We start from the raw sequence: 57671 nt of genomic DNA on the forward strand, positions 1-57671 counted from the left end.
TGATGTCCTTGTCGCCCACCCAGACGGTGCCGGCGTCGGCGGTCTCAAACCCGGCGAGGACCCGCAGGGCGGTGGTCTTGCCGCAGCCGGACGGGCCGAGCAGGGCGATGAACTCGCCGGGCTCGATGATGAGGTCGAGCCCGGCGAGCGCGTGGACCGCCCCGAAGCTGCGCCGCATGCCGAGCATGCGCACACCGACCGCGCTCATGCCGGCACCTCGCCGGCGCTCGGCGTCGGCATGAGGCACGAGGCGCGCCGCAACATGATTCGCTCGCTCCGCTCGCTCATGAGTCACTCCGTGAGGTTGGGCGCCGGTCCGCGAGGGACACGACGAGGAGCAGGATCCAGGTGAACAGCAGGCTGGCGGTGCTGACCGAGACGGACAGCTGGCCGTTCTCGCCGGAGATCTTCACCAGCCAGGTGGGCAGCGTGTCGAAGAGCAGGATGCTGGCGATGGTGTACTCGCCGAGGACCAGCCCGAGGGTGAGGAACGCCGCGCCGAGGACCGCGCCGCGCAGGTTGGGCAGCAGCACCCGCCACACCACGTCGAACCAGGACGAGCCCAGGCCGCGGGCCGCGTCGACCAGGGTCCGGGCGTCGATGGCGCGGATGCCCGCGTCCAGGGAACGGTAGGCGAACGGGGTGGCCAGCACGATGTACACGACGATGAGGATGATCGGCAGTTCGGGGTCCTGCGAGGAGACCAGCGCGTCGCCAAACGGCGTGCCGGACAGCTGGTTGGGGCCGAGGGCGAGCATGTCGCGGACCCCGGCGACCAGCGCGATCGGCGGGATGACCAGCGGCAGCAGCGACAGGCCCTCGACGAGCGGGCGCAGCCTCGGCAGGCGCAGGGTCACCGCCAGCATGGCCGGCACGGTGACCAGCAGCACGCCGAGCACGGTGAGCACGGCCAGGCTCAGCGAGCGGCGCAGCGCGCCGGCGAAGCCCTCGGCCTGGGGAATGCTGGTGTAATACTCGCCGGTGACGCCGCCGTGGACCTTGTCCTGGATGGTGAACCAGACGGCCGCGGCGAGCGGGACGAGGAAGTAGATGCCGGCGAGGGTGAGGACCACACCCCGCCCGACGTCGAATTTCCGTTTCCGCCGGGGTACCGCCGGTGCCTCGGCCGGTCGCGTAAGGACCGCGGTCATCGCAACCACCTCGCCGTGCGTCGCTCGATGGTCCAGTACACCGCCATGACGACGGAGACCAGGATGATCATCTCGATGGCCAGGGCCGCGCCGACGCCGGCGTTGTCGGCCGAGACGTTGCCCGACAAGGCGTTGGCGATCTGCAGCGTGACCAGGGGGACCGTGCCGCCGACCATGGCCTGGGCGGTGGCGAACGCGGACAGGGAGCCGCAGAACAGCAGCAGCGCGCCGGCCATGACGGGCGGCGCGAGCAGCGGGCCGCCGACGTGGCGCCAGTACTGCAGCCGGGTCGCGCCGAGGTTCGCCGCGGCCTCGGACCACTCGGCGCGCACGCCGTCCAGCGCCGGTGCGATGACGATGACCATCAGCGGTACCAGGAAATAGAGGTAGACGACGGCGAGGCCGCCGAACTGGTAGAGGCTGAACGGGGAGTTGCCGAGGTCGAAGCCGGTCCAGTCGTGCAGCAGGCCGGTGACGATGCCGGCGTTGCCGATGGTGGCGATGAACATGAAAGCCAGGGGTACGCCGCCGAAGTTGGCCAGCACGCCGGAGGCGGTGAGCACCAGCCGGCGCAGGACCGTGCCGCCGGCCAGCACCGCCCGGGCGACGAGCAGGCCGACGGCGGCGCCGAGGACGGCGCAGACGACGGAGAGCTTGACCGAGCCCCAGAACGCCGCGCGGTAGCCGCTGTTGAACGAGCTCTTGATCGAGTCGCCCTCGAACGCGCCCGCCGCGAGGGCGATCACCGGCAGTACCAGTCCGACGACCATGACGATCAGGAACGGTGCGACCGCCAGCCAGGGGCCGCACCGCCGGACACGGTCCGCGAGGGACCGTGTCCGGACGGCGGGAGCGGCGGGGGAGCTCACCCGGTCAGCGCCTTGGTCCAGCCGTCGGTGAGGACCTTCTTGGCCGCGTCGACCTGGTCCGGGGAGGGCAGCTGCGCCTTGGACGCGTCGACCTTGGGCAGGGCGGCGACGAGGGTGGCGTCGGCGGTGCCGGCGGTGGTCATCTTGGGCAGCCGGACGGGCCGGGCGAAGCCCTTCAGCCACAGGTTCTGGCCCTGGTCGGAGAAGAGGAACTCCTCCCACAGCCGGGCGGCGGCCGGGTGCGGGGCGGTCTTGTTGATCGCCTGGCAGTAGAAGTTGCCGTAGACGCCGTCGCTGGGGACCGCGACCTTCCAGTCGATGCCCTTGGCGGACAGCTCCTTGGTGTAGCCGGCGTTGAGGTAGTCCCAGTCGATCGAGATCGGGGTCTCGCCCTTCTCGATGGTGGCCGGGGTCGACTCGACCGGGATGTAGTTGCCGGACTTCTTCAGGTCGGCGAAGTAGTCGATGCCGGGCTGGATGTTCGTGAAGCTGCCGCCGTTCGCGAGGGCGGCGGCGAACACGCCGGCGAACGCGGAGCCGGACTTGGTCGGGTCGCCGTTGAGCGCGACCTTGCCCTTGTACTCGGGCTTCTTGAGGTCGGCGAACGTCTGCGGGCAGACCGGGATCTTCTTGGCGTCGCAGCCGATGGAGATGTAGCCGCCGTAGTCGTTGTACCAGGCGCCGTTGCTGTCCTTCTGGTTGTCCGGGATGTCGGCCCAGGTCTGCACCTTGTACGGCGCGAACAGGTCCTCCTTGGCGCCGGACTGGGCGAACGCGCCGCCGAGGTCGAGCACGTCGGGCGCGCGGTCCTGGCCCTTGAGCGACTTCACGGCGTTGATCTCGTCCTGGCTGGAGCCGTCCGGGTTGTCGCTGTTGACCTTGATGCCGTACTTCTGGCTGAAGGTGTCGATGAGCTCGCCGTAGTTCGCCCAGTCGCGCGGCAGCGTGATGACGTTGAGCTGGCCCTCGGCCTTGGCCGCGGTCACCAGCGCGTCGAGCCCGCCGAGGTCCTGCGCCGAGGTGGCGGAGGCGGCGCCGGTCGTGTTGTTCTGCGCGTCCGCGGCCTTCTGCGACGAGCCGCAGGCGGCGATGGCGGCGACCACGGCCACCGATAAGAGAGCAGCGACGGTTCCGCGTCGCACGATGTTTCGCGTCATGCGCGACAGCGTCGGGTCGGCCGGTTGCCTGTTGCTGAACGTTGGATGTCAAGCGCGTCGATAGGTACCCAATACCCTTGACACGGTGACCATGATCACCACTCGTTCGGGGTTGACTCGTGGTGGCTTGTACCGTTCGGCGTAGCGTTCCTCGGCGTCCCTGACGGCTTCCGGATCCGTTTCGATGGTCGCGTGCCCCTCGATCGTGCTCCACCGCCGGCCGTCGATCTGGCAGATCGCGACGGCGGTGTTGTACCGGATGTTCCGCACCTTTTGCGACGTTCCGGACGTGATGACGCTCGCGGTGTTCGTCGCCGGGTCGTAGGTAGCGCCGACCGGGACGGTGTGCGGGGTGCCGTCGCGGCGGATGGTGGTCAGCGTGCACAGGTGCCGCTCGGCCCAGAACTCGGCGAGGCTCATGCCTGCCTCACCCGGCCGCCGTCGACGTGCACGTGCCGGGTGGTGCGCACCGCCGCGAGCATCCGCCGGTCGTGCGTGACCAGCAGCAGCGTGCCCGGGTAGGTGTCCAGCGCCGCCTCGAGCTGCTCGATCGCCGGCAGGTCGAGGTGGTTGGTCGGCTCGTCGAGGACCAGCAGGTTGACCCCCTTGCCCTGCAGCAGGGCCAGGGCGGCCCGGGTGCGCTCGCCGGGGGAGAGGCTGCCCGCCGGGCGCAGCACGTGCCCGGCCCTGAGCCCGAACTTCGCCAGGAGGGTGCGCACGTCGGCGGGGCTCTGCTCGGGTACCGCCGCCTGGAACGCATCCAGCAGGGACTGGCCGCCCTCGAACCGGGCACGGGCCTGGTCGACCTCCCCGACGACGACGCCCGGCCCCAGGTAGGCCCGGCCCTCGGCCACGGGGATGCGGCCCAGCAGCGCGCCGAGCAGCGTCGTCTTGCCCGACCCGTTGGCACCCGTGATCGCCACCCGGTCCGCCCAGTCGACCTGCAGGTCGACCGGGCCGAGCGTGAACGTGCCGCGGCGCACGACCGCCCCGTGCAGGCTCGCCACCACCGCGCCGGCCCGCGGCGCGGCGGCGATCTCCATCCGCAGCTGCCACTCCTTGCGCGGCTCCTCGACGACCTCGAGGCGCTCGATCAGCCGGTCGGTCTGGCGGGCCTTCGACGCCTGCTTCTCGGTCGACTCGATCTTCTTCGACTTGCCGATCTTGTCGTTGTCGGACTGCTTGCGGCGGGCGTTCTTGACGCCCTTCTCCATCCACGCGCGCTGCATGCGGGCGCGCGCCTCGAGGTCGGCTTTCGTGTCGGAGTACTCCTCGTAGCGCTCCCGGGCGTGCCGGCGGGCCGTCTCGCGCTCCTGCAGGTAGGCGTCGTAGCCGCCGCCGTAGAAGCGGACCTGCTGCTGGTGCAGGTCGAGCTCGAGGATGGCGGTGGCGGTGCGGCTGAGGAACTCCCGGTCGTGGCTGACGATGATCGCGGCGGTGCGGATCTGCGCGACGAATTTCTCCAGTTTGTCCAGGCCGTCCAGGTCCAGGTCGTTGGTCGGCTCGTCGAGCAGCACCACGTCGTAGCGGGACAGCAGCAGGCTGGCCAGGCCGGCCCGGGCGGCCTGGCCGCCGGACAGCGCGGTCATCTCCAGGTCGAGGTCGACGGCCAGGCCCAGGTCGGCGGCGACCTCGCCGGCCCGCTCGTCCAGGTCGGCGCCGCCGAGGGCGAGCCAGCGCTCCAGGGCGGCGCTGTACTCGTCGGCGCCCGCGTCGCCCTCGCCGAGCGCCTCGGCCGCCGCGTCGAGGCGGGCCTGGGCCTCGGTGACGCCGGTGCGCCGGCCGAGGAACGCCCGCAGGGTCTCGCCGGGGCGGCGGTCGGGCTCCTGCGGCAGGTACCCGATCGTGGCGTTGGGCGGGCTGAGCTGGACGACGCCCTGCTCCAGCGGGATCAGCCCGGCCAGGGTGCGCAGCAGCGTCGACTTGCCGGCCCCGTTGACGCCGACCAGGCCGACCGCGTCGCCCGGCGCCACCACCAGGTCGAGGCCGGCGAACAGGGCCTTGTCCCCGTGTCCCGCGGCGAGATCCTTGACCACCAGCGTCGCTGCCACCCGTTGCGCCTCCGATTTCTGTCGTACCCAGCGACTAGTCTCGCCGATCGAGGAGTAGCGTGAATTCTGAAACGCGATCGGATCGAAAACCGCCTTGGTCTCACCAGGAGAAACGCCTTGAGCTCATCACCAGTCGCCCCTCCGGCCCCGGCCGGGGAGGCCGCGCTGACGCACCGGCAGATCCTCACCATTCTGGCCGGTCTCATGATGGCGATGTTCCTCGCCGCGCTCGACCAGACGATCGTGTCGACCGCGATGCGGACGATCGCCGACGATCTCGGCGGCTTCTCCCTGCAGGCGTGGGCGACCACCGCGTTCCTGATCACCTCGACGATCTCCACGCCGCTGTATGGCAAGCTCTCGGACATCTACGGGCGCAAGCCGTTCATCCTGTTCTCGATCGGCATCTTCATCGTCGGTTCGGTGCTGTGCGGCGTGTCGGGGTCGATCTACGAGCTGGCCGTGTTCCGCGCGGTGCAGGGCATCGGCGCCGGCGGCCTGTTCTCCCTGGCCTTCGCCATCATCGGTGACGTGGTGCCGCCCCGGGAGCGGGCGAAGTACCAAGGGTACTTCCTGGCGGTCTTCGGCACCTCGAGCGTCCTGGGCCCGGTCCTCGGCGGGTTCTTCGCCGGCTCCAGCGACATCCTGGGCGTGACCGGCTGGCGCTGGATCTTCTACATCAACGTGCCGATCGCGCTGGCCGCGTTCCTCGTCGTGATGCGGGTGCTGCACATCCCGCACCGCCGCCAGGACCACCGCATCGACTGGCCCGGCGCGGTGGCGCTGATCGTGGGCCTGGTGCCGCTGCTGACCGTCGCCGAGCAGGGCCGCGAGTGGGGTTGGGGCTCGGGCCGGTCGCTGCTGTGCTACGGCATCGGCGCGGTGGGACTGGTGCTGTTCATCGTCGCGGAGGCCGCCTACAAGGAGGAGGCGCTGCTGCCGCTGCGGCTGTTCCGGGGCCGCACGTTCTCGGTCGCCTCGATCAGCAGCTTCATCCTGGGCATGGCGATGTTCGGCGGCCTGCTGACCCTGCCGCTCTACCTGCAGATCGTCAAGGGCGCGACCCCGACGAAGGCGGGCCTGATGCTGCTGCCGCTGGTGCTGGGCATCATGACCGGCTCGATCGTGTCCGGCCAGACGATCGCCCGCACCGGCCGCTACCGGATCTTCCCGGTCGTGGGCTCGATCCTGATGCTCGCCGCGCTGGTGCTGTTCTCGCAGATCGGCGCCGACACGCCGCTGTGGCGCACCATGCTGGTGATGGCCCTGATGGGTCTCGGCCTGGGCGGCAACATGCAGCCGGTGATCACGGCCGTGCAGAATGCCGCCAACCCGCGCGAGATCGGCGTCGCCACGTCGACGGTCACGTTCTTCCGGTCGATGGGCGGCACCCTGGGCGCCGCCGTCTTCCTGTCGATCCTCTTCTCCATCCTGCCCGACAAGATCAAGTCGGCCTTCACCGCCGCCCAGTCCACCCCGGCCTTCCAGGCGGCGGCCCGCGCCCACCCGGACCAGCTGCAGGGCATCCAGTCGACGGCCACGGCGGGCAGCTCGAGCTCCCTGAACGACACCTCGTTCCTGGAGAAGCTCGACGCCGCCCTGTCCCACCCGTTCAAGGTCGGCTTCTCCGACGCGATGGGCGTGGTGTTCCTGGCCGCCGCGTGCATCATGGTGGTCGGTTTCCTGGTCATCCTGTTCCTGCCGGAGATCCCGCTCCGCTCGATGTCCGCCGCCCAGGCCCGCGCCGCGGAGGACGCCGCCGCGGCGGCCCCCGCCCCGGCCCCGGCCTCCCCCTCCTCGTCCCCCGACGGCCACGGCCCCACCCCCGACGGCGCCGGCGCCCCCGCCACCACCGCGGTGAGCGTGGTCACCGCCCCATTCCCGAACGGCGGCTCCTCCCCATCGGCGGGCTCCTCCCCGGCCGGCGGCCTCTCTCCGGCATCGCCCGGCGCCCACGAGGCCGCCGGCGTGGCCGAGCTGAGCGGCAACGGCCACGCTCCGGCCCACGCGGTGGACTCCGGCGCCCACGAGGCGGACGGCGAGGCCCCGGCCTCCGAAGCCCCGCCCCGCCACTCCCGCTGACACGTCCCGGCTGACGCATCCGCGGTCGTGCCTGCCCGGTCTCGCGCGAAGCGCGGCGGAGGGCCGGCGGTGCGCGCTGACGCATCCGCGCTTGCTCCTCCCGCGGCCCGGCGCACTTCCCGCGCCGGGCCGCGGCCGTTTCCCGCCGCCTTGAGCCCGCGTGCGGCCGCCGGCGGCACACCTGGCGCGTTCGTCCCCGCCGCCGCGGCTGCCGGCCGCGGCCGTTTCTCCCGGCCCAAGCCTCCGCCGCCCCGCCCCGCCACTTCCGCTGACCTCTCCCGCTTGCTCCTCGCGCGGCCCGGCGCACTTCCCGCGTCGGGCCGCGGCCGCTTTCCGCCGCCTTAAGCCCGTGTGCCGCTGCCGGTTGCGCGCCGGGCGCGGCGTCCCGTCCGCCGGGTGCTTCCCCGCGGCCAGGCCCCTCGGGCGGGCCACGGCTCGCGGGTGGTCGCTTCCGGGCGGTTCTCGCCCGGCGCGGCGTCCGCGCGGGCTGGGCTCCGCATCGCGCGGCGCGGTTCCCCGGCCGGGCGCTGACCCCTCGGTCGTCGCGGCCGCGCGGCCGTGCGGATGTCGCACCCATCGGGCGCAATATCCGATCTGCGGTGGCCGGGGCGGACGTATGTCTCCGTGATCATGATGCTCGCGGTGACCGCACACCGGGTTTGCCATGATCCCGGAGACTTTCGGTACACGGGGGTACATCAGCGCTCCACGATCATGAAAAACCCTTGGTGTCGCGCCGGGTTGTGCATGATCGCGGAGACTTCCGGTCGCTGCGGCGTGCACCGCCCGACGTGCGGGACACAATCGCCGATCATGACCGCAACCAGCGCGATCAATCGCTGGCCATCTCATACGCTAGTCCGTCAGGGGCCAGGGCCAGGGGCCCAGTTCTCCAAGCGCCCGCGTCGGGCCGTTGGCGGTCGGCGAGTGTAGTCCATAGCCTAGTTTCCTAGGAAGTGGCAGGCGCGCTCTTGGCGGCGCGGCGTGCGCGACGATCCGGTCGCGCCGCCAAGAGGCTTAGCCTAGTTTCCTAGGATGGCTTACGGGATGTGGGCCGGGCCCGTTAAGCCGTTAGTTCGGCAGTGGTGAGGTCAGCAGGTTTTCGGAGAGTTGCCAGAGTCGGTCGGCCTTCTCGGGGTCCAGGGCGTAGGGGGCGACGCCGCGGCGGATGCCTGGAGTGCAGGGCTGGGCCTCCTGGCAGTCTTCGAAGTATTTGCCGGTGACGCCTTCGACGAGGGGGGATGCGGCGAGCAGGGTGGAGGTCGCGGCGCCCTGGGGGATGTCCTTGATGGAGACGCCGGTGTTGCCCGCCGGGTCGAAGGACTGGGGGAGGATGGCGGCCGGGTCGACGTGGCGGATGAGGCCGGTGCTGGCGATTCGGCCCGGATTGAGGGCGTTGGCGGTGATGCCGTCGGCGGCCCAGCGGCGGGCGATGGCGACGGCGAAGAGCACGTTGGCGGTCTTGGACTGGCTGTAGGCGGCCCACGGGTGGTACGGGGTGTGCTCGAAGTTGGGGTCGTCGAAGAGGACTTCGCCGTTGATGTGGCCGACGGAGCTGACGTTGACGACCCGGGCGTGGCCGGCGGCGAGGGCGTGGTGCAGGCCGGTGGTGAGGGCGAAGTGGCCGAGGTGGTTGGTGGCGAACTGGAGCTCCCAGCCTTCGGCGGTGCGCCGTTCGGGGGTGGCCATGACGCCGGCGTTGTTGACGAGGATGTGCAGCGGGCCGGTCCAGGCGGTGACGAAGGCGCGGACCGAGCGGCGGTCGGCGAGGTCGAGCGCGGCGGCGTGGACGTTCGGGTTGCCGGTGGCGGCGGTGATGTCGTCGGCGGCGTGCTGGCCGGCGTCGGGGTCGCGGACGGCGAGGGTGACGTCGGCGCCGGCGGTGGCCAGGGCGCGGGCGGTTTCCCGGCCGATGCCGGAGGCGGCGCCGGTGACGATCGCGTGTTGGCCGGTGAGGTCGACGCCGGCGATGACCTGGTCGGCGGTGGTGGTCGCGCCGAACGGTGTGGTGATGGGCATGGCGTGTCCTTTCGGTGCTAGCTTATTCGGAGCCGGCTCCGAATAGAGCCTATCCGGAGCCGGCTCCGCTTACAAGGGGAGGCCGGGTGCGTGCCGACGCGCGGGAGAACTACGACCGTCTGGTGTCGGTGGCGGCCGGGGCGTTCGCGCGTGACGGCGGGGACGCGACGCTGAAGGCGATCGCGCGGGAGGCGGGGGTCGGCATCGGCACGCTGTACCGGCATTTCCCGACCCGCGAGTCGCTCGTCGACGCGGTGTACCGGGCCGAGACCCAGCGGCTGTGCGACGCGGCGACCGACCTGCTGGGGGAGCGGGCGCCGCTGGACGCCCTGCGGGAGTGGGCGCTGCGCTTCCTGGACTACATGGCCACGAAGGAGGGGATGGCCGAGGTGCTGCACACGGTACTGTCCGGGGATGAGGGCCTGCGGCTGGAGACCCGGGCCCGGATCACCGAGGCGCTGCGGCTGCTCATCGCGGCGGGCCAGGGGGCCGGGCGGCTGCGCGCCGGGCTCGATGCGGGCGACGTGTCGCTGGCGCTGGGCGGGTTCGCGCTGATCCTGCGGGGCCGTCCCGACGCGCGGGAGGCCGGGGGTCGGCTGTTCGACCTGCTCGCCAGGGGTCTGGCGGCGGGCTAGGCCGGCGGCGCGGTCTGGGAGGGCGCCGCCGGCGTGTCGGGCACCGTCAGTTCGCGGCGCGCCAGTTCTGGCGGGTGATGAGGACCCGGGCCTCGTCGGCGTACTCGGCCTCGACCGTGACCGCGTACTCGCCGGCCTGCAGCGAGCTGCGGGAGGTGAAGTCGCGGCGGCCGCCGGTGAGGGCGTGGGCGATGGCGCCGAAGACGCCGCCCCACAGGGCGCCGACCAGGATCGTGGTGATCAGGATGCCGAGCCAACTGGAATTGCTGAAGAGCGTGAACAGGATGCCGACGAACAGGCCGAACCAGGCGCCGGAGGCGACGCCGGCGAGGGCGGCGCGGCCGACGGTGAGCCGGCCCAGGACGTTCTCGACGAGGCGCAGGTCGGTGCCGATGATGGCGGTCCGTTCGACGGGGAAGCCGTTGTCGGACAGGTAGTCGACGGCCTGCTGGGCGCCGGCGTAGTCGGCGAAGCGGGCGACGGTCACGGTGGAGCGCTCGAGCTCGACGAGCTCGCCGACGGCCGGGCCGGGCTCGGGGGAGGGGGACGGGGCTGGGGGTTCGTCAACCGGAGGCGTGGTCATGCGCGACAGGGTAGAGATGCCGGTGGCGTTTCGCCCGCTTCGGCGCGGGGTTTCGGCAATGTTCGTCTGCTTGTCCGGTACTCCTGGCAAGCGGTGCCTTCGCGGTCGCGGTGCGTGAGGTCGGGGTGGCGGATCAGGGATCGTTCAGGGCGTCACCCGAGGTCGCCGGGGCGGGGCTGGGTGCACCGTTGCTGGTATGAGCGATATCAAGCGTCTTCGCCGGTCGCGGACGGATCGGACGGTCGCCGGGGTGCTGGGCGGGCTCGCCGAGTACCTGGGCGTGGACCCGACGATGGTCCGGGCCGTGTTCCTGCTGGCGATCCTGCTGACCGGGGGTGTGGCGGTGCTGGCGTACCCGGTGTTGTGGCTGGTGATGCCGGAGGCCCCGCCGGCCCCGGTGAGCCCGGCCCCGAACGATCACCTGCCCTTCGGCGCCTGACCCGCACCCGCGCCGGGCCCGTGTCGTGCCGGTGCCCGGGCAGCTCAGCACCGCGCCGGCCCACACCGCGCTGGTGCTCCGGCGCCTGCGTTGGCCCGCGAGCGCGTCTCGCGAGGCCGCGCACGGGCGGGCCGCGCACGGGCGGAGTCTGCCCGGGCTGCGCTCGGCCGCCGGGTCGGGCGGGAGTCGTGGCCGGGCCGCGCGGGTGCGGGCGGGTCAGCGGGGCCAGTGGCGCAGGCGGTGGCGGAGGGCGGCGACGGCGTCGGGGTCGAGGCCGTAGTAGGTGAAGCGGCCGTCGTCGAGGCGGTCGAGGTAGTGGCCGGCGGCGACGATGTCGTCGTTCTCCAGGGCCGGGTCCTGGCGGCGGGCGAGGTCGAGGAGGCGTTCGACGGAGTAGCGGTCGAGGGCGGCGGCCACGTCGATGTAGTCGCGGACCTCGCGGCGGTTGACGAGGGCGGCGACCTTGGTGGCGATGAGGTCGTCGAGGTGCATGACGGGGCCGACGTCCATCATGACGGGGCTTTCGCGGCGGTCGAGGCGGGAGAGGGTGAGCCGGACGGTGCGGGTGCCGTCGCCGACGGTGAACTCGCGCTGGTCGAAGCCGGCGAAGAGCTCGAGGAGGTCGTCGGCCTGTTCCTCGTGGACCGTGTAGCCGGCGTCGCGGAGGGCGGTGCAGACGGCGTCGGCGGCGGCTCCGGCGGCGCCGTCGGTGTCGGTGAACAGGTCGACGTCTTCGGTGGGGCGTTCGACGAGGCCGTTGATGAGCCAGGCGAAGCCGCCGCCGAGGACGAAGCCGTGCCGCTCGGCGACGGTGAGGGCGACGCGGGCGACGTCGGTGTAGAAGGGGATCACCGGTTGCGCAGGGTGGCGAACCGGGCTTCCCAGGCGCGGCGGACGCCGTGCGGCAGGTTGAGCTCGGGCCAGACCTGGACGAGGAGGCGCTTGTTGAGGAAGCGGCGCAGTTCGTCGTGGCGGATGGCCTCGCGGAGCACGTTTTCGTACATCCACAGCAGGAGGTCGTGGTTGTCGAGGTCGAAGCGGCGTTGCGGGTTCCACATGAGCCGCTGGGGGAGCTCGACGATGCCGTGGACGGGGCCGCGCAGCTCGTTGAGGGTGCGGGCGACGAGCGCGGGCCGGTGTGGCCGGGCCAGGTAGGCGACGGTTCCGCGGGCCGGCTGGTCCTGCATGTGGCGAAGTGTACCCGGGCTGGGCGCGGCGTGGTCACGCCACGTCGTCGTGTGGTCTCGCGGTGCGCCCGGGTCGTGCCGAGGCGAGCGCTATGTCTCCGTGATCATGTTGTGCCGGCCGGGTGTACCGGTGGTTTTTCGTGATCGCGGAGCGTTACTGTACGCCTGGGTACCGTATGTCTCCGTGATCATGAAGAACCGGGGTGCCGGTGTGGTCGCGTGCATGATCGCGGAGACATAGCGCTCACCGGATCGGACATATGCCCCGTCAGGCGAAAAATCCGATAAGTCGTGGCGCGGAGCGCCCGACTTATCGGTTGCCCTTGGCGCCGCGGACGTGGCAGGGCCAGGGCCAGGGCCAGCGGATGCTGGGCCCCGGCCCGGTGTCTGGCGGGAGCGACGGTCTGCAGGTGACGCGGCCCGAGTCATCGAAAGTTAACGGTTGTCCTGGCGGGGGATGACCACCTCGCGGACGAGCAGCTGCACGGCGGCGACCACGGGGATGGCGACCAGGGCGCCGACCACGCCGAGGAGGGCGACGCCGATGAGGACGGACAGGATCGCGGCCAGGTCGGAGACCTTCACGGCGCGGCGCATCACGTTGGGGTAGATGGCGTAGTTCTCCACCTGCTGGTAGATGACGAAGAACACGACGCAGGCGATGCCGGCCTGCAGTGACGTGGCGAAGCCGACGATGCTCACCACGACCGCGCCGAGGGTGGCGCCGATCTGCGGGATGAGGTCGGTGATGGCGACCAGGACGGCGAGGGCGTAGGGGTAGGCGACGCCGACGATGAGCAGGAACACGAACGACGACAGGCCGGCGACGACGGCGATGGCGAGGGCGCCGCCGAGGTAGGCGCCGACCTTGGTGAGGATCTCGTCGCCGAGGAGCCGGACGCGTTCGCGGCGGGAGGCGGGCACGAGCCGGTAGCCGCCCTCCTTGAGCCGGTCGAAGGCGGCCATGAAGTACAGCGTCAGGATGATGACGGTGAGCAGGTTGAACAGGGCGCTGAAGGCGACCTGCACGCCGCCCCAGACGCCGCCGAGGGCCTTGGTGACGTTGCCGGGGGTGGCGACGTTCTTGAGCTGGTCGAGCAGCTGGTACTGCTCGTTGAGGTGGTTGAGCTGGTTGTTGCGGCGCAGGTTGTCGATGTAGGTGGGCAGGTTGTCGACGAGGGCGTTGCTCTGCTGGACCAGGGGCGGGATGAGGGCGACGATGCCGCCGCACAGCACGAGCATGGCGCCGAGGCCGACTGCGGCGACCGCGAGGCCGTGGGGCAGGCCCCACTTGCGGAGCCGGACGACGGCCGGGTTGAGGCCGATGGCGAGGAACATGGCGATGAAGATGAGGATGAGGATCGACTTGACGTTCTGCACGGCGAGGTAGGCGCTGTAGGCGAGCAGCAGGCCGAGGCCGGCGGTGAAGCCGATGATGAGCGGTGAGCGGCGCATCGGCGGGCCGGGGCGGCCGAAGCGGGGCTCCTCGACGATGACGACGTCGACCTCCACCTCCGGCGCCGGTGCCGGTGCGGCCGGCGGCGGCGGGGTCTGGACCTCATCCTCCACTGTGAACTCCCTGGGAAGTCGAACGTTCTTGGGGCAGGGTACCGGTTGCTGCCCGGGAGGGGCGGCTAGCGTTAGGACCCATGGCAGACCTCGTGTACCCACCGGTGATCGCGTTCGCGCGGACCATGATGCTGGCCCTGGGAATGCGGATCACGATCGAGGGCGAGCAGCACGTGCCGGTTGACGGGGGCGCGGTGATCGCCTGCAACCACGTGTCGTACCTCGATTTCATCTTCTGCGGCCTCGGCGCGCGCCGTTCCCGGCGGCTGGTGCGGTTCATGGCGAAGGAGTCGATCTTCCGGCATCGCATCGGCGGGCCGCTGATGCGTGGCATGCACCACATCCCGGTCGACCGTGACGCCGGCATGGCCTCCTACAAGGCGGCGCTGGAGGCGTTGAAGGCGGGGGAGGTGGTCGGGGTGTTCCCGGAGGCGACGATCAGCCCGTCGTTCACGATCGCGGAGTTCAAGAGCGGCGCCGGGCGGCTGGCCGCGGCCACCGGCGTGCCGCTGATCCCGATGGTGGTGTGGGGCACGCAGCGGTTCTGGACCAAGGGCCGGCCCCGGGATCTCACCCAGCGGGGGGTGGCGGTGACGATCTCCATCGGGGAGCCGATGCGGCCGCAGCGCCGCGACGGCCAGGACGCGGTCAACGCCGAGCTGCGCGGCCGGATGACCAGCCTGCTCGACCGGGCCCAGCGGGAGTATCCGCAGGCGCCGGCGGGCCCCGACGACGCCTGGTGGCTGCCGGCCCACCTGGGCGGTACCGCACCCGAGCCGGCCGTCCCCGTAACGGAGGTCCAGTGACCAAGGCCGAACCCACCGATCTGCTCGTCCTGCTGCGCGAGCTCGAGCCGGTCGTCGAGGCGAACCTCAACCGGCATCTGGCCGCGGCGAAGGAGTGGTTCCCGCACGAGTATGTGCCGTGGAGCGAGGCCAGCGACTTCGACGGGCCCCTGGGCGGGCAGCCGTGGGAGCCGGGCCAGTCGCGGCTGTCCGAGGTGGCCCGGGTGTCGCTGGTGGTGAACCTGCTGACCGAGGACAACCTGCCCAGCTACCACCATGAGATCGCCAGCGTGTTCGGCCGGGACGGGGCGTGGGGGACGTGGGTGCACCGGTGGACGGCCGAGGAGGGCCGGCACGGCATCGCGATCCGCGACTATCTGCTGGCGTCGCGGGCGGTCGATCCGGTGGCGCTGGAGCGGGCGCGGATGGCGCACATGGAGGGCGGGTTCCGTAACGCCTACGAGGGGCTCATCGAGTCGGTGGCGTATGTGGCGTTCCAGGAGCTGGCGACGCGGGTGTCGCACCGCAACACCGGGACGGCGTCCGGTGACCCGGTGTGTGAGCAGCTGCTGGCCCGGGTCGCCGCGGACGAGAACCTGCACATGATCTTCTACCGGGATCTGCTGGGGGCGGCGTTCGACCTCGTGCCGAACACGGCGATGCGGGCGGTGACCCGGGTCGCGTCGACGTTCCAGATGCCCGGGCACACGATCGAGAATTTCGGCCGCAAGTCGGTGCAGATCGCCAAGGCCGGCATCTACGACCTGCGGCTGCACCACGACGACGTGCTCGTGCCGGTGCTGCGGCAGGTGCGGGCGTTCGACCGGCCGCTGTCCGGGGACGGGGACGCGGCCCGGGAGGAGCTGGCCGCGTTCATGGCCGACCTTGATGCGCAGGCGTCACGGTTCGTGGAGCGGCGGTCCGCGCAGCGTGAACGGGTGGCGTCGGGTCGCTCGTAGCCTTCCGTGAGCGTTGCAGTAGGCTGCGACGACCGTTCCGTGCCCGTCACTGCCCGTCTGACCGTTTTCGACGTGTCCGTCGGGGGCTGCTGGGCTGCGGAATTTCACTCCCCGTATCGGAAGGCAGCATCGCCATGGCCAGACGCGTGATACATGAGCTGATCGACGACCTCGACGGCGGCCTCGCCGACGAGAGCCTCAGCTTCGGCCTCGACGGCGTGCAGTACACCATCGACCTGTCCGTGAAGAACGCCGCCGAGCTGCGTGAGGCTCTCGCGCCGTTCGTCGCGGCCGCCACGAAGCTCGGGCGGACGCCGGCGCAGGCGCCGCCCGGCCGCGGCGGCCGGGTCCGTCCGGTCCTGTCCGCCCGCGCCGAGCGGGAACAGAACCGGGCGATCCGTGAGTGGGCGCAGAGCAAGGGGCTCGAGGTCTCCGACCGCGGCCGGATCCGGGCCGACATCGTCGAACGGTTCCACGCCGAAGCGGGAAGCTGAAACGGGGGCGCCCTGCTGCGGGCGCCCCCGCACGTTCCGCCGCCGTGCAGGTCGGGTGCGGAACCGTTGCCTGGCTCAGCTCACCTGCGCCGCACCCGATCAGGGCGGCACGCGACGCGTGAACTGATCGGGAGGTCCTATGGCGAGCTGGCCTGGCTGGCTGCGGACCGCCGCGCCGACGCGCGGCTACGCGGCGCTGTGCGGCGCCGCCGGCCTCGTCGTCGCCGCCCTGTTCGCGGAGTTCGCCACCGGCGCGGGCGGGCCGACCGTGTCGCAGAACATCTCCAACGTGGCCCTGTGCGCCGCCGCCGCGGCGGCCGCCTGGGCGTGCCTGGCCAAAGCGCTGCGGGAACGCGGCCGGCGGGAGCGGTGGGCGTGGGTGCTCACCGGCGCCGGCGCCCTGTCCTGGGCGGTCGGGCAGGGATTCTGCATCTGGTACGAGACCGTCCTCGGCCAGGAGGTGCCGTTCCCGTCCCTCGCCGACGCCGGCTACTTCTGGATGATGCCGTTCACCGCCGCCGGGCTGCTGCTGCTCCCCGGCACCCGGCAGAGCATCGCCCACCAGGCCCGCAGCATCCTCGACGGGCTCATGATCGCCGTGTCGCTGCTGCTGATCACCTGGGTGCTCATCCTCGGGCCGCTGGTGCGGCAGGGCTCCGACAGCGCCCTCGGCCTGCTGGTCAACCTGTGGTACCCGGCCGGCGACGTCGTCGTGCTCACCATCGTGCTGTTCATGCTCGCCCGGCTGCGCCGCGGCGGCCGCCGCCCCATGTCGCTGCCGCTCGTCGGTGCCGGCCTGGCCGCGTTCACCGTCTCCGACTCCGGCTACGCCTACCTCACCCTGATCGACGGCTACGGCTCCGGCAACGTCCTGGACCTCGGCTGGTTCGCCGGGTTCGCGCTGATCCTGCTCGCCGCCCGCCGCCCCGAGCCGCCCCAGGCCGGGCACGACGAGCATGCCCTCACCCAGCCCCTCGGCGTCATGCTGCCGTACCTCGCCGTCCTCGGCGCCCTCGCCACCAGCACCTTCCAGGTCATCAGCCACGGCCCCCGCGACCCCGTCATCTCCTGGATGCGCTCCGCGATCATCCTGCTCATCGTCGGCCGGCAGCTGCTCACCCTGCTGGAGAACCGGTCCCTCACCCGCGACCTCGAGGCCCGGGTCGAGGCCCGCACCGCCGAACTGCGGGCCAGCGAGCAACGCTTCCAGGCCCTCGTGCAGCACAGCTCCGACGTCGTCACCGTCATCTCCGCCGACGGCGACGTCACCTACCAGAGCGAGTCGATCCAGCGGGTCTTCGGCTTCGACCCGGCCCGGATCATGGGCGCCCGGCTCACCCGCGTCCTGCCCGCCGACGCCGCCCAGGTGCTGCGCGCCGCGATCGCCGCGATCGCCGCCACCGCCTACGCCACCCGCGTCGTCGAGGTCGCCATGCCCCACGCCGACGGCCACGTCCGGCTCACCGAGGTCACCCTCACCAACCTCCTCGGCGACGCCAACGTCGAAGGGATCGTCCTCAACTCCCGCGACATCAGCGAACGCAAGGAACTCGAGGACCAGCTCGTCCACGAGGCGTTCCACGACGGGCTCACCAAGCTCGCCAACCGCGCCCTGTTCAAGGACCGCCTCGAGGTCGCCCTGCGCCGCCGCGCCGGCGTCGCCATCCTGTTCCTCGACCTCGACGGGTTCAAGGAGGTCAACGACAGCCTCGGCCACGCCGCCGGCGACCACCTGCTCATGCAGGTCGCCGCGCGCCTCCGCGCCGCCGCCGGGGACGGCGACACGGTCGCCCGCTTCGGCGGCGACGAGTTCGCCGTCCTCCTCGACGCCGTCGCCGCCGCGGCCGACGCCGACGACCTCGCCCGGCGCATCATCGCCGCCCTCGACGAACCCTTCGACGTGGAGAACCAGGAGATCCACGTCCAGGGCAGCATCGGCATCGCCCTCACCGGCCCCGACGCCCGCGACGCCGACCAGCTCATGCGCAACGCCGACCTCGCCATGTACCGGGCGAAGTCCGCCGGGTCCGGGCAGTTCGCCCGCTACGACCCGCAGATGCACACCGGCCTCGTCGAACGCCTCCAGCTCGCCGCCGACCTCCGCCGCGCCCTGGACACCCAGGACGGCCTGGAGATGCACTACCAGCCGACCATCGAACTGCGCACCGGCAACCTGGTCGGGTTCGAGGCCCTCGTCCGCTGGCGCCACCCCGTCCGCGGCATGATCGGCCCCGCCGACTTCATCCCCCTCGCCGAATCCACCGGCCTCGTCCGCCCCCTCGGCGAATGGGTCCTCGCCGAAGCCTGCCGGCAGGCCGTCGCCTGGGGCATGGACGACCCCGACCAGGCCATGACCATGGCCGTCAACGTCTCCGGCCGCCAGTTCGACCAGACCGACCTGCCCGCCATCGTCGCCGCCGTCCTGGCCGAGACCGGCCTGCCCGCCGACCGGCTCTGCCTGGAGATGACCGAGAGCGTCCTGATGACCGACACCGAGGAGAACCTCGCCGTCCTGCTCAGCCTCAAGGACATCGGCGTCAAGCTCGCCATCGACGACTTCGGCACCGGCTACTCGTCCCTGGCCTACCTGCGCCGATTCCCCGTCGACACCCTCAAGATCGACCGGTCGTTCGTCGAACGGCTCAGCGGCACCACCCCCGACGCCGCCCTCGCCCGCACCATCGTCCAGCTTGGCCAGAGCCTCGGCATGGCCACCGTCGCCGAGGGCATCGAACAGTACGCCCAGTTCCTCGCCCTGCGCCGGATGGGCTGTGACTACGCCCAGGGCTACTACTTCTCCCGCCCCCTGCCCGCCGCCGACGCCGGCCGCCTGCTCCGCGACCCCGCCGCCCTCGCCGCCTGACCCGCCCGATTGCGGTTTACCGGCAATTCAACAATCGCCAAATAGGGCAGATGGCTCGGGTCCGCGTCACCCACTGACCGTTCCTCCCGCGAGACACCGGGCCGGGCCTGCCCTGAACGGGCGGCCCGGCCCTGCCAGGCCCGCGGTGCCACGACCAAAACCCCCCGACCGCAACCGGCGGGCATCGCCCCCGCTCCCCGCACCCCCGACGCTGGTCCTCGGCCACCCCCCTGTGAGAAACGGAGCCCGCTCGATGACGGCAGCCCTCGCCGACCAGGCCCGCCTCGACCTGCCCGGACACTGGCCGGCCGCGCTCGCCCCGCGGATCCTCGCGACCATCGACGCCCCGACCCCGCTCCTCGCCGTCGACCTGACCACCGTCACCGACCGCTACACCGCGTTCACCGCCGCCCTGCCCGGCGTGTCGACGTTCTTCGCCATGAAATGCAACGCCGACGAGGACGTGATCGGCACCCTCGCCGCCCTCGGCTCGAGCTTCGAGGTCGCCTCCGTCGGCGAACTGCGCATCCTGCAGGACCTCGGCATCGACCCCGCCGAGGTCCTCTACAGCAACCCGATCAAGCCCCCCGCCGCGATCGCCGAGGCCCGCCGCGCCGGCCTGTGGCGCTTCAGCTTCGACTCCGAAGGCGAACTGCACAAACTCGCCCAGCACGCCCCCGGCGCCGCCGTGTACATCCGGCTGCGCGTCGACGACTCGACCAGCCTGTTCCCGCTGTCCCGGAAATTCGGCGCCGAGGCCCACGAAGCGCGCGCCCTCATGCACCTGGCGCACGAACTCGGCCTGCACCCCTACGGCATCACCTTCCACGTCGGCTCCCAGTGCGCCACCACCAGCGCCTGGCGCCAGGCCATCGCCGCCGCCGGCCGCCTCATGACCGCCCTGCAGTCCGACGGCATCCACCTGGAGATGCTCGACATCGGCGGCGGCTTCCCCGCCAGATACGTCGAACGAGTCCCCTCCCTGGACCAGATCGCCGCCGCGATCACCCCCGCCCTGGCCGAACTCCTCCCGTACCGCCCCGCCCTGCTCGCCGCCGAACCCGGCCGCCACCTGGTAGCGGAGAGCGCCGTCCTGATCACCTCAGTCCTGGGCCGCGAGGTCCGGGCCGGCGAGAACTGGCTGTACGTCGACGTCGGCGCCTACAACGGCATGATGGAGACCCAGCAGACGGTCCAGCAGTGGCGCTTCCCGCTGTGGACGTCGCGCCCCGACCACGCCCTGGTCCCGCACCTGCCGTTCACCGTGACCGGCCCGTCCTGCGACAGCTCGGACACCATGTTCTACGGCGTCAACCTCCCCTCAACCATCGACGTCGGCGACCACCTGTACATCGGCTCCGCCGGCGCCTACACCCTCAGCTACGCCTCCCACTTCAACGGCTTCGCCCCACCCGAACCAGTAATCCTCGGCGCCCCACCCCGAATCGCCGCCAGCATTACTAGCAATCCCCCAATCCCCGTCAACACTCCGTCACGCGATCAAACGGCGCGTGACGGGATTGCGGGCGCGCCGCCCTCGCACAATCCGGCATCCCGCAATTCGGCGCCCCGCGAGCCGGCCTTGCGCGAGCCGGCTCCGCGCGAGTCGGCTCCGCTGGCGGCGTCCCGCGAGCCGGCGTCCCGTGAGTCGGCTCCGCGCGAGCTGGCCTCCCGCGAGTCGGCTCCGCTCAGGCCAGGGTCCCGCGAGCCGGTGTCCCGTGAGTCCGCTCCGCGCGGGCTGGCCGCCCGTGAGTCGGCTCCGCTCAGGCCAGGGTCCCGCGAGCCGGTGTCCCGCGAGCCGGCGCCGCGGGGGTCGGTCTCCCGCGAGCCGGCGCCGCACATTGCACCCGACCGCGCGCAGGCCCGCACCTGATGCCCGCGGCCGAGGTGGCCGCGCCGCGCCGCGCCCGCCACACCGCGGCCCGCCAACCCGCCGCGCCGGCGGCGCCCCGCGCTTCGCGTGAACCCGCGCCCGGGGTTACGCCGGCCGGGGCCCGCGGCCTGCCAGGACCAGCCGCGCTGCACCGGCCCGGCGTTGTGGCTCCGGCCGGGTATTCGATCGGGCCCGGTCTACCGGCCCTGCCCGATGAGCCTGGTCTTCCGGCCGTGTCCCACGAGCCTGGTCTTCCCGCCGGGTCCGACGAGCCTGGTCTACCGGCCGTGCCGGACGAGTGGAACCGGCCCGGTCCGTCAGGCGCGCCGAGGCCCGGCCGGGCCCGGCACCGCGCCGCGCTGAACGCCGGGCGCCGGCGCGCCGGGCGGCTGCGGGAGCTGCTCTGCTGCGGCGTCGTCGACTCGTTCGGGCTGTCGCTGGGCTGGACCCTGTTCAACCTCGTCGCCACCGCCCGCGGCGGACTCGCGCTGGCCGCCCTGTTCAACGCCGCGATGCTGCTCGGCGTGGTCCTCTCCGCGCCGGTCACCGGATGGCTCGCCCGGCACCTGCACGGCCGCACCCTGCTCACCCGCGCGGGCGTGACCGAAGCGGCACTCCGCGTAGCGACCCTGGGCGCGTTACTGGCCGGCGTCGACACGCGCCTGGTCGCGGCCGGCGTCGTGGCCATGCACGTGGCCGCCTACGCGGGGTTCGCCGCCATGCGCGCCGAGGTCGCCGCGGTCGACGCCCGGCCGCGGGCAATGACCCGCTACGCCCTGTCGATCGCGGCGGTCGAGGCGGCCGGCGCCGGCGTGGCGGCCCTGCTGCCGATGCACCGGGCGGCGCTGGCCGTCGTCTTCGCCGTGTACGGCCTGAGCCTCGTCCCCACCCTCCTCACCGCCCGTCGCGCCCGCGTCTACTCCACGCCACGGAACACACCCCGCGCCTTCCCGGTCGACCGCCGCCATCCGAACACACCCGGTGTCGGTCTCGGTGCACACGGTCGCCCAATGACCGAATGTTCGGCAAACCCGTCGATGGCGGCTTCGAGTAACGGCACCTCTGCGGAAGGCAATTGGTCGATGAGTGACGGCACCGCAATGCTCGGCGGTGGTCGGGTGACGCGGGTTGACCGGCGGCGTGCGGAGGCGGCGGCGGGGCAGTCCGCGGCCGGGGAGATCCGGGCGGGGAGCGACGCGGCCGGGGAGGTCCGGGCGGGCGAGGCCCGGGCGGGGAGGGGCGCGGCGAAGGAGACGGCGGCGAGGGAGGCTGCGGGCGTGCGGCTGCCGATTTCGGTGCTCGTGGCCGGTGGCGGCATCATGTTGCTCTCCGCGGGGCCGACGTTGCTGTCCGTGGCGCTGGCGACCGAACTACACGGGCGGCACGCCGTGGCCGGGGCCGCGGCCGCGTTCAGTGCCGGGTGCCTGCTGTCGTCGTGGGCGGTCGACCGGGTGGGGCGGCTTCGGCTACCCACCGCGGTCGCCTGGCCACTGTGGGGCGTCGGCATGCTCGTCGGGTGGCTGGTCGCGCCGACGCACGTGGCCGGGCTGTTCCTGGCGCAGTTCCTGTCGGGGCTGAGCATGACCGCATTCGAGGGTGGGATGGATGCGCGGCTGGCCCGGCAGGTCCGGGCCGGGAGCGTCACCACCGTGCTGGCCTGGAGCGCGTCCACCCGGGCGCTGGGGGGAGCGATCGCGGTCCGGACGCTACCGGCGCTCGTCACGGCCCCCGCGATCGGCGCGGTGGCCGGCGTCGCCGCCGGCCTACTGAGCGCGGCGTCACTGGTCGCACTGGTGCGATCACGGCGCGGTGGCGTCCCGGCTGGGTCGAGCGGTGAGGTTGCCTGACGGTAGCGCCGCAAACCCGGTCGGTGTTGGCCGACGGGCTCGCGGTCGGTGTGGTCGCGGCTACGCGGGGTGTCCCGGCCGCGCCAAGCGCGAGGCCGGCCGGCACGCCCCAATGCCGCAGCGCGATCACCTCTCAGGCGGCGGGCCCTGCACCCGCGCGGCGCGGCACGGTGCAGGGACCGGAAGTCTCCGTGATCATGCGCATCCGTGCGTCGACACCAACGGTTTTTCATGATCGTGGAGCGCTGATGTACCCCCCGTGTACCACAAGTCTCCTGGATCATGGCAAACCCGGTGTGCGGTCACCGCGGGCAGCATGATCACGCAGACATACGTCCGGTCCGGCCGTGCGGATCGCAGGTTGCGCCCGCCTGGTGCGACATCCGCACCGGGGGGCGGCGCCGATGACCGCCGGTGGCCACCGATGACCAGCCTGTGCCGGGCGCCGGGCATCAACCAGCACGATCAGGCGCTGGCCTCCTTACGGCGGGCGGCCGAGGGGAGCGGGGGCTGGGTCAGCCGTGGTCGAGGGGATCGGCGAACAACGGCTCGAAGGCCAGTTCGGCGGCGCCGATCAAAGCGGCGTCCTGGCCCAGTTGCGGAGTGCGCAGGCGGACGTGTTCGCGGCACGCCGGGAGGCCGTTGCGGTTCAGGCGGCTGCGGACCTGGGCGGCCGAGGCCAGATAGACCTCCCGGAGGGTGCCGCCGAAGATGACCATCTCCGGGTTGAAGATGTTCACCAGGTTGGCCACGCCGAAGCCGAGCCAGTCGCCGACCTGGCGCATCGCGGCCTGGGCCGTGTTGTCGCCGCGGGAGGCGGCGTCGACGACGGCGAGGATGCCGTCGCGGCCGGCGGTCGGGTTGCGGCCTGCCGCGGCCAGCAGGGCGTGCTCGCCGATCTCCGTCTCCCAGCAGCCGTGCGAGCCGCAGCTGCACGGCTTGCCGGTCGGGTTGACGACCATGTGGCCGACCTCGCCGCCGTAGCCGCCGTGGCCGGTCACCGGGCGGCCGGCGGCGATGATGCCGCCGCCCACGCCGGCGTCGCCGTAGAGGTAGACGACGTTGTCGCAGCCGACGGCGGCGCCGCGGGTGTGTTCGGCCAGGGCGGCCAGGTCGGCGTTGTTGCGCACGGCGACCGGGCGGGCGTCGCCGATGAGGGCGGCCAGGGCCTCGCCGAGGGGCTGGTCGACCCAGCCGAGCTGCGGGCCGAGGCGCACGAAGCCGTCGTCGCGGCGGACCATGGCCGACACGGCGGCGCCGCTGCCGATCAGGCGGGCGCCGGCGACCGTGCTCGCGGTGGCGTGGACCTTGCGGATGAAGTCGGCGATCGGGGCGACGACCGTCGCGGCGTCGTGCTCGCCGCGGGGGCGGGCCGCCTCGAAGCGGTCCAGGAGCACGCCGCCGAGGCCGACGCGGGCGGCGACGATCCGGTCGACCTCGACGGCGAACGCGTACACGTAGACCTTCTCCGACTCCGGGCGCACCACCAGCGACGGGCGGCCGGCCCGGCCCCGCTGCTCGCGCGGCACCCCCTCGCTGACCAGGCCCGCGGCGGCCAGGTCGGCGGTCAGCGCGCCGATCGTGCTGCGGTTGAGTCCCAGGCTCGCGGTGAGGTCGGCGCGGGACATGGCGCCCTGGAGGTGCACGGAACGCAGGAGCGCTCCGAGGTTGCTCCGGCGGATCTCCTCCTGGCTGGGGCCAACGCGCATGCTCGGCTTTCTTGACAAGGGGTGCGGTTGTGAGCCTAGTCGGTGTGGCTTATCGCAGTCCCGCGGCGGCGGCGCGGCGGCGGGTCAGCGCGTCGATGCCCGCGGCCAGCAGCAGGACCACGCCGGTGACCACGTACTTCGTGCCGGGGCTGTAGTCCATCAGGCCCATGCCGTTCTCGATCACGGCCACCACCGCGCCGCCGAGGACGGCGTTGAGGACCCGGCCCTTGCCGCCGAACAGGCTGGTGCCGCCGATCACCGCCGCGCCGACCGCGTAGAGCAGCACGTTGCTGCCGCCGGTGTTCGGGTTCACCGACGCGTCGCGGGACGCGGCCACGATCCCGCCGACCGCGGCCATCGTCGAGCAGATCACGAACACGGCGATGCGGATCGCGTCCACGTGGATGCCGGCCCGGCGGGCCGCCTCCCGGTTGCCGCCCACGGCGTAGACGTGCCGGCCGAACGCGGTGCGGTTGAGCACGAACGTGCACACGGCCAGCAGCACCCCGAGGATCAGCACGATCATCGGCACGCCCCGCTGCGAGGTGGCGTCGTTCTTGGCCCGTTCCAGGTTCAGCGTCCACACCGCCGCGCCGAGCAGCACCGCGACCGTGCCGACCCGGATCGCGATCACCGAGCGCGGTTCGGCGGACAGGCCGTGCCGGACCCGGCTGTAGCGCTTCCACAGGTGCAGGGCCAGCATCCCGGCCACGGTGACGCCGTAGAGGACCCAGCCCTGCTCGGGGGTGAACCGCCCGTCGAAGTTGATTTTCTTGATGGTGGGGTCGTCGACGGCGACGATCGTGCCGCCCTTCATCAGCAGCAGCACCGCCCCCTGGAAGGCCAGGAACGCGGCGAGGGTGACCACGAACGACGGGATGCCGAGCTTGGCCACCAGCACCCCGATGGTCAGGCCGATCGCGGCGCCGGTGAGGATCGCGCCGAGGACGGCGACGTACCAGGGCAGGCCGAAGTTCGTCAGCAGCACCGCCAGCACCGAGGCGCACACGCCGCTGGCGAACCCGGCGGACAGGTCGATCTCGCCCAGCAGCAGCACGAACACCAGGCCCATCGCGATCACCGTGACCGCCGCGCCCTGGTTGAGCAGGTTGGAGAGGTTCCCGGCGGTGACGAACTTGGGCCGGGCCACCGCGAACGCGATGGTCAGGGTGAGCAGCCCCAGGACGGCGGGCAGGGCACCCATGTCGCCGCCGCGGACCCGGGCGACGTAGTCGCGGGTGTAGGCGGCCAGGCCGGTCGCGGGGCGGGACCCGGCCTGCTCCCGCTCGGTCAGCGTGGACAGGGTCATACCGCCGCTCCGTTCCGCCGCAGGCCCAGGTCGCCGCTGCGGCCGGTGGTGATCAGCTCGACGATCTGGGAGTGGGTCACGTCGGTGGCCCGCACCTGCGCCGCCATCTGGCCGAGGTACAGCGCGGCGATGCGGTCGGCCACGGCGAACACGTCGTTCATGTTGTGCGAGATGAGGACCACCGCCAGGCCGTTGTCGGCCAGCCGCCGCACCAGCTCGAGCACCTGGGCGGTCTGCGCCACGCCGAGGGCGGCGTTGGGCTCGTCGAGGATGACGATCCGGTTGTTCCACAGCACCGCCTTGGCGATGGCGACCGTCTGGCGCTGCCCGCCGGACAGGCTGGACACCGGCGCCCGGACCGACACGACCCGCACCGACAGGCTGGCCAGGGTCTCCGCGGCCCGCTGTTCCATGGTGATGTCGTCGAGGACGAGGCCGCGGCGGATCTCCCGGCCCAGGAACATGTTCTGCACGATGTCGAGGTTGTCGCACAGCGCCAGGTCCTGGTAGACGATCTCCACGCCGAGGGCGGCGGCGTCGCGGGGGCCGTGCACCGAGACCGGCCGGCCGTCGAAGAGGTACTCGCCCGAGTCGATCGAGTAGATCCCGCCGACGCACTTGACCAGCGTCGACTTGCCGGCGCCGTTGTCGCCGACGAGGGCGGTGACCTGCCCGGCGTACACCGAGAAGTCCACGTCGCGCAGCACCTGGACCGGGCCGAAGCTCTTGGAGAGCCCGCGGATCTCCAGCAGGGGTGTGTCGGTCACGTCGCTCCTTCACGGCGTCGGGCCCGGCGGATCCCCGATGCGAGACCCGGTACGTTACTTGATACCTGCTTGGACGCACTTGGCGGCGAACTCGCCGGTGCACACGTCCGCGGCCGCGACGTAGCCGTCGTCGATGACGTCCTTGACGTTCTGCCTGGTGATGGCCTTGGGCTCGAGCAGGATCGCGTCGACATCCCGCTTCGCCTGCGGATCGTGGACCTTGCTGTCGGTGACGCCCGTCTCACCCCGGGCCAGGCCGATGGCGAGCTTCGCCGCGGCGGCCGCCTCCCGCCGCACGTCCTTGTAGACGGTCATGCACTGGTCGCCGTTGAGGATGTTCTGCAGGCCCTGCGCGGTGGCGTCCTGCCCGGTCACCGGGATCCGGCCGTTGAGTCCCTGCTTCTTCAGCACGTTGATCGCCGCGTTCGCCAGGCCGTCGTTGGCGGCGATCACCCCGGAGATGTCCGGCTCGGCGGTCATCATCTGCTCGAACGCCGTCCCGGCCCGGGTGTTGTCCCACTCCTCGATCCACTGGTCGGGGCCCTTCACGTACTCGCCGGCGTCGAACTTCGGCTGCAGCACCCCGTCGTAGCCCTGCTTGAACAGGGTCGCGTTGTTGTCGGTCTGGGAGCCGTTGAGCTCCGCGATCACCGGCCTGGCGATCTTCGCGTCGGCGAGGCAGCGGACCAGGCCCTGGCCCTGCAGGGTGCCGACGGCGGTGTTGTCGAACGACACGTAGTACCGTGCCGACCCGCCCAGCGTCAGCCGGTCGTAGTCGATCGTGGCGACCCCGGCGTTGCGGGCCTTGTCCAGCACCGCCTTGCCGGTCCCCGAGTCCAGGTTCACGATCATGAGCACGTCGACGCCCTGCGTGATCATCTGCTCGGCGAGGGTCATGAACGCGCTCTTGTCGTTCTGCGCGTTCTGGATGTCGTAGTCGACCCCGGCCGCCTTGAACGCGGCCGCCAGGTACTTGCGGTCGGCGGTCTCCCAGCGGGCCGAGGACTTGCTGTCGGGCAGGATGACCCCGATCCGTGGCCGGTCGCCGTGCCCGCCGGTGCCGGACACGTCCGCCGTGCACCCGGACAGGCCGCCGGCCGCCAGCGCGCCAACGGCCAGCAGGGACAGCATGCCTCCGCGCATCGCCACGGCATCCTTTCCGGGTTCGGGGTGTGCGGAGGGCAACGTATGGCGCGCCGTTGCCGCACACAAGGGTCGCCGCCCGTAACGATTCCGCAAAGCGGCGGCAATCCACCGCGGTCACGTTGCGTGACGGATCGGCATCATAGTATCTGCGGCATGGCGGCGAGGTTCCCGGCACACCGGATCGGCGGGCTGCTCACGGCGGCATTCCTGGCCCTGGTGGCCGGCTGCGGCGGGCCGCCGGCCCCGGCGACCGGCGTCGCGGCGAGCCCGCCGGCGAGCGGGTCGCCGGCCGGATCCGCGGCGGCGGAGGCTTCCGGGAGTACCCCCGCGGCGGCAACGGCGGCACCGGAGGACTTCGCCGAGGCGTTGCCCGCCCCGCTGCGCCGGGCCATGACCGGCGTGTCGTGGCGGCCCGGCTGCCCCGCCGGCCTCGACGACCTGCGGCTGCTGCACGTGTCCTATGTGGACTTCGACGGCCGCGTGGAGCAGGGGCAGCTGGTGGTGAACGCCGCCATCGCGCCGGCCACGCTGCGGGTGTTCGCCCGGCTGCGGCAGGCCCGGTTCCCGATCCGGAGCATGAACCTCATCGAGCGGTACGGCGGCAGCGACGACGCGTCGATGGCCGCCGACAACACCTCCGCGTTCAACTGCCGCAACGTCCCCGGCACCAGCCACTGGTCCAACCACGCCTACGGCCGCGCCGTCGACGTCAACACCGTCGAGAACCCCTACCTGCCCGCCGGGCAGGTCATGCCGCCGGCCGGGCAGGCCTACCTGGACCGGCGCGACGTGCGGCCCGGCATGATCGTCGCCGGCGACCCGACCGTCCGGGCATTCGCCGCGGAAGGGTTCAGCTGGGGCGGATCCTGGCGTAACGGCACCGACTATCAGCACTTCGAAAAACCCGCGTAACGGAGGAACCGCGACCTCGACACGGATCTTCATACTGTGCGCATGTCACCAGTGGGCGTCTTCCGGCTCGTCGTCGCCGGCATGCTGACGCTGATCGTCGGCGGGATCGCCACCACCGCCTACGCCCTGCACCGGGCCGGCGAACGGGCGGAGGCCACCCCCGCGCCGTCCGGGACGGGCGCCGCCGTGTCCGCGGCGCCGCCGTCGTCGCCGCCGGCGGCGCCGTTCACCGGCTGGTCCGACCCGGCCGGCGTCGGCAAGCCCTACGGCACCAAGGTCCCCGGGCTGCTCACGTTCCGCGGCAACCCCACCCGCACCTACTACGGGCAGGGCCCGGTGCCCCGGACCACGCCGGTGCGCAAGTGGCAGTTCCCGAAGTCCGGCGGGCTGTGCGCGATGTCCACCGACAAGGGCAAGACCACCCAGTGGTGCGGCACCGGCTGGACCGGGCAGCCGGCCGTGTTCGAGCGTGACGGCCGCACCTGGGTCGTGTTCGGCGCCTACGACCGCGGCATCCACTTCCTCGACGCGGCCACCGGCGAGCGGATCCTGCCCGACTTCAAGACCGGGGACATCATCAAGGGCAGCGTCACCGTCGACCCGGACGGGTATCCGCTGGTGTACTCCGGCTCCCGCGACGGCTTCTACCGGATCATCGCCATCGACCGGGGCGAACCCAAGGAGCTGTGGAAGCTCGCCGCCGACGCGGTCAAGCCCACGCTGTGGAACGACGACTGGGACAGCTCCGGGCTGATCATCGACGACTACCTGCTCGAAGGCGGGGAGAACAGCCAGTTCCACATCGTCAAGCTCAACCGCGGCTACGGCCCCGACGGCAAGGTCACGGTGAATCCGCAGCTGGTCTTCCACACGCCCGGCTGGGACGAGCAGGAGCTCAAGGACGCCGGCGACACCGACGTGTCGATCGAGAACTCGGTCGCCGTGTACAAGGACACCGTGTACTTCGCCAACTCCGGCGGCCTGGTCCAGGGCTGGGACCTGTCCGGGCTCAAGACCGGCGGCACCCCGGCGCGGACGTTCCGGTTCTGGACCGGCGACGACACCGACGCGTCCGTGGTCGTCGACGCCGACGGGTACCTCTACGTCGGCTCCGAGTACGAGAAGGGCAACGCCCGCTCCCGTGAGGTCGGCCAGATGCTCAAGCTCGACCCGGCCAGACCCGACAACCCGGTGGTGTGGTCGATCAAGGACCAGGGCGGCAAGCCGGCCGGGATCTGGGGCACCCCCGCCCTGTACCAGGACCTCGCGGTCTACGACACGACCGGCGGGGACGTGCTCGGCGTCGACCGGGCCACCGGCGCCGTCCGCTGGCGCTTCCACCTGCCCGGCGGCGAGACCTGGCAGTCGCCGGTGATCGTCGACGACACCCTGTTCATGGGCGACTGCGCCGGCACCATGCACGCCTACGACGTGGCCGACACCCACGCCGACCCGCGGCCGCTGTGGGAGGTCAAGATCGGCGGGTGCATCGAGTCGACGCCGGCGGTGTGGAAGGGTGCCCTGTACTTCGGCACCCGGGCCGGCGCCGTCCACGCCCTCGCCGTCTCCTGACTTCGGTACTTATGGTCCTAGCTTCCTAGGACACGGAAGACGACGTGGCTCCGCCACGCCTGAAGAACCACACCCCGCCGCTACGCGGCGGACTTTCCGGTTTAGGACGGTGACGGGGCCGCGGCCTGGCAGGCGACGACGGCGTCCAGGTGCCAGCCGAGCCGGCGGTCGGCGCGGAAGGTCAGCACCGCCACGGTCTGCGCCTGCCGGTCGAAGGCGATGTCCTCCCGGTCGTCGCTGTGGAACAGCCGGTGCTGGCCGGCGAGCAGCTCGGGGGAGCGGGCCCGGGCCCACGCCGCGGCCAGCTGGTCCGGGGTGCGGGTCTCGCGGGTCGCGGGGGCGGCGGTGGCCTGCGCGCCGGCGATCGTGGTGCCGGGGGAGCAGCGCAGGTGGGCGGCGGGGTTGAAGCGGGCGCCGTCGCGGCCGCCGGCCCAGTTGACGTAGGTGAGCAGCGCCGCGGCGGCGAGGCTGACGCCCAGGAGGCGGAGGACGGTGCGGCGCACCTACTCAGCGTGCTCTTTCCGCCACCAGTCGGCGCCGGTTTCGGGCAAGGTGTCGATCGGGTCGTAGTACGGGTAGGTGCGGTCGAGTTCGGTGCCGTCGTCCTCGATGCTGGTGCGGTAGTTCTTCGTCCAGTAGCTGATGCCGCGTTCCCGGTCGTAGTCGGTGACCATGTGCACCCAGCGTTTGCCGACGTAGGGCACGTCGCAGACGATCCGGGGGGTGGCGTAGCCGGGCAGGTAGCCCATGATGTCGTGCTGCAGCCGCTGGGCCTGCCAGACCGCGACCCGCCAGTGCTCGGCGCCGGGGATCATGTCGCACATGTAGAAGTAGTACGGCAGGATGCCGGCTTCGCCCTGCAGGGCGAAGCACAGGTCGAGCAGGTCGGCGGCGGTGGCGTTGACGCCGCGCAGGAGCACGCCCTGGTTGCGCACGTCGCGGACGCCGACCTCGAGGGCGGTGCGGGCGGCCCGGGCGACCAGCGGGGTGAGGGACTGGGCGTGGTTGACGTGGGTGTGGATGGCGAGGTTGACGCCGCGGCGGGCGGCGGTGCGGGCGACGCGCTCGAGGCCTTCGACGACGGTGGGCTGCAGCCAGTGCTGGGGCAGGCCGGCGAGGGCCTTGGTGGCGAGGCGGATGTCGCGGACGGTGTCGATGTCCAGCAGCCGCATGAGGAAGGTTTCGAGCTGGTGCCAGGGCAGGTTGGCGACGTCGCCGCCGGAGACGACGACGTCGCGGACCTCGGGGTGGGTGCGCAGGTAGCCGAGGATGGCGTCGTGGCGGTCGGTTGGCCGGCCGGCGAGGCGGAGCTTGGTGACGGCGGGGGTGCTGTTGCCGACGAGGTCCATGCGGGTGCAGTGGCCGCAGTACTGCGGGCAGGTGGCGAGGAGTTCGGCGAGGACCTTGGTGGGGTAGCGGTGGGTGAGGCCCTCGGCGACCCACATGTCGTGCTCGTGGAGGGAGTCGCGGGTGGCGTAGGGGTGTGACGGCCAGGTGGGGTGGCGGTCGGTGGCGAGGGGGAGCATGTAGCGGCGGACGGGGTCGTGGCGGAGGGTGTCGTCGGTGGGGGTGGCGGCGGGGACCATGGTGTTGATCATTTGGGGTGGGACGAGCATGGACATGGTGGCCTGGCCGGCCTGGTCGGCGGCGAGGTCGGTGTAGAAGGCGTCGGTGACGGTGCTGCCGAGGACGGTGCGGAGCTGGGCGACGGTCTTGACGCAGTGGGCGCGTTGCCATTGGGCGTTGTCCCACTCGTCGCGGGTGACGGTGGCCCAGCCGGGGAAGCGGCGCCAGTCGGGTTCGGTGAGTGCGTGGCGCTGGTAGACGTATGGCTGCACGGTCCGCTCCCTGTGGTTTTTCCGTCCTGAGGGCAGCGTAACGGGATTTCTTTCGTCGGGCGACCCGTGCTTGGAGGAATTCCTGTGCTGGCGGTATTCTGCGGGAAAATCTTCGGGGAAGGGGTGTGGGGTTGAGCTCGCCGATCGGGTTGCACCGGGTGCTGTCCCCGGCCGGGGTGCTGCCCCAGGCCGCCCAGCGCCTCGACGCGTCACCGGCGATCGCCGACGACGAGGTCCGGCTGCGGGTCGAGCGACTCAACCTCGACGCGGCCAGCTACCGGCAGCTCGCCGCCGAGCACGGCGGCGACGGCGAGCGCATCCGCGCCGCCGTGCTCGGCATCGTCGAGGCCCGCGGCAAGATGCACAACCCGGTCACCGGCTCCGGCGGGATGCTCATCGGCACCGTGGAGGCGGCCGGGCCCGCCTCGCCGCTGGGCCTGACCCCCGGCGACCGGGTCGCGACCCTGGTCTCGCTGACCCTCACCCCGCTGCGCATCAGCGACGGGCTGCGCGCCTGGGACGGCCTGGGCGAGCAGGTGCCCTGCGCCGGGCACGCCATCCTGTTCGCCCGTTCCGTCGCGGCGGTACTCCCCGCCGACCTCGACCCGCGGCTCGCCCTGGCGGTCCTGGACGTGTGCGGGGCGCCGGCCCTGGTCCGGCGCACCCTCACCGGTCTGCTCGAGCGGCGGGACGGGCCGGTGCGGGTCGCGGTGCTCGGCGCGGCCGGCAAGAGCGGCAGCCTCGCCCTGGCCGCCGCCCGCGACACCGGCGGCGCCCGGGCCGTCACCCTCGGCGTGGTCCGCGACGCCGCGGAGGCGGCGCTGCTGGCCGGGACCGGGCTGGCCGGGACGGTGGTGGCCGGTGACGCCCGCGACGCGGTGGGCCTGGCCGCGCTGCTGGACGCGCACGGCGGGCCGGCGGACCTCACCGTCGTGTGCGTCGACGTGCCCGGCTGCGAGCACGCGGCGATCCTCGCCACCGCCCCGGGGGGCACGGTGGTGTTCTTCTCGATGGCCACGTCGTTCCCGGCCGCGGCGCTGGGCGCGGAGGGGCTCGCCGCGGACGTGACGATGCTCATCGGCAACGGCTACGTGCCCGGCCACGCCGGCTACGCGCTGGCCCTGCTGCGATCCGACAGTGCGGTGCGGCACCTCTTCCGCGCGCGGCTGGAGCACCGGTTGGCAGACTGGGCGGCATGAAGACCCTCTACCGCGGTGGACGCGTGCACGCACCGGCCGACCCGTCCGCGACCGCGTTGCTCGCCGACGGCGGCCGGATCGCCTGGCTCGGCCCGGACGCGGAGGCGCCGGGCGGCGCCGACCGGGTCGTCGAGCTCGACGGGGCCCTGGTCACGCCGGCGTTCGTCGACGCGCACGTGCACACCACCGCGACCGGGCTCGCCCTGCGCGGCCTCGACCTGTCCGGGACCCGGTCCGCGGCCGAGGTCCTCGCCGCGGTCGCCGCGCACGCCGCGACCCTGCCGGCCGGGGCGGTCGTCATCGGTCACGGCTGGGACGAGTCCGGGTGGGCCGACCAGGCCACGCCCGGCGCCGCCGAGCTCGACGCGGCCGGCGGCGGCCGGGCCGTCTACCTGTCCCGGGCCTGCGTCCACGCGGCCCTGGTCTCCTCGGCGCTGCTCACCGACGCGGCGAAGGCCGCGGCCGGGTTCGACGCCGGCGGGTGGCTGCGCCGCGACGCCCACCACGTGGTGCGGGCGGCGGCGTTCGCGTCGATCACCCACGGGCAGGTGCTCGACGCGCAGCGGGCCGCGCTGCGGCACGCCGCCGGGCTGGGTATCGCCGCGGTGCACGAGTGCGGCGGGCCCGGCACGTCCGGGGAGGCGGACTTCACCGCGGCCCTCGCGCACGGTCCCGGCTATCCGCGGGTGTTCGGGCTGTGGGGGGAGGCGGGTGCGGCGGGCAAGGCCCGCGAGCTCGGCGCGTACGGCGCGGCCGGGGACCTCTACGCCGACGGCGCGCTCGGCGCCCGCACCGCGCACCTGGCCGCCGACTACCACGACGAGCCCGGTGGCCGCGGCCACGGCTATCTCACCGCCGGCCAGGTCACCGACCACCTCGTGGCGTGTGTCGAGCACGGGGTGCAGGGCGGGTTCCACGCGATCGGTGACGCGGCGCTGGGCACGGTGCTGGCCGGGTTCGCGGGTGCCGCGGCCCGGGTCGGGGTGGAGCGGCTGCGGGCCGGGCGGCATCGTATCGAGCACGCGGAGCTGCTGGACAAGGCGGCGATCGCCCGGTTCGTGGAGTACGGCATCGTGGCGTCGGTGCAGCCGGCGTTCGACCGGCTGTGGGGCGGCGAGCACGGCATGTATGCGCAGCGGCTCGGGCCGGCCCGGGCGCTGGCGGCGAACCCGATCGGGGCGATGGCCGGGGTCGGGGTGCTGCTCGCGTTCGGTTCCGACAGCCCGGTCACGCCGCTGGACCCGTGGGGTGGCTGCGGGGCCGCGGCCGGGCACCACAACCCGGTCCAGCGGATCGGGGCGAAGGCGGCGTTCGCCGCGCACACCCGCGGCGGGTGGCGGGCGGTCGGCGCCGACGACGAGGGTGTTCTGGACCCGGGCGGGACGGCCACGTTCGTGGTGTGGGACACCCGTGACAGTGTGACCGGGGTCATCGGCGGCGGGCACCGTCCGGCGGCGCGGCTGACCGTGCTGCGCGGCGAGACGATCTTCGAGGCGTGAGGGGGCGGCGGCGGTGAGCGGGAAGCTGCGGCTGGATGCGCGGACGGTGGCGCGGGCCCGGCGGCTCGCCGCGGCCGCCGGGGCGCCGGTCGTGGACCTGGCCCGGACGCATACGACGGTGGCGGTGGAGCGGGCCACGTTGCGGCTGGCCGGGGTCACCGGCGCCGACCCGGACGGGATCCCGTGGGTGAACCGGCTCGTGGACGCCGTCGCCGCGGACACCGGCCTCGGCCACGGGGTGGTGCTGCCGGTGTTCGACGCGCTCACCCGCGACGGCCATGCCGACCTCACGCTGCTGGCGCAGAAGGCGGCCGCCGGGAGTGTGCGGTTTGTGGTACCCCCGGAAGGAAAGCAGGCGCGGGCGAGGCGGTCGGCGGCGGCGGCGATCGGCCGCGGCGTCGCCCGGATCGACCGGCGGCGGCGGGAGCGGGACCGGCTCGTGGCCCGGCTCGGGGATCCGCCGCGCCGGCCGTGGATCTACCTGATCGTCGCCACCGGCGACATCTACGAGGACATCCCGCAGGCGCAGGCGGCCGCGCGGGCCGGCGCCGACGTCATCGCCGTGATCCGCTCCACCGGGCAGTCGCTGCTGGACTACGTGCCCGAGGGGGCGACCCGGGAGGGGTTCGCCGGCACCTACGCCACGCAGGAGAATTTCCGGCTCATGCGGGCCGCGCTGGACGTCACGTCCCGGGAGGTCGGCCGGTATGTGCGGCTGACGAACTACGCGTCGGGGCTGTGCATGCCGGAGATCGCGGCGCTGGCCGGGCTGGAGCGGCTGGACATGATGCTCAACGATTCGATGTACGGCATTCTGTTCCGCGACATCAACCCGATTCGCACGTTCGTCGATCAGCGGTTCTCCCGGCAGATCCACGCCCGCGCGGGGATCGTCATCAACACCGGCGAGGACAATTACCTCACCACCGCCGACGCGGTCGACGCCGCCCATACGGTGACCGTGTCGCAGCTGCTCAACGAGTATTTCGCGCACGAGGCCGGGCTGGCGGACTGGCAGCTGGGGCTGGGGCACGCGTTCGAGATCGACCCGGACCGGCCCGAATCGTTCCGGCTCGAGCTCGCGCATGCGCTGCTGGCGCGGGAACTGTTTCCGGGGGCGCCGCTGAAGTGGATGCCGCCGACCCGGCACATGACCGGCGACGTGTTCCGCGGCAATCTGCTCGACGGGTTCTTCAACCTCGCCGGGATGCTCACCGGGCAGGGGATTCTGCTGGTCGGGATGATGACTGAGGCGGTGGTCACACCGTGGCTGTCCGACCGGGACATCGCCCTGCAGAACGTGCACTACGTGCAGCGTGCCGCCGGGAACCTGCACGAGGACTTCACCCCCGGCCCGTTCATCCGGGACCGGGCCGCGGCGGTGCTGCGGGAGGCCGTCGAGCTGCTCGAGCGCATTTCCCGGGAGGGGTTGCTCGCGGCGATCGCGGACGGCACGTTCGGGATCATGAAACGGCCCCCGGACCGGGGCAAAGGCGGTGAAGGTGTGGCGAAACGCGAGCCCGATTATTGGAACCCGACAGAAAACCTGCTCCGCACGGCCCCGCCAGCCGAGCGGAAACCGGCAACTGGTTGAACACTGTGCCGTGGAGGAGCCCTCAAGGCCGACGGGAGCATTCATGCTGCGCAGTTTCCGCGTGAGCAATCACCAGTCGATCCGCGACGAGCACGAGCTGTCCCTGCTGCCCGCGCACGACAAGGACCGCAGTGTCGTGCCGGTCGCCGCCGTTTTCGGATCCAACGCCGCCGGGAAGTCGAGCCTGCTGTCCGCGATGCGGTTCATGCAGTCGGCGGTGAAACTGTCGTTCGCGACCTGGGAGCCGGACGCCGGGGTGCGGCGTGCCCCGTTCCGGCTCTCGCCCCGCTCGCTGCTGGAGCCGTCGGGGTTCGTGGCCGACATCATGGTCGACTGGGTGCCGCACGTGTACGGGTTCACCGTCGACGACGAGCGGGTGCAGACCGAGTGGCTGTACACGTATGCGAAGCGGCGCAAGAAGGTGGTCTTCGAACGCGCCGGTGACAAGGTCGAGTTCGGGACGACGTCGGCGGAGGCGAAGGCCCGCAACAAGTTCATCACCGGCATGCTGCGCCCCAATGCGCTGTTCGTGTCGACCGCCGCGCAGGCGCTGCACCCGGACATCAAGCCGCTGTACGACTACTTCGCGCAGCGGATCACGTTCCTGCCGGTGGCGCAGGAGATCGTCACCGCGGCGCTGTACCGGAAGCTGGCCAACGGCGCCCCGGAGCGGGAGACCCTGGTCGACCTGCTCCGCGCCGCCGACGTCGGGATCGCCGACATCCGGGTCGTCGACGCCGGCTGGCGTGACCGCTCCCAGGACGCCGAGGAGTCCGCCGAGGTCGCCCGGGCCGAGCTCGCCTCGGCCAGTGGCCGGCGGCGGCTCGAGCTGGCCGAGCACGTCGCCTACTACGACTGGCTGACCGTGCTGCGCGAGGCGCGCAGCCTGAGCCTGGAGTTCTACCACGGCCGGGACCGGGCCCCGCTGTCGCTGGAGCACCAGTCGGAGGGGACGCGGGCGTGGCTGCAGCTGGTGCTGCACTCCCGCGACGCGCTCGACCGGGGCACCACCCTCGTCGTCGACGAGCTCGACGCGTCGCTGCACCCGCGGCTCACCACCCGCCTGGTGCGGCTGTTCCAGTCGCGGCGGACCAACCCGCGCGGCGCGCAGCTGATCTTCTCCTCGCACGACGCGACGCTGCTCGGCACCGCGATCGGGGAGGACGTGCTGCAGCGGGACCAGGTGTGGTTCGTCGACAAGGACAACGACGGGGCGACCAGTGTCTATCCGCTGACCGACTTCCACCCCGAGCGCGGCGAGGACGTCGAGCGACGCTACCTCGGCGGCGCCTACGGGGCGGTGCCGGTCGTGTCGGAGCTGGCGTTCCGGCGGGCGATGCGGGAGAAGGACGAGGAGGAGGTACCCGGCAATGCCCTTTCCGCGTGAGAACGCCATCGCCCGGCGCGTGCCCTACCGGCCGGCGCGGCGCCGGCAGCTGGTCATCGGCGGGCTGGCCGAGGTGTCGTACCTGACCGGCCTGTACGCGTTCTGCGCCAACCCGGCGGTGCAGGTGCACCACGCCCCCGACCCGATCGCCCCGGCGCACCTGGTGGCGCTGGCCGAGGAGTACCAGACCCGCCACGGCGACGCCGTCGACGAGGTGTGGGTCCTCCTCGACGGCGAGGACCTCGACTGGAACGACGTGGCCGGGCACGCCGACCAGGCCGGTATCCGGCTCGCGGTGTCCAACCCGTGTTTCGAGACGTGGCTGCTGCTGCACTTCCACGACAAGCCGGTCCCGGCCGGGGACCGTGACGCCGCGATGCGGCTGCTGCGGCAGTACCTGCCCGACTACGACCCGCGGCGGCTGGACTTCACCGACTTCCGCGACGGGCTCGCCGACGCCGTCGACCGGGCCAAACCCCTCGCCCTGCGGTTCGAGACCGAACTGGCCGGGCTCGGCGCCGCCCCGCCGAACCCGTATACGGGGGTGTGGGCGCTGGCCGAGAGCATCGCCACGAAGAAGGGCCACGCCCGGTGAACGAGGTCGTCCGCCCCTACGGCGACACCACCGGCGACGGGATGATCCAGGTGTCGTTCACGCTGCCGCTGCCGGCCGGCAAGCGCGGCGAGGGCGCCGCGCTGCAGTTGGCCGGGAAGATGGGCGTCGACCCGGCCATGGTCGTGCACGCCCGCCCGATCGGCGCCGGGCACACCTTCTACGTGGTGTACGGGCGGGTCAACCACCTCGTCGAGCCCGGCACGGTGGTCGTCGCCGAACGCGACTACCCGCTGCTGTCGCCCAAGGACGTCAACGCCGCCATCCGCGCCCGGCTGCGGCGCAAGCTCGTCGTGGTCGGCGCGTGCATCGGCACCGACGCGCACACGGTCGGTATCGACGCGATCCTCAACGTCAAGGGCATCGCCGGGGAGAAGGGCCTGGAGTACTACCGGGAGATCCGGGTCGTCAACCTCGGCGCCCAGGTGCCCGTCGCCGACCTCGTCGACGCCGCCACCGCCGAGAAGGCCGACGCGGTCCTCGTCTCGCAGGTCGTCACCCAGAAGGACGCCCACCTGCACAACACCCGGGCGATGTCGGCGGCGTTCCGGGAGGCGTTCCCGCCGGCCCGCCGGCCGCTGCTCGTCGCCGGCGGGCCCCGGTTCGACGAGCTGATGGCCGCCGAGCTCGGCGTCGACCGGATCTTCGGCCGCGGCACCACCCCCCGCGAGGTCGCCTCCTACCTCGCCCACGCCGCCGGGGGCCGCCGGTGAGCCTCGAAGGGACCACCGTCGTGCACCGCCGCTACGTGCCGCACAGCCACGCCCACTACGGCGGGAACCTCGTCGACGGCGCCTACAGCCTCGCCCTGTTCGGCGACGCCGCCACCGAGCTGTGCATCCGCACCGACGGCGACGAGGGCCTCTTCGCCGGGTACGGCACCGTCACGTTCCACGCCCCCGTCCACGCCGGCGACGTCGTCGAGGTCACCGCCCGGATCGTCCGGCAGGGCACGCGCAGCCGCACCGTCGAGTTCACCTGCCACGTCACCTGCCGCGGCAACCCCGGCCGGGGCCCGTCGGCCGCCGACGTCCTCGACCCGCCGGTCCTCGCCGTGTCGGCGACCGGCACCGTGGTCGTCCCCGCCCCGTGACCGCCCGGGCCGCCTGCCTCGACGTCGGCTCCACCGACACCAAGCTCGCCGTCGTCGACCTCGACACCGGCGACCTCGTCGGCACCGCCACCCACCCCACCACCCTCGGCGGCGACGTCCTCGACGGCGTCGACGCGCTGCTGGCCGCGGCCGGGCCGGTCGACCGGGTGTACTGCTGCTCCTCCGCCGGGGGCGGGCTGCGCCTCGCCGTCGTCGGCAACGAGGCCCTCGTCTCCGCCGACGCCGCCCGCCGCGTCGCCCTGTCCGCCGGGGCCCGCGTCGTGCACGTCGCCGCCGGCCCGCTGTCCACGGCCGACGTGCGGGCGTTGCGGGCGGCCCGCCCCGACGTGCTGCTGCTGGCCGGCGGCACCGACGGCGGCGACACCGGCACCCTGCTGCACAACGCCCGCCGCCTCGCCGCCGCCCGCTGGCGCGTCCCCGTCGTCGTGGCCGGCAACGCCGACGCCCGTCCCGAGGCCGCCGCGCTGCTGGCCGCCCGCGGCTTGCCCGTCACCGCCACCGGCAACGTGCTGCCCCGCATCGGCGTCACCGACCCCGGCCCGGCCCGCGCCGCCATCCGCGACATGTTCATCGGCCACGTCATCGGCGGCAAACGGCTCTCCCGCGGCACCCGGTTCGCCCGCATGATCGACGCCGCCACCCCCGACGCCGTCCTCGCCGGCGTCGGCGTCCTCGCTGACCGGCTCGGCGGCGACCTGCTCGCTGTTGACGTCGGCGGCGCCACCACCGACGTCTACAGCGCCCTCGTGCCCGGCACCCCGCCGCCCGACGCCGTCGCCGGGGTGCTGTGGCGGTCCCGGACCGTCGAGGGCGACCTCGGCGTGCGCTGGAACACCGGCGGCATCCGCGCCGCGGCCACCGCCGAACGGCTCCCGCTCGACGACACCACCCCGCTCGGCCTGGCCGCCGCCGCGGTGACGGTCGCGGTGCGCCGCCACGCCCGCGGGGGACGCGACCTGCGCGACGTCGTGTCGGTCGTGGCGTCCGGCGGCGTGTTCCGGCATGCTGAACCGGCCGCGGCCGCCGCGGCGCTCGCACCGGCCCTGCACGACCACGCCGGCGGGTGGGCGCTGCCCCGCGCGCCCCGCGTCACGGTCGACGCCGCCTACGTCCTCGCCGCCGTCGGGCTGCTCGCCGCCGACCACCCCGGCGCCGCCGCCCGGCTCGCCGCCACGACCGGTGTGAAACCCGGCCGGCGGTAGGGTGATTTCCCCCACCCCGGTCACCCACCGTATCCGGACGGAGCGTAGTTGACTGGATGCCGTGCGTGTCCGTGCGGGTGAACGGGGACCGACACGCCTGAACGACACGCCGCCGGGCCGAATTACATCCCGCGAGGCGGTTGACATCCACCCGGCGGCTGCGCGTACCGTCTTTGCGTCCTACTTCGGGACGGATGACCGCGGTTCGCTACTCCCCACTGCCGGCTGGCCGGACGTCCACGTCAACCCGGCGGGACGCCACCGGACCAAGGCGGCGGGGGTCGGCGGGGGCCGCGAACCGGGCATCCACCGGTGTCAGGGCAGGGGGGATCACGCGACCAGTAGACAACGGCACGACCCGGGCAGCCAGCCCGCGCCGCGCCGGAACGAAGGCCGCGCACGAACGTCACTGCCGCACCGGCCGGACACAGGGCCTGGGAGCGCGGGGCGCGGCCGCAGGGTCGCGCCCCCATCTTCAGCCCGCGGCCGCCCAGCGCCGCCTGGCCGCGGCCACGCCAACTGGGCACCCCGGGCTGCAGCTCCCGGCCCTCCGCCGGCCACCCGGCACGGCCCTTCGCCAGCCACCTCGCCACGGCCGCCTGGGCTCTCCGTCAGCCACCTCGCGCCACGGCTGCTCGACGCCGCCTCCGTCCGCTCGACATCACCCCGGGCCTGCGCCGCCGCCCGGTCCCGCGCTGATCAGCCCCGCCTCTGCGCGGGGCGGGGCGGACGTATGTCTCCGTGATCATGATGTGCGCGGTGACCGCAGACCGGGTTTGCCATGATCCGGGAGACTTTCGGCACACGGGGGTACATCAGCACTCCGTGATCATGAAAAACCGTTGGTGTCGATGCCCCGGTGCGCATGATCACGGAGACTTCCGGTCGCTGCGCCACACGCCGCGGCGGCCAATGCCCGGCATGCGCCGGTCGTGCCGGACTTTTGGGCGTCGGGCGGGAAATGTCGGGATTTGCTGCGATTTAGCGTGAGCCGGCCGTGCGAAGATGAGCGGTGGATGTCCGAATGGTCACGGAAGCGACACCGTCGCGCCACGGCTTGGACGATTCCCGCGAACGACACCCCGCGATTCCACGTTCGGGCGACAGAACCCGCATAATGGGCGCCTCAGCACCGTACAACCGTCGGCGAATTCGGGATGGCGCAGGTGACGTTGGTCGAGACACCCTCCACCGCCGCACCCGCGGCCCCAGCCGGGCCGGCCCCCGCCGCCGGGCCCGCGCCGCTGCCGCTCTGGGCGGCCCTGCTCGCCGCCGCCGCCGCGGGCGGCACCCTCCTCGCGGCGTTCCCGCCGTACGGGCTGTGGTGGGCCGCGCCCGTCGGCGTCGCGCTGCTCGCCCTCGCCGTGCACCGCCGGCGGCTGCGGGCCGGGTTCGGGCTCGGCACCCTCACCGGGGCGCTGTTCTTCACCCCGCTGCTGTCCTGGACCAACCTGCACACCGGCATGGTGCCCTGGCTGCTGCTGTCCGGCCTCGAGGCGCTGTTCATCGGCCTGCTCGGCGCCGCCGGCGCCTGGATCAGCCCCCTGCTCGACCGGCGCGCCACCGGCTGGAACCGCGGCGGCTGGGCCTGGCCCGTCGCCGTCGCCACCCTGTGGACCGCCCAGGAGGCGCTGCGCGACCGGGCCCCGTTCGGCGGGTTCCCGTGGGGCCGCCTCGCCTTCAGCCAGGACGGCTCCCCGCTGCTGCGCATCGCCGCCGCCGGCGGCGCCCCGCTGCTCACCTTCGCCGTCGCGCTCATCGGCGGGCTGCTCGGCTACGCCGTCCTGCGCGGCACCGCCACCGGCAACGACGCCCGCCGCGCCGTCGCACCGCTGGTCGCCGTCGTGGTCGCGTGCGGCGTCGCCGGCCTGGCCCAGGCGGTACCGCTGAAACAACCCGACGGCCGGGCGGTGACCGTCGCCGTCGTGCAGGGCAGCGTGCCCCGGCTCGGCCTGGACTTCAACGCCCAGCGCCGCGCGGTGCTCGACAACCACGTCAACGCCACCATCGCCCTCGCCGACCGGATCCGCGCCGGCACCGCCCCCCGGCCCGACCTCGTCGTGTGGCCGGAGAACGCCAGCGACATCGACCCGCTGCGCAACCTCGACGCCGGCGTGCTCATCGACCGGGCCGCCGCCGCCGTCGGCGCCCCCATTCTCGTCGGCGCCGTGCTGTACAGCCCGGAAACCGGCGTCGAGAACGCCGGGCTGGTGTTCAACCCCGGGCGGGACACCGCCGACCCGGTGCCGAAGTACGTCAAACGCCACCCGGTGCCGTTCGCCGAGACCATGCCGCTGCGCAGCATCGCCCGGCTGGTGTCGAAGGAGGTCGACCGGGTCGACGACATGACCGCCGGCACGACACCCGGCGTCCTGCCGGTCGGCCCCGCCACCGTCGGCGACGTCATCTGCTTCGAGGTCGCCTACGACGACCTCGTCCGCGACACCGTCACCGGCGGCGGGCAGCTGGTGGCCGTGCAGACCAACAACGCCACGTTCAACGAGGCCGAGGCCCGCCAGCAGCTGGCCATGGTGCGGCTGCGCGCCGTCGAGCACGGCCGCGACGCGCTCATGGCCTCCACCGTCGGCATCTCCGCCTTCGCCGGCGCCACCGGCCGCACCAGCGGCGAGACCGGGTTCGACACCCCCGCCGTGATCCTCGCCGAGCTGCACCTCGGCACAGAACGTACGCTTGCAACAAGGCTCGGCGCGATCCCCGAGTGGGTGCTCGTCGCGCTCGCCCTGGCCGGCCTCGCCGCCGCCACCTGGCACCGGCGGCGCCGCCCGGCGGCCACCGGCCCGACGCCGGCGACCACCGGCAGTGACAGCACCGACAGCGACGCGGGGTCGCCCGGCGACCACGGCAGCACCAGTCCCGCACCGACCACCGGCCCAGGCATCAAGGAGGACCTGTGAGCGCAACCGACCGAGGCGTGGACCAGTATCCCGGGGTCGGCAGGGTCCTCGTCATCATCCCCACGTACAACGAGGCCGACAACATCCGGATCATCGTCGAACGGGTCCGCGAGGCCACCCCGGCCGTCGACATCCTCGTCGCCGACGACAACAGCCCCGACGGCACCGGCACCATCGCCGACGAGCTCGCCGGGACCGACCCGGCCGTGCACGTGCTGCACCGGGCCGGCAAGCAGGGCCTCGGCGCCGCCTACATCGCCGGGTTCGCCTGGGGCACCGAGCGCGGGTACGACGCCGTCGTGGAGATGGACGCCGACGGCTCCCACGCCCCCGAGGAGCTGCCGAAGCTGCTCGACGCCCTCGCCGACGCCGACGTGGTCCTCGGCTCCCGCTACGTCAAGGGCGGCCGCACCGTCAACTGGCCCGCCCACCGGCAGGCGATCTCCCGCATCGGCAACGTCTACGTCCGGCTCGCCCTCGGCATGCCGCTGCGCGACGCGACCGGCGGCTACCGGGCGTACCGCACCCCGGTCCTCGGCAAGATCGAGCTCGAGTCGATCGCCTCACACGGCTACTGCTTCCAGGTCGACCTCGCCTGGCGCTCCTACAAGGATGGGTTCCGGGTCAGCGAGGTCCCGATCACGTTCACCGAACGGGAGCGCGGCCAGTCGAAGATGAGCTCCAGCATCGTGCGGGAAGCCCTGTGGAAAGTCACCGTCTGGGGCAGCGCCGCCCGCTGGACCGCCCTCAAGCGCGCCGTGGCCGGCAACGGCCCGGCCAAACGCGACCTGGGGCGCTGACGAAGGGACGGCAGACATGCGCACCGCCGGCTGGGCGACGATCGGCGTTCTCGGACTGGTGATCGCCGAGATCGTCGTGTTCGTGGTGGTCGCCCAGGCCATCGGCTGGGCCTGGGCGGTGCTCATCGGCCTGGCCACCACCGTCCTCGGCGCCATGCTCGTGCGCCGCGAGGGCATGCGCGCCTGGCGGCGGTTCCGGGCCGCGGTCGGCGAGGGCCGGCCCCCCGGCGGCGAGGTCTCCGACGGGCTCACCGGCCTCCTCGGCGCGCTGCTGCTCATCGTGCCCGGGTTCATCACCGACGCCGCCGGGCTGCTGCTGCTCGCCCCGCCCGTGCGCCACTACACCGGCCGGCAGGTCCGCCGCGTCACCGAGCGGCGCATCTCCCCGGCCGCCGCCGGCGACCTGTTCGGCCCCCGCGTCGTGCGCGCCGAACGGACCCCGCCGCCCGCCCACCCCACCGGCGAGCCCGACGGCGACGTCATCCAGGGCGAGGTCGTCGAGGGCGAGGTCATCGACCCGCACCCCAACCAGCACAACCGGTGAAGGCCCGGCCCGTCACCGTCGACAGCCTCGCCGCCGGCCTCGCCGACCGCGCCGTCGCCGCCGCCGGCGACCACCCGGCCCGCGTCGCCGTCGACGGCGCCCCCACCGCCGGCACCGAGGCCCTCACCGCCGCGCTCACCACCGCCCTCGCCGACGCCGGCGTGCCCGTGCTGCACGTCCCCGCCGGCGGGTTCCTGCGCGCCGCGTCGCTGCGCTTCGAACGCGGCAAGACCAACCCCGACGCCTTCTACGAGGACTGGCTCGACCAGCGCGCCCTCACCCGCGAGGTGCTCACCCCGGCCGGGCCCGGCGGCACCGGCCGCATCCTGCCCTCGCTGTGGGACCCGGCCACCGACCGGGCCACCCGCGCCGGCTACGTCACGCTGCCCGGCCACGCCGTCCTCGTCGTCTCCGGCGTGTTCCTGCTCGGCGCCGGCCTCGACTTCGACCTCGCCGTACACCTCATGCAAAGCGACGCCGCCCTGGCCCGCCGCACCCCGCCGGAAACCGCGTGGACCCTGCCCGCCTACGGCCGCTACCGTGACGAGGTCATGCCCGAATACCAGGCCGACGTCGTCGTCCGCGCCGACGACCCCCGCCACCCCGCCGTCGTCACCGACCTCGGCTGATGGCCGCGTTCCGGCCCGGCGTCGAGGTGTGCCGGGCCCTCTACACCACCGCCGTGCGGCCGCTGCTCGACGCTCACCATCCCGGGCTGCCGCACGCCGCCGCGCGGATCGGCCCCGGATCCGACGTGCTCGGCTACGACACGCCCCGCTCCACCGACCACGACTGGGGCCCGCAGCTCACCCTGCTGCTGTCCGCGCCCGATCTCGCCGCCCACGGCGACGCGATCCGGGCGCTGCTCGCCGAGCGGCTGCCGACCGCGGTGCTCGGCCACTCCACGCACTTCCTGCCACCGTCCGGCCGCGTCCGGGTCATGACCCCGGTCACCACCGGCCCGGTCGCCCACCGCGTCGAGGTGACCACCCTCGCCGGCTGGGCCACAGCACACTTCGCGGACTGTTCCGATGTTGCGGGTACGTCGTTCTGGCTCCGGACGCCGGCGCAGCGCCTCGCCGAGGCCGTCGGCGGGGCGGTCTTCCACGACACCACCGGCGAGCTCACCGCCCTGCGGCAGCGGCTCGCCTGGTATCCCGGCCCGGTCTGGCGGTATGTGCTCGCCGCCGAATGGACCCACATCGCGCAGGAGGAGGCGTTCCCCGGCCGGGCCCTGGAGGCCGGCGACGAGACCGGCAGCCTGATCGTCGCCGCCCGGCTGGCCCGGCACGTCATGCGGCTGGCGTTGCTGCTGCGGCGACGGTACCCGCCGTACAGCAAATGGCTCGGCACCGCCTTCGCCCGGCTCGGGTTCCCGGCCGGCCTCGCCGGGATCGCCGCCCCGGACACCCGCCTCGACGTCCTCTGCACCGCCTACGAGACCCTCGGGCGGTGGCAGAACGACCTCGGGCTGTGCGAGCCGGTGCCGCCGACCCGCCGCCTCTACCACGACCGCCCGTATCAGGTGATCGACGCCACCCGGTTCGCCGCCGCCCTGTGGCCGGCCGGTGTCGCCCTGGGCGCCGTCGACCAGGTCGCCGACAGCACCGATGTGCTGATGTCCCCGCCGCTGTGCGCCGCGGTCGCTTCGGCTGTGCGCGGACAGGCCGGGCAGCACCCGCCCGGCGGACTACCGTAGCGATGGTGAAGACGTTCTGGCTGGACCGCGACCACGACCGGTACAAGGCACTCGTCCTGGCCGCCCGGAGCGCGTTCACCACCAGCCTCGGCGACATCGCACCCGTCACGTTCGCCAGCACCGCCTGGACGCTCGCCGCCCCGCCGTTCCTCGACCCCGGCTACGTCCGCTGGCACCGCCGCGTGCTGTCCGCCGCCTGCGTGCGCAACCCGTTCGACGGCGGCCTCACCGCCCGCGTCGAGCTCGTCTCCCCGCTGCCCGCCGAGCTCACCGCCAACCGCGCCTGGTGGCGCGACCGCGGCTGGCGCGGCTGGCCCGAGCTGTTCGGCCAGTTCGTCCAGCCCACCGACCGCGACGTGAGCCGCTACCCGCACCTGCGCACCACCCTGCTCGTCGAGGCGCCGCTGCCCCTCGACGACCTGCCCGCCGCCCCCGACACCGACGCGTCGCCGGAGGACATCGCCGCCTCCGCCGAGCGCGCCGTCACCGTGCTCGTCCGCGACCTGTCCGACCTCGTCGGCCCCGTCCTGCAGCAGCTGGACACCGACCGCGCCGTCACCTGATTGCCGCTGCCGTCACCCTTGATGGGAAAACGGAGGTGGAATCACGCTTGCCCCGCGCCGGGCGAATTGGGATGGTCCATCGGTGACCGTACGCCCGCTCACCGCCGACGAGTGGCAGCTGAAACGCGACCTGCGCCTCACCGCCCTCAAGGACAGCCCCGCCGCGTTCGCCAGCACCTACGCCCGCGAGGCACACCGCAGCGAGTCCGAGTGGCGCGACTGGCCCCGCGGCGGCGAGTTCTTCGCCGCCTTCGCCGGTCCTGTTCCGCCTGACCCTGTTCCACCCGGTCCGGTGCCGCTCGGTCCCGCCGCGTCTGATGGTGTCGGACCTGCTCCTGCCGAGTCTGTTGCTGCCGCGGCCGGCCCTTCCGCGCTTGGCCCTGTCGCGTCTGATGTTGTCGCGCCTGCCTTTGCCGCACCGGGTTCTGCCGGGCCTGGGCACTGGCGGCCCGGTGCTCCGCTCGGCATCGCCGGCGCCTGGGTGACCGTGGCCGATCCCACCACCACGCACCTCATCAGCATGTGGGTGGCGCCCGAGGCCCGCGGCAACGGCGTCGCCGGCCTGCTCATCGACGCCGTCGCCGGCTGGGCCGCCGGCCACGGCTGCGCCCGGGTCGAGCTCGAGGTCGCCGCCGGCAACGAGGCCGCGATGAAGGCCTACCTGCGCGCCGGCTTCACCATCGCCGACCACACCCCCTTCACCGACGGCGGCACCGTGCTCATCCGGCCGGTCCAGTAGCCCCGCCACGCAACTCCGCACCGCCCCGCCGGCTCTACTTCCCCCTCGCATCACCTCGCCCCGCCGACCCCTCCGCCGCCGTGCGCTGTTCTGCACCGCCAGCGCCCCATGGCCCGCACCGCCGGCGCTCTTGCATCACCTCGGCACCGCCAGCCCCTGCCGCGTTGCGCTGCCGCTGCGCTGAGGGTCTCCATCGTCTTGCAGCGCCTTGCACCGTCGGCCCTCCGCGGCCTCTCGCTGCCCTGCGCTACTGGCCCTCCACCGCCTCGCGGCGCCGGGCCGCTGCCGCGCCGGGGCCGCCTTGCGACCGGAGGCGATGGGGGCGATTCGCCCAGATTGCGCTGACCGCACGGCTTTCAGTCTTTGACTGAAAGGTTGAGGCGTTTTGAGGGTTTTGCGGCTTTTCGCTACGTAGTGTGATCGCGTCATCACGAAACGAGGGGGAATCATCCTGATGCGAAACGCACGACGAATCCTGGCCCTGGGCGCCATGACCCTGACCGCCGGTGCGGTCCTCGGCATGTCCGCCACGGCGGCGTCGGCCGCCACCACCCAGGCCGCCCAGCCGTCCGCGGCCCAGCCCGGCCCGCACCACAACGGCGGCGGCGACCACGACAAGGGCGACCGCCGCAACAACGGCCACGTCCGCACGTACGTGGCCGGCCGGTACAACTCGAAGAAGACCTGCCAGTTCTTCGCCTGGGTCGGCGAGGCCAAGGGACGCTTCGACCACGGCTACTGCGCTCCGGCCAAGGGCCACGGCTGGCTGCTGATCGCCCAGGACTACGGCCACAAGCGGCACCGCTGAGGTAACTGAGAACGAGCGGGCGGCACTCCCTTCGCGGGGACTGCCGCCCGCTCGGCATTCCGGCCCTATTGCCGCCGCTCCCACCGGCCGGTTTCGCGATTCTGCGGCCGGCGTGTCCGGTCGCCGTGCCGCCCGTCCGACCCGTCGACCGGCCTCAGTCCTCCCAGGCCAGCGCCCGCGCCGCGGCCGCCCTGCCGCGAGCCCGCCCGAGCAGCAGCACCCCGCCGGCGCCCGCGGCCAGCAGCTGGAGCCCGCCCACCGCAGCGACCAGCACCCCCACGGGCCACGCCGCCACGCTCGCCACCACCGCCGCCCCCACCGACGCCGCGGTCAGCTTGACCCCGGCCCCGAGCGTGAACACCTGCGTCCGGGCGTTGGGCGGCGCCTCCGCGGAACGTACCTGCAGCACCGACGCCAGCAACGGCCCGTCGAACAGCCCCGTCACGGCGAAGAGCCCCACCAGCACCGGCCACGACCCCACGAACGGCACCACGCAGAACACCGCCCCCGTCGCCACGAGGCACACCAGCACGAGGAGGTGCGCCGGCAGGTTCACGGGCCGCCGCGCGACCGCCAGCGACCCGGTCAACGCCCCGGCACCCACCGCGGTCAGCAGCACCCCGCCGCCACCCGGATGCCCGTGCCCGGCCCCGAGCAACACGGCGACGGACGGCATCATCCCGTGCCCGAGCATGGAAACGCAGCTGGCCACGGTGACGGACCGCAGCGGCCGCGACACGACAATGACCCGAAGCCCGTCCCGCAGGTCGTGCCACATTCGCCGCCGCGGCGCACCCTCCGCCGCACCGCCACCCGCACTCACTCCGGCCGCATCGCCGCTGCCAGCGCTCACCCCTGCGGCGACCCCACTGCCATCGCTCACTCCTGGCGCATTGCCGCTGCCCGTCCTCACTCCTGCGGCATCGCCGCCGCTACCGCCCACTCCCGCCGCGACACCGCCGCCTGCGCTCATTCCTGCCGCGGCGGGCCGGACGCTGAGCAACAAGGCCGCCGCGCCGAGACACACCGCTGTCAACACCACCGCGGCCACGGGCACGCCGGCCGACACCACGAGCGCCGCTCCCGCCGCCGGCCCCGCGATGTCCGCAACGTTGTACGTCGCGGCATCCAGCCCCCGATACCGCCGCCGGCTTCCCACCGCCACGACGTCATCGAGCCGGCTCGACAACCCACCGAAGACCATCGGCCCGCAACACCCGGCGATCAGCGCCAACCCCAGCACCACCGGCTGCGGTACACGACCAAGCAGCAACAACAAGCCACCCAGCGCCAGCCCGAACCCGGCGACGAAGCACGTGTGCACCAGGCGAGGGTGCCGCGCCCGATCCGTGAGCACCCCGACGAACGGCCCCGCCACCACATGCGGCACCAGCAGCACGGCCAGCGCCAGCGACCCCTGCGCCGGCCCGCCGAAGTGCCGCACGGACGCCAGCACGATCACCACACCGGCAGCGGAGTCGGCCGTTCGCGCCAACGCGGCCGCCACCAGCAGCCGAGCCGCACTCATCGTGCCGCTCCCGGCCGCGCATCAAGGCCGCCACGAACCTCGGCGACGGACACCGGGTGTGACGCCACGGCCGCCGTTCGACCACACTGTGCCATGCGTGCGGCGGACGATCCCGCAGCGCGCCCGGATCGACCCACCCCGGCGGGCGGCTCACCCACAGCCACCGATCCCGCCGTGGCGTGATCGCCCGCGCCGGCCGCGCACCCCGCATCCCCGCAGCGATCCGCAATACCGGGCGCCACGGGCGCCCGCCAACAACTCCTCATGCCACGACCACCAATGCGATGCCTTCACCCCGTACGGCCGTGCTCACCGAGCGCCACCGGATGATCGACACGGCGACCGACATCATCATTGTCGTCGCCGAGCAACCGCACCCGAGGTGGCCCGCCTGCCCCGTCCGGCGCGGCCGTGCACCGAGCGCCACCCGGTCCGGTGCCGGCACCGCTGCGGAACGTGGCGATCGCGAGCAGGATATTGAAATGCATGTTGCAGTGACGAACCGTGATGACAACATCGCCCTCGTGGCGGTGCGCGGTTCCATCGACCTGACCACCGCCGGCAAGCTCCGCGACGCCATGCACGCGCTGCTTGAGGCCGGCCGCACCCGCATCGTGGTGGACCTTTCCGACGTGGAGTTCTGCGACTCGATCGGCCTCGGGACCTTCGCGTACGGTCACCATCACTGCGTCGCCGCCGGCGGCTTCCTGCGCCTCGCCGCGCCACCGGACTTCCTGGCGAGGCTGCTGCGCACGGTCGGCCTGGCCGGCCCGATCCCGGTCCTGGACACCGTCGACGCCGCCCTGCACGCCGACACCGCGGCCACCTGACGCGCGCAGACCGGTCACCGGGTTCGCGCGATCGGCGGCGGGTCCGCGCGGCGGGCTCATCGGTGATCGGGCCAGTGCGCAGGGTGACGCAGCCGGGGTGGCACCTTCGTGGTCGCGTCGCCCGAGGCGGCGTCCAGCTGCGACTGGATCAGGAACAGCGTCGTGCGCAGGTCGGCTCCCGCGAGGTCCGCGCCGCGGAGGTCGGCGCCGGTCACGTCGGCGTCGCGCAGATCGGCGGACCGCAGGTCGGCGCCGATCAACAGCGCGCCCCGCAGGTCGGCGCCCCGGAGGTCCGCGCGGCGCAGCGTCGCGCCGATGAGCTGTTGGCCGAGCGTGCCGCCGGCCTGTTTGCCGAGCGTTTTCGCCCGAGAGCGATGGGTGACCTGCTTGCCGGACGTGGTCGCGCGGGAGCGCCGGGTCGCGGTGCTCACGTGCCGCAGTAGTGGCGCCACCGCCTCGCGGTGACGCTCCGCCTCGCTCGGTGTGAGGCGTCCGGCAGCGTCTCTGAGTGCCCGCGTCGACGACAGGGCGTCGTCGAGGGCCGGGTGGAACGGGACCGACTCGGGCAGTTCGCGCGCTTCAGTGAGGTACCACAGCAGCTCATGAAGGATGCGGACGGCGGCGAACGTCTCGAACATCCGTGGCGCGGACCCGGGATCGTGCCGCCAGTCGCGGCCCTCGAAGATCACTTGGGCGACGTGCTGGCCCGCACCGAAGCAGTCGTACACCGTGCATCCCGCAAAGCCACGCGGCCGCAACTGTGTGTGAATGCCGCATCGGAACGACTCGTCGAGGTTCGGACATGCGTGCCCGGCCGGCTTGTCGATCGCGAAGTCGGCGGAGCGGGCGAACGCCGGGGCGACGCAGCACAATCCAAAACACTGGCCGCAGTCGGCTCGTAGCTCAGAGTCCATGATCCCTACGTGGTTCACCGACCGTGCCGGCGGATGTGGACGGCGAAAAGCCCCGGCGGTGCGGCCGGGGCTTTTCTGCGTCAATCGGGGTGTTAGGCGGAGCGGCCGCGGCGCAGGCGGACCTCTTCGAGCCGCTCGTTGAGGATGTCCTCGAGCTCGGCGATGGTGCGCCGCTCGAGCAGCATGTCCCAGTGTGTGCGCGGCGGCTTCGCCTTCTTCTGCTCGGGCTCGCTGCCGTCGACCAGCCGTGCCACGCTGCCGTCGAACTTGCACTCCCAGGTCATCGGGACCTCGGCGTCGACAGCGAACGGAACCTCGAACTGGTGCCCCTTGGCGCACAGGTATTCTCGGGTCTGACGCGGAGCCAGTTCGGTGTTGCGGTCGGACTCGTAGCTGACGGCTCCGAGACGGCTGCCGCGCAGCATGCGCTCGCCCATGGTCGGTCTTCCCCTTCGAATCGTGTTGCGCTTCGCTGTAACCAACGACGCCACGTGGTCTGACGATTCCCACCGCGGGCGGGCAGATTACACGACCCACCCAGGACAGCGGTAGGTCAGTCGCCGGGCCGGTACCCTGATTTTACGTTGGGTTTCAATGATCGACCAGTTCCGCGAAATCGTGGCGCGGTTCACCCCCCGTAGTTTCGGCAGGTCACCCGGGCGGTTGACGGTTCTCACCCGACCGGCGGCGGGGCGCCCCCCGAAGCGGTCAACCGAGTAAGTGCCGACGTGAGTTGCGTCACCTGAGCCCGCAGATCGTCCGCCCAGGCGTGCGCCCGGTCCGCCTCGGTCCGCAGCCGGACCAGCTCGTCCCGGGCCGAGATCATCGCCGCCTCCGCCGCCGCGGCCCGTGCCCCCTCGGCGTCGAGTCGCCGCTGCAGTCGATTCTCGGTCTCGGCCGCCTCCCGCAGCGCCCGCTCCACCGCCGTGTGTGCGACGTCACGCTCACGCAGCGCGGCGCCGGCGAGATCCCGGGCGGTGTCCCGCTCCCGGTACGCCTCGGCCCGCAGCGCCGCCTCGGTCGTCGAGTCCCGCCGGGCCGCGTCGCGTTCGGCGGCGGCACTGTCGGCGGCCTCCCGCAGGCGCGCGATCGACTCGTCGGCGGCCGCGCGGGCCGCCCCGACCGCTTCCTCGGCCGCCGCCCGGGCTTCGGTCACCCGCAGTTCCGCGTCGGCGACAGCCCGTCCGGCGGCGGTACGCACCTCGGCGACCTCCCGTTCCATCGCCGCCCGGGCCTCCGCCACCGTCGCCGCCGCGGACGCCCGCGCCTCGGCGATGACCCGGTCGGCGACCATGCGGGCGTCCGTGACCGCGGCCCCGGCTTCCCGCTGTGCCTCGTCGGCCCGCCGCTCGGCGTCCCACACCCGTGTCTGCGCGTCGGCGTTGACCCGCTCGCACTCCGCGTCGGCGTCCTCTTCGGCGCGCCGGGCCCGCTGTTCGGCCGCGGTGGCCCGCTGGCTGGCCTCGGCGATCGCGGCGGTGCTCTCGGCGCGTGCGCGCTCGGCCAGCCCTTCGGCCGCCTCCAGCGCCGCCCGCACCCGCTGCAGTTCATTGCTGGTACCGAGCTGCAGTGCCGCGGTGGCGGCGCGCTCCTGGCGGGCTTCCTCCAGCGCCTCGCGGGTCCGCCGCGCCTCCTCCAGCGCGTCGTCGCGCTCGGCGTGCGCCGCGACGAGCCCGGCCGCCGCCTCCGCCCGCGCCTCCGCGATCTGCCGTTCGATGCCGGCCGGGGAGACCTCGGCGTGCAGCGCGTCGACCAGGTCGGTCAGCGCCTGGTCGAGCCGCTCGGCGATCTCGAACGCCCGGGCCACCTGCCCCGGCAGGCCCGGCGACGTGCGCTGCCGCAGCCGCGCGTTGCGGGCGTTGCGCTGACACTCGCCGTCGTTGTCGCGGCAATATCGGAACGGTCGCCCGGCCGCGTTGCGCTGCGGGACCGGCCGCCCGCAGTATGCGCACGGCCGGTCGTCGCCGGCCCGGTCCTGCACCACCCATTCCCCAGCAGGCGCGCCGTCGCCATCGAGCCGCACGTCGATCCGAGTCTCACTCACGGCCGCCAAGCGTAGGCGACCCCTCGCCGCGCGCCGCACCGACACGCCGCAATTATCAAATTGCTAATACCGATAATCCGATAATCGGCCCAGATGTACCGCCGGACCGTCATCGACGAGCTGGACGACCCGCTCCGGGCCGTACACCATAATGACGGTTATGGTGTACGGCGCGTTGCGGCGACGGATCGGCTCGCCTAGGGACGGCGTGCGGTCCGAGCCCCTGCCAGCACGGAGACCGACCGTTCCGAACGGCTCCGGGCGACGGATCAACCGCTACAACAACTGACCGACATCACCGGCGATCGCGCACGGCGGCCTCGAGCCGTCCGGCCGGCGCCGGTCACGAATGCGCAAGGGCGTTACGGCTCCTGCGGGCCTTACACATCCAGGTCGGCCGCGGAACGGCGTCGCGCGCCCCGCGTCCGGGCGAGCGTCTGCTCGCCGGCGGCGGGTGCGGCAATGCCGTTCATGAAGATGTCGAGGAGCCGGGCGGCCTGTTCGCTGCTGCTGGTGATCGGGGCCACCGTGAAGATGCCGATGAGGCCGGCCGCGACGTCTTCGGAGGTGGCGTGCGCGCTGATATCGCCGGCGGAGCGGCCGGCGGCGAGAATCTTGTCGATGGCGGCCAGCAGTTCGGTGCGGGTGTGCGCCGAGCCGAGCTGCTTGTTGTTGACCATGGCCCGCAAGGTGTCGAGCATGCCGTTCTTGGTGGCCAGCCACTCGCTGAACAGGTCCATCCAGCGGCGCATCGCCTGCGCGGGCGGGTAGGCGGCGAGCAGCTGATCGGCGCCCTCGGTCAGGCGACGCACCTGGTCCTGGTACACGGCCTCGACCAACGCCTCGCGGGTGGGGAAGTGCCGGAACAGCGTGCCGATGCCGACACCGGCCTCGCGGGCTATCAGCCGCAGCGAGGGTTCGCCGCCGGCCCCGGCCGCGACGAACAGCCTGGTCGCGACGTCGATGAGCGTCTGACGGTTGCGTGCCGCGTCGCTGCGAACGGGTTGAGACACCACGCCACTCTAGCGGAACATGCTCCGGTTGTGTAACGTCGCCGACGAAAACGGAACGCGCTCCAATTAGCGTGCGGAGAACCACCATGCATGTGTTCATCACCGGCGGCTCCGGCCTGACCGGTCCTGCTGTCGTGTCGGAGCTGCTTGCCGCGGGTCACCGGGTCACCGGGCTGGCCCGCTCAACCGCCTCGGCGGATCGCCTGGCTCAACTGGGAGCGGAGCCGTTCGCCGGCTCGCTCGACGATCTCGACCGGCTGCGCGCCGGCGCGGCAGCCGCCGACGCCGTGGTGCACATGGCCGCCGGCGGTGAGCCCGGCGATTGGTCCGGAATCACCAGACGTGACGTCAACGCGATCGAGACGCTGGGAACCGCGCTGGCCGGTACCGGCAAACCGTTCGTATCAACGTCCGGAACGATGGTCATGACCCCGGGACGGGTGAGCGAGGAGACAGACGCGCCCAGCGGCGACGCGTTCGCCGCGTATCGGATCCCCGGCGAGCAGAGCTGCCTGGGCTACGCCGATCGGGGAGTGCGCTCCAGCGTGATCCGTCTCGCCCCGACCGTGCACGGCCCGGGCGATTACGGGTTCGTCGCGATGCTGGTCGCGACCGCCCGCAAGACGGGTGTGTCGGCCTACATCGGCGACGGGGCCAACCGGTGGCCCGCGGTCCACCGCCTCGACGCGGCCACCCTGTTCCGGCTCGCGCTGGAGAAGGCGCCGGCCGGAACCGCGCTCCACGGAGCGGCGGAAAGCGGCATCCCGCTGCGGGACATCGCCGAGAAGATCGGCCGCACGCTCGATCTGCCCGTGGTGTCGGTCGGTCTGGACGAGGCCTCGTCGCATTTCGGGAGCGCGGCCCTGGCCTTGGTGTTCGCCGCCGACGTCCCGGTCTCCAGCGCGCGCACCCGCGAGCTGCTCGGCTGGACCCCGAGCCACCACACGCTGCTCGAAGACCTCGAACACGGCGACTACTTCGCCGTCGCGGACGCGCGCTGAGGCCAACACGGACCGAGCTTCTTCAGGTCCGGCCGGGAGCGGCGCAGTGTCCGGGGATAGCTGCCCTGACGGCAATCCGGCGCCAAGGGCACCACCCGACCCGGCCTGACCGCCACCCTCGATCACATGCGCCGCGGCGACACCCTCGTCGCGCTCGACCTGACCCGGCTGGGCCGCGACACCCGCGAACTCCTCGCCATCGTCGAAGACGACCTGCACGCCAAGGGCCGCCACTTCCGCACCGTCGACGGCATCGTGCTCGACACGAGCGACGCCGCCATCGCCAAGTTCCAACGTCAACAGGATGCTTGCTCGGCTCGCTGACCACCACGGGGGCGTGGGTCCGCTTCGCCCGGCAGGCAGGCAGGCAGGGTGTGAGTGTGTGGTGGTGACCGGAGCTAGGCAACGGGAGACTGTTACGCCCAGATCTGGGGTAGCCGGGAGGTGAGACTCCTCCCGGCTAATCGACCTGAGGTAGAGCCAGCTATACCGCACGGGTAGCGCAGCCTCATCCGGTTGTGCTAGCTCATGTGCCATCGTGCTCCGAGCGGCCCTTCTCTACCGTCGTCCCATGCGATTTCGACCGATCACGACAACTGGTGCCGCCGAATCAACACCAGGTTCCGGCCGCAAAACTGTTCGACTGCATTCGAGGCCTGTGATCGGGTTGCTGCTGGCGGCCGGTGCAGCGGTGGTGGCAGCATTCGTGCTCGCCCCCGCCGCCCTCCTGAGGCCAAAGTTCGGGGCTTACGACAGTGACGTGAAACTGCAGGACGCCCTCGGGCGCGCTTTCGTCGAGTATTGGCGAAGCGGAACCCCGGCGCTCCCCGCCCGCCTGACGACGCTGGTCGACTACTGGTTCCAATGGCATGCGATCAAGGTGGCGATCAGCGCGTTGTTGGTCATTGTCTTCGCCCTGCTCACCACCGCGCTGTGGCAGAGATACCTGCGCGCCCGGCCCTGGTACGCGGCGGTCGCCACAGCCGCAACGGTGTTGACGGTTCTCGCCATGGGAGTGCTAGGGGTGAACATCCAGGTGACGGCCGTACCGCTGGTCGCGTTGCTGCCGCTGCTACCCGATAGAACCGCCGACGGAAAACTTGCACAGGTTTTGAGTGAGATGCGCGAAGGGCTGACGGATTCGGCCAGCCCGCACGCCGGTTCCCCTGCGCTGACGGTGCTGCTCGGCGAGGTCGAGCGATACTACTGGGTCATGGGGGCGATTTCCGCCACGCTGATGGTGGCAACCGGCCTGGCGAGCGCCCATTTCTGGAAGCGGCGTAACGCCGGCGACCCGAGCGCCACCCGCGTCAGATTCATGCACAGCACACTCGGTGTCATCACGGCCCTGACCGCATGTCTGCTGCTACTCGTGACAGCCGACAGTGCACTCTTGGCGCTCGAACCCGCCACCTTGCTGCTCGGCGTCATCGGTGCGGGCTGACACCGCTCCTCCAGCTGCTGCGTCGCAGGGTCGTGACCGTGGCGACGAGCGTGTGGCGGGCGATGGCGGGCAACCCCGTCCGATTCGTCCTGTCGCGATGGCCATGGCGCAGCCTGGCCTATGTGGTCAGTAGCGTGGCGGTCATCTCGATCGCCTGGCTGGCCATCATGCCGCTGCTGCTGTTTCCGCCGCTGCTGCTGCTCGTCGGCATACCGATCGGGGCGCTGGAGCGCCACCGGCTCGGCTTCATGGAGCCGCCGGCGGTCCCCGACCCGCACGCACCCGCGTCCCCGAGCGGCTGGGCGTGGGTGCGGCGGCGGGTGACCGAGGCTGCCACCTGGCGCGAACTCGGCTATTGCGCGTGCCTGCTGTCGGTGCTTGCGCTCCTCGACCTCGCCGCGGCTG

53 protein-coding genes and 2 pseudogenes (3 of these 55 running past the window's edge) are annotated in these 57671 nt (G+C 72.7%); 33 read left to right on the forward strand and 22 right to left on the reverse strand.

Going from position 1 to position 57671, the window contains the following annotated elements; translation table 11 throughout:
* The 6 genes from ACQPXD_RS27860 to ACQPXD_RS27885 form a co-directional block, all read right to left on the reverse strand.
* Positions 1–208: the start of an ABC transporter ATP-binding protein gene (locus ACQPXD_RS27860; protein ID WP_432824263.1), read on the reverse strand. 878 nt of this gene lie to the left of the window's left edge; only the first 208 of its 1086 coding nucleotides appear in the window; its start codon is at positions 206–208; the stop codon falls past the left edge of the window.
* Positions 209–284: 76 nt separating this feature from the next.
* Positions 285–1151 (reverse strand): ABC transporter permease, encoded by an 867-nt coding sequence (locus ACQPXD_RS27865; protein ID WP_432824264.1) that lies wholly within the window; start codon positions 1149–1151, stop codon positions 285–287.
* Positions 1148–1921, reverse strand: a complete 774-nt coding sequence (locus ACQPXD_RS27870; RefSeq protein WP_432824265.1) for an ABC transporter permease — start codon at positions 1919–1921, stop codon at positions 1148–1150. Before ACQPXD_RS27870 ends, ACQPXD_RS27865 begins: the two co-directional genes overlap by 4 nt.
* A gap of 95 nt (positions 1922–2016) precedes the next feature.
* On the reverse strand, positions 2017–3177 hold the full coding sequence (locus ACQPXD_RS27875) for an ABC transporter substrate-binding protein (RefSeq protein ID WP_432824266.1): 1161 nt from the start codon (positions 3175–3177) through the stop codon (positions 2017–2019).
* 48 nt (positions 3178–3225) lie between these two features.
* A complete protein-coding gene (locus ACQPXD_RS27880; protein WP_432824267.1) occupies positions 3226–3597 on the reverse strand; it encodes a PPOX class F420-dependent oxidoreductase in 372 nt (123 codons plus the stop codon).
* A complete protein-coding gene (locus ACQPXD_RS27885; RefSeq protein WP_432824268.1) occupies positions 3594–5228 on the reverse strand; it encodes an ABC-F family ATP-binding cassette domain-containing protein in 1635 nt (544 codons plus the stop codon). Before ACQPXD_RS27885 ends, ACQPXD_RS27880 begins: the two co-directional genes overlap by 4 nt.
* Positions 5229–5345: 117 nt before the next feature.
* Between ACQPXD_RS27885 and ACQPXD_RS27890 the strand changes: the two genes are divergently transcribed.
* Positions 5346–7310 carry an MDR family MFS transporter gene (locus tag ACQPXD_RS27890; RefSeq protein ID WP_432824269.1) on the forward strand — a complete coding sequence of 655 codons (1965 nt, stop codon included), beginning with the start codon at positions 5346–5348 and terminating at the stop codon, positions 7308–7310.
* A 1071-nt stretch (positions 7311–8381) separates the two neighbouring features.
* Here ACQPXD_RS27890 and ACQPXD_RS27895 read toward each other — a convergent pair.
* Positions 8382–9329: an SDR family NAD(P)-dependent oxidoreductase gene (locus ACQPXD_RS27895; protein ID WP_432824270.1), complete on the reverse strand. Its 948-nt coding sequence runs from the start codon at positions 9327–9329 to the stop codon at positions 8382–8384.
* A gap of 86 nt (positions 9330–9415) precedes the next feature.
* On the opposite strand from ACQPXD_RS27895, the gene ACQPXD_RS27900 reads away from it, so the two are divergent.
* A complete protein-coding gene (locus ACQPXD_RS27900) occupies positions 9416–9964 on the forward strand; it encodes a TetR/AcrR family transcriptional regulator (protein WP_432824271.1) in 549 nt (182 codons plus the stop codon).
* A gap of 46 nt (positions 9965–10010) precedes the next feature.
* Here ACQPXD_RS27900 and ACQPXD_RS27905 read toward each other — a convergent pair whose 3' ends face one another.
* On the reverse strand, positions 10011–10547 hold the full coding sequence (locus tag ACQPXD_RS27905; protein ID WP_432824272.1) for a general stress protein: 537 nt from the start codon (positions 10545–10547) through the stop codon (positions 10011–10013).
* Positions 10548–10743: 196 nt separating this feature from the next.
* Here ACQPXD_RS27905 and ACQPXD_RS27910 point away from each other — a divergent pair, with 196 nt between their 5' ends.
* The gene (locus ACQPXD_RS27910; protein ID WP_432824273.1) at positions 10744–10986 is read left to right on the forward strand and encodes a PspC domain-containing protein; all 243 of its coding nucleotides are present in this window, start codon (positions 10744–10746) and stop codon (positions 10984–10986) included.
* A gap of 216 nt (positions 10987–11202) precedes the next feature.
* Here the strand turns inward: ACQPXD_RS27910 and ACQPXD_RS27915 are convergent, their stop codons facing one another.
* From ACQPXD_RS27915 to ACQPXD_RS27925, 3 genes are all read right to left on the reverse strand, one after another.
* Positions 11203–11838 (reverse strand): nucleotidyl transferase AbiEii/AbiGii toxin family protein, encoded by a 636-nt coding sequence (locus ACQPXD_RS27915; RefSeq protein ID WP_432824274.1) that lies wholly within the window; start codon positions 11836–11838, stop codon positions 11203–11205.
* On the reverse strand, positions 11835–12173 hold the full coding sequence (locus ACQPXD_RS27920) for a hypothetical protein (protein WP_432824275.1): 339 nt from the start codon (positions 12171–12173) through the stop codon (positions 11835–11837). Before ACQPXD_RS27920 ends, ACQPXD_RS27915 begins: the two co-directional genes overlap by 4 nt.
* Before the next feature lie 435 nt (positions 12174–12608).
* Positions 12609–13742: an AI-2E family transporter gene (locus tag ACQPXD_RS27925; protein WP_432824276.1), complete on the reverse strand. Its 1134-nt coding sequence runs from the start codon at positions 13740–13742 to the stop codon at positions 12609–12611.
* An 80-nt stretch (positions 13743–13822) separates the two neighbouring features.
* On the opposite strand from ACQPXD_RS27925, the gene ACQPXD_RS27930 reads away from it, so the two are divergent.
* The 6 genes from ACQPXD_RS27930 to ACQPXD_RS27955 all read left to right on the forward strand — a co-directional run bounded on the left by ACQPXD_RS27930 (position 13823) and on the right by ACQPXD_RS27955 (position 22563).
* On the forward strand, positions 13823–14548 hold the full coding sequence (locus ACQPXD_RS27930; RefSeq protein WP_432824277.1) for a lysophospholipid acyltransferase family protein: 726 nt from the start codon (positions 13823–13825) through the stop codon (positions 14546–14548).
* On the forward strand, positions 14545–15486 hold the full coding sequence (locus ACQPXD_RS27935) for an acyl-ACP desaturase (protein WP_432824278.1): 942 nt from the start codon (positions 14545–14547) through the stop codon (positions 15484–15486). Before ACQPXD_RS27930 ends, ACQPXD_RS27935 begins: the two co-directional genes overlap by 4 nt.
* Before the next feature lie 134 nt (positions 15487–15620).
* Complete coding sequence (locus tag ACQPXD_RS27940) at positions 15621–15980, forward strand: histone-like nucleoid-structuring protein Lsr2 (protein WP_432824279.1); 360 nt, start codon at positions 15621–15623, stop codon at positions 15978–15980.
* A 139-nt stretch (positions 15981–16119) separates the two neighbouring features.
* Positions 16120–18843 carry a putative bifunctional diguanylate cyclase/phosphodiesterase gene (locus ACQPXD_RS27945; protein WP_432824280.1) on the forward strand — a complete coding sequence of 908 codons (2724 nt, stop codon included), beginning with the start codon at positions 16120–16122 and terminating at the stop codon, positions 18841–18843.
* Between the two features lie 253 nt (positions 18844–19096).
* Entirely contained in the window at positions 19097–20716 is a 1620-nt protein-coding gene (locus ACQPXD_RS27950; protein ID WP_432824281.1) for a type III PLP-dependent enzyme, read from the forward strand.
* 287 nt (positions 20717–21003) lie between these two features.
* Complete coding sequence (locus ACQPXD_RS27955; protein WP_432824282.1) at positions 21004–22563, forward strand: hypothetical protein; 1560 nt, start codon at positions 21004–21006, stop codon at positions 22561–22563.
* A 515-nt stretch (positions 22564–23078) separates the two neighbouring features.
* On the opposite strand, the gene ACQPXD_RS27960 is transcribed toward ACQPXD_RS27955, so the two are convergent.
* Genes ACQPXD_RS27960 through ACQPXD_RS27975 form a run of 4 tightly spaced genes read right to left on the reverse strand, consistent with a single transcriptional unit; the run spans position 23079 to position 27491 of the window.
* Positions 23079–24272, reverse strand: coding sequence for an ROK family protein (locus tag ACQPXD_RS27960; RefSeq protein ID WP_432824283.1), 1194 nt, complete (start codon positions 24270–24272; stop codon positions 23079–23081).
* 49 nt (positions 24273–24321) lie between these two features.
* Positions 24322–25581 carry a sugar ABC transporter permease gene (locus tag ACQPXD_RS27965; protein ID WP_432824284.1) on the reverse strand — a complete coding sequence of 420 codons (1260 nt, stop codon included), beginning with the start codon at positions 25579–25581 and terminating at the stop codon, positions 24322–24324.
* Positions 25578–26348: an ATP-binding cassette domain-containing protein gene (locus ACQPXD_RS27970; protein ID WP_432824285.1), complete on the reverse strand. Its 771-nt coding sequence runs from the start codon at positions 26346–26348 to the stop codon at positions 25578–25580. The genes ACQPXD_RS27965 and ACQPXD_RS27970 overlap by 4 nt, the downstream gene beginning before the upstream one ends.
* A 54-nt stretch (positions 26349–26402) precedes the next feature.
* On the reverse strand, positions 26403–27491 hold the full coding sequence (locus ACQPXD_RS27975) for a sugar ABC transporter substrate-binding protein (RefSeq protein WP_432824286.1): 1089 nt from the start codon (positions 27489–27491) through the stop codon (positions 26403–26405).
* Positions 27492–27647: 156 nt separating this feature from the next.
* Between ACQPXD_RS27975 and ACQPXD_RS27980 the strand changes: the two genes are divergently transcribed.
* The gene (locus ACQPXD_RS27980) at positions 27648–28406 is read left to right on the forward strand and encodes a M15 family metallopeptidase (protein WP_432824287.1); all 759 of its coding nucleotides are present in this window, start codon (positions 27648–27650) and stop codon (positions 28404–28406) included.
* A gap of 42 nt (positions 28407–28448) precedes the next feature.
* Positions 28449–29978, forward strand: coding sequence for a PQQ-binding-like beta-propeller repeat protein (locus ACQPXD_RS27985; protein WP_432824288.1), 1530 nt, complete (start codon positions 28449–28451; stop codon positions 29976–29978).
* Positions 29979–30079: 101 nt separating this feature from the next.
* Here the strand turns inward: ACQPXD_RS27985 and ACQPXD_RS27990 are convergent, their stop codons facing one another.
* Both ACQPXD_RS27990 and ACQPXD_RS27995 read right to left on the reverse strand, forming a co-directional pair.
* A complete protein-coding gene (locus tag ACQPXD_RS27990) occupies positions 30080–30481 on the reverse strand; it encodes a hypothetical protein (RefSeq protein ID WP_432824289.1) in 402 nt (133 codons plus the stop codon).
* Positions 30482–31852: a KamA family radical SAM protein gene (locus tag ACQPXD_RS27995; RefSeq protein WP_432843978.1), complete on the reverse strand. Its 1371-nt coding sequence runs from the start codon at positions 31850–31852 to the stop codon at positions 30482–30484.
* Positions 31853–31947: 95 nt separating this feature from the next.
* Between ACQPXD_RS27995 and ACQPXD_RS28000 the strand changes: the two genes are divergently transcribed.
* The 16 genes from ACQPXD_RS28000 to ACQPXD_RS28075 all read left to right on the forward strand — a co-directional run bounded on the left by ACQPXD_RS28000 (position 31948) and on the right by ACQPXD_RS28075 (position 48492).
* Complete coding sequence (locus ACQPXD_RS28000) at positions 31948–33015, forward strand: zinc-binding alcohol dehydrogenase (RefSeq protein WP_432824290.1); 1068 nt, start codon at positions 31948–31950, stop codon at positions 33013–33015.
* Positions 33012–34514 carry an amidohydrolase gene (locus tag ACQPXD_RS28005; protein ID WP_432824291.1) on the forward strand — a complete coding sequence of 501 codons (1503 nt, stop codon included), beginning with the start codon at positions 33012–33014 and terminating at the stop codon, positions 34512–34514. Before ACQPXD_RS28000 ends, ACQPXD_RS28005 begins: the two co-directional genes overlap by 4 nt.
* A gap of 13 nt (positions 34515–34527) precedes the next feature.
* Entirely contained in the window at positions 34528–36108 is a 1581-nt protein-coding gene (locus ACQPXD_RS28010; RefSeq protein WP_432824292.1) for a lysine 5,6-aminomutase subunit alpha TIM-barrel domain-containing protein, read from the forward strand.
* Between the two features lie 43 nt (positions 36109–36151).
* Positions 36152–37495, forward strand: a complete 1344-nt coding sequence (locus tag ACQPXD_RS28015; RefSeq protein WP_432824293.1) for an AAA family ATPase — start codon at positions 36152–36154, stop codon at positions 37493–37495.
* Complete coding sequence (locus tag ACQPXD_RS28020) at positions 37479–38090, forward strand: RloB family protein (RefSeq protein WP_432824294.1); 612 nt, start codon at positions 37479–37481, stop codon at positions 38088–38090. Before ACQPXD_RS28015 ends, ACQPXD_RS28020 begins: the two co-directional genes overlap by 17 nt.
* Positions 38087–38821: an OAM dimerization domain-containing protein gene (locus ACQPXD_RS28025; RefSeq protein ID WP_432824295.1), complete on the forward strand. Its 735-nt coding sequence runs from the start codon at positions 38087–38089 to the stop codon at positions 38819–38821. Before ACQPXD_RS28020 ends, ACQPXD_RS28025 begins: the two co-directional genes overlap by 4 nt.
* Entirely contained in the window at positions 38818–39201 is a 384-nt protein-coding gene (locus tag ACQPXD_RS28030; protein WP_432824296.1) for a hotdog domain-containing protein, read from the forward strand. Before ACQPXD_RS28025 ends, ACQPXD_RS28030 begins: the two co-directional genes overlap by 4 nt.
* Complete coding sequence (locus ACQPXD_RS28035; RefSeq protein ID WP_432824297.1) at positions 39198–40424, forward strand: glutamate mutase L; 1227 nt, start codon at positions 39198–39200, stop codon at positions 40422–40424. The genes ACQPXD_RS28030 and ACQPXD_RS28035 overlap by 4 nt, the downstream gene beginning before the upstream one ends.
* A 1157-nt stretch (positions 40425–41581) precedes the next feature.
* On the forward strand, positions 41582–43339 hold the full coding sequence (gene lnt, locus ACQPXD_RS28040) for an apolipoprotein N-acyltransferase (protein ID WP_432824298.1): 1758 nt from the start codon (positions 41582–41584) through the stop codon (positions 43337–43339).
* A complete protein-coding gene (locus ACQPXD_RS28045; RefSeq protein WP_432824299.1) occupies positions 43336–44139 on the forward strand; it encodes a polyprenol monophosphomannose synthase in 804 nt (267 codons plus the stop codon). The genes lnt and ACQPXD_RS28045 overlap by 4 nt, the downstream gene beginning before the upstream one ends.
* Positions 44140–44155: 16 nt before the next feature.
* Positions 44156–44683: an FxsA family protein gene (locus ACQPXD_RS28050; protein ID WP_432824300.1), complete on the forward strand. Its 528-nt coding sequence runs from the start codon at positions 44156–44158 to the stop codon at positions 44681–44683.
* On the forward strand, positions 44680–45312 hold the full coding sequence (locus ACQPXD_RS28055; protein ID WP_432824301.1) for a uridine kinase: 633 nt from the start codon (positions 44680–44682) through the stop codon (positions 45310–45312). Before ACQPXD_RS28050 ends, ACQPXD_RS28055 begins: the two co-directional genes overlap by 4 nt.
* Positions 45312–46382, forward strand: coding sequence for a DUF4037 domain-containing protein (locus ACQPXD_RS28060; RefSeq protein WP_432824302.1), 1071 nt, complete (start codon positions 45312–45314; stop codon positions 46380–46382). The genes ACQPXD_RS28055 and ACQPXD_RS28060 overlap by 1 nt, the downstream gene beginning before the upstream one ends.
* A 2-nt stretch (positions 46383–46384) precedes the next feature.
* On the forward strand, positions 46385–46945 hold the full coding sequence (locus ACQPXD_RS28065; protein WP_432824303.1) for a hypothetical protein: 561 nt from the start codon (positions 46385–46387) through the stop codon (positions 46943–46945).
* Positions 46946–47027: 82 nt separating this feature from the next.
* Positions 47028–47684, forward strand: coding sequence for a GNAT family N-acetyltransferase (locus ACQPXD_RS28070; protein ID WP_432824304.1), 657 nt, complete (start codon positions 47028–47030; stop codon positions 47682–47684).
* A 454-nt stretch (positions 47685–48138) separates the two neighbouring features.
* Complete coding sequence (locus ACQPXD_RS28075) at positions 48139–48492, forward strand: hypothetical protein (RefSeq protein ID WP_432824305.1); 354 nt, start codon at positions 48139–48141, stop codon at positions 48490–48492.
* A 154-nt stretch (positions 48493–48646) separates the two neighbouring features.
* Here ACQPXD_RS28075 and ACQPXD_RS28080 read toward each other — a convergent pair whose 3' ends face one another.
* Positions 48647–49957 (reverse strand): MFS transporter, encoded by a 1311-nt coding sequence (locus ACQPXD_RS28080; RefSeq protein ID WP_432824306.1) that lies wholly within the window; start codon positions 49955–49957, stop codon positions 48647–48649.
* A gap of 368 nt (positions 49958–50325) precedes the next feature.
* Here ACQPXD_RS28080 and ACQPXD_RS28085 point away from each other — a divergent pair, with 368 nt between their 5' ends.
* On the forward strand, positions 50326–50850 hold the full coding sequence (locus tag ACQPXD_RS28085; protein ID WP_432824307.1) for an STAS domain-containing protein: 525 nt from the start codon (positions 50326–50328) through the stop codon (positions 50848–50850).
* A 56-nt stretch (positions 50851–50906) separates the two neighbouring features.
* On the opposite strand, the gene ACQPXD_RS28090 is transcribed toward ACQPXD_RS28085, so the two are convergent.
* The 4 genes from ACQPXD_RS28090 to ACQPXD_RS28105 form a co-directional block, all read right to left on the reverse strand.
* Complete coding sequence (locus tag ACQPXD_RS28090; RefSeq protein WP_432824308.1) at positions 50907–51848, reverse strand: pentapeptide repeat-containing protein; 942 nt, start codon at positions 51846–51848, stop codon at positions 50907–50909.
* An 8-nt stretch (positions 51849–51856) separates the two neighbouring features.
* Positions 51857–52201, reverse strand: coding sequence for an RNA polymerase-binding protein RbpA (locus ACQPXD_RS28095; RefSeq protein WP_223092257.1), 345 nt, complete (start codon positions 52199–52201; stop codon positions 51857–51859).
* 236 nt (positions 52202–52437) lie between these two features.
* On the reverse strand, positions 52438–53808 hold the full coding sequence (locus tag ACQPXD_RS28100) for a serine/threonine protein kinase (protein WP_432824309.1): 1371 nt from the start codon (positions 53806–53808) through the stop codon (positions 52438–52440).
* Positions 53809–54188: 380 nt separating this feature from the next.
* Positions 54189–54821 (reverse strand): TetR/AcrR family transcriptional regulator, encoded by a 633-nt coding sequence (locus tag ACQPXD_RS28105; RefSeq protein WP_432824310.1) that lies wholly within the window; start codon positions 54819–54821, stop codon positions 54189–54191.
* 86 nt (positions 54822–54907) lie between these two features.
* On the opposite strand from ACQPXD_RS28105, the gene ACQPXD_RS28110 reads away from it, so the two are divergent.
* On the forward strand, positions 54908–55822 hold the full coding sequence (locus tag ACQPXD_RS28110; RefSeq protein WP_432824311.1) for an SDR family oxidoreductase: 915 nt from the start codon (positions 54908–54910) through the stop codon (positions 55820–55822).
* A gap of 84 nt (positions 55823–55906) precedes the next feature.
* Positions 55907–56146 (forward strand): annotated as a pseudogene (locus ACQPXD_RS28115) (recombinase family protein); the annotation flags it as partial.
* A gap of 334 nt (positions 56147–56480) precedes the next feature.
* A complete protein-coding gene (locus ACQPXD_RS28120; protein ID WP_432824312.1) occupies positions 56481–57266 on the forward strand; it encodes a hypothetical protein in 786 nt (261 codons plus the stop codon).
* Positions 57267–57433: 167 nt separating this feature from the next.
* Positions 57434–57671 carry the 5' portion of a sensor domain-containing protein gene (locus tag ACQPXD_RS28125; RefSeq protein ID WP_432843980.1) on the forward strand. 86 nt of this gene lie beyond the right edge of the window, so 238 of the gene's 324 nt are visible here — the first part of the coding sequence; it begins with the start codon at positions 57434–57436; its stop codon lies beyond the right edge, outside the window.
* Positions 57669–57671 (forward strand): annotated as a pseudogene (locus ACQPXD_RS28130) (LuxR C-terminal-related transcriptional regulator) (its annotated part continues 453 nt past the right edge of the window); the annotation flags it as partial. The gene ACQPXD_RS28125 and the pseudogene ACQPXD_RS28130, both read left to right, overlap by 89 nt.

The sequence above is a fragment of the Dactylosporangium sp. CA-092794 genome (assembly GCF_050948465.1).
Taxonomy (GTDB): Bacteria; Actinomycetota; Actinomycetes; order Mycobacteriales; family Micromonosporaceae; genus Dactylosporangium.

Coding starts and splice junctions, on each gene's coding strand:
- ACQPXD_RS27870 (WP_432824265.1), bottom strand. CDS start 1,921: ATGGTCGTCGGACTGGTACTGCCGGTGATCGCCCTCGCGGCGGGCGCG.
- ACQPXD_RS28015 (WP_432824293.1), top strand. CDS start 36,152: ATGCTGCGCAGTTTCCGCGTGAGCAATCACCAGTCGATCCGCGACGAG.
- ACQPXD_RS27940 (WP_432824279.1), top strand. CDS start 15,621: ATGGCCAGACGCGTGATACATGAGCTGATCGACGACCTCGACGGCGGC.
- ACQPXD_RS27930 (WP_432824277.1), top strand. CDS start 13,823: ATGGCAGACCTCGTGTACCCACCGGTGATCGCGTTCGCGCGGACCATG.
- ACQPXD_RS28020 (WP_432824294.1), top strand. CDS start 37,479: ATGCCCTTTCCGCGTGAGAACGCCATCGCCCGGCGCGTGCCCTACCGG.
- ACQPXD_RS27985 (WP_432824288.1), top strand. CDS start 28,449: ATGTCACCAGTGGGCGTCTTCCGGCTCGTCGTCGCCGGCATGCTGACG.
- ACQPXD_RS27865 (WP_432824264.1), bottom strand. CDS start 1,151: ATGACCGCGGTCCTTACGCGACCGGCCGAGGCACCGGCGGTACCCCGG.
- ACQPXD_RS28075 (WP_432824305.1), top strand. CDS start 48,139: ATGCGAAACGCACGACGAATCCTGGCCCTGGGCGCCATGACCCTGACC.
- ACQPXD_RS27965 (WP_432824284.1), bottom strand. CDS start 25,581: ATGACCCTGTCCACGCTGACCGAGCGGGAGCAGGCCGGGTCCCGCCCC.
- ACQPXD_RS28095 (WP_223092257.1), bottom strand. CDS start 52,201: ATGGGCGAGCGCATGCTGCGCGGCAGCCGTCTCGGAGCCGTCAGCTAC.
- ACQPXD_RS27905 (WP_432824272.1), bottom strand. CDS start 10,547: ATGACCACGCCTCCGGTTGACGAACCCCCAGCCCCGTCCCCCTCCCCC.
- ACQPXD_RS27975 (WP_432824286.1), bottom strand. CDS start 27,491: ATGCGCGGAGGCATGCTGTCCCTGCTGGCCGTTGGCGCGCTGGCGGCC.
- ACQPXD_RS27875 (WP_432824266.1), bottom strand. CDS start 3,177: ATGACGCGAAACATCGTGCGACGCGGAACCGTCGCTGCTCTCTTATCG.
- ACQPXD_RS27895 (WP_432824270.1), bottom strand. CDS start 9,329: ATGCCCATCACCACACCGTTCGGCGCGACCACCACCGCCGACCAGGTC.
- ACQPXD_RS28060 (WP_432824302.1), top strand. CDS start 45,312: ATGGCCGCGTTCCGGCCCGGCGTCGAGGTGTGCCGGGCCCTCTACACC.
- lnt (WP_432824298.1), top strand. CDS start 41,582: ATGGCGCAGGTGACGTTGGTCGAGACACCCTCCACCGCCGCACCCGCG.
- ACQPXD_RS28005 (WP_432824291.1), top strand. CDS start 33,012: ATGAAGACCCTCTACCGCGGTGGACGCGTGCACGCACCGGCCGACCCG.
- ACQPXD_RS28050 (WP_432824300.1), top strand. CDS start 44,156: ATGCGCACCGCCGGCTGGGCGACGATCGGCGTTCTCGGACTGGTGATC.
- ACQPXD_RS28110 (WP_432824311.1), top strand. CDS start 54,908: ATGCATGTGTTCATCACCGGCGGCTCCGGCCTGACCGGTCCTGCTGTC.
- ACQPXD_RS27960 (WP_432824283.1), bottom strand. CDS start 24,272: ATGCGCGTTGGCCCCAGCCAGGAGGAGATCCGCCGGAGCAACCTCGGA.
- ACQPXD_RS27945 (WP_432824280.1), top strand. CDS start 16,120: ATGGCGAGCTGGCCTGGCTGGCTGCGGACCGCCGCGCCGACGCGCGGC.
- ACQPXD_RS27910 (WP_432824273.1), top strand. CDS start 10,744: ATGAGCGATATCAAGCGTCTTCGCCGGTCGCGGACGGATCGGACGGTC.
- ACQPXD_RS27880 (WP_432824267.1), bottom strand. CDS start 3,597: ATGAGCCTCGCCGAGTTCTGGGCCGAGCGGCACCTGTGCACGCTGACC.
- ACQPXD_RS27950 (WP_432824281.1), top strand. CDS start 19,097: ATGACGGCAGCCCTCGCCGACCAGGCCCGCCTCGACCTGCCCGGACAC.
- ACQPXD_RS28065 (WP_432824303.1), top strand. CDS start 46,385: ATGGTGAAGACGTTCTGGCTGGACCGCGACCACGACCGGTACAAGGCA.
- ACQPXD_RS27980 (WP_432824287.1), top strand. CDS start 27,648: ATGGCGGCGAGGTTCCCGGCACACCGGATCGGCGGGCTGCTCACGGCG.
- ACQPXD_RS27920 (WP_432824275.1), bottom strand. CDS start 12,173: ATGCAGGACCAGCCGGCCCGCGGAACCGTCGCCTACCTGGCCCGGCCA.